Source organism: Pseudomonas sp. RA_15y_Pfl1_P11 (assembly GCF_963970975.1).
In the GTDB taxonomy this organism is placed as follows: Bacteria; Pseudomonadota; Gammaproteobacteria; order Pseudomonadales; family Pseudomonadaceae; genus Aquipseudomonas; species Aquipseudomonas tritici.
The window spans coordinates 1-45351 of record NZ_CAXAOY010000030.1; the positions used below are offsets into that span (position 1 = coordinate 1).

The 45351-nt window shown below is 60.2% G+C and carries 44 protein-coding genes and 1 pseudogene; 37 read left to right on the forward strand and 8 right to left on the reverse strand.

The window, feature by feature from the left end; translation table 11 throughout:
- Together AACY44_RS26310 and AACY44_RS26315 are read left to right on the forward strand one after the other, a co-directional pair.
- Positions 1-218 (forward strand): annotated as a pseudogene (locus AACY44_RS26310) (IS4 family transposase); the annotation flags it as partial.
- A 164-nt stretch (positions 219-382) separates the two neighbouring features.
- A complete protein-coding gene (locus tag AACY44_RS26315; RefSeq protein ID WP_445261138.1) occupies positions 383-1450 on the forward strand; it encodes a hypothetical protein in 1068 nt (355 codons plus the stop codon).
- 88 nt (positions 1451-1538) lie between these two features.
- Here the strand turns inward: AACY44_RS26315 and AACY44_RS26320 are convergent, their stop codons facing one another.
- Positions 1539-4436: a ribonucleoside-diphosphate reductase subunit alpha gene (locus AACY44_RS26320; protein ID WP_339420882.1), complete on the reverse strand. Its 2898-nt coding sequence runs from the start codon at positions 4434-4436 to the stop codon at positions 1539-1541.
- Positions 4437-5162: 726 nt separating this feature from the next.
- On the opposite strand from AACY44_RS26320, the gene AACY44_RS26325 reads away from it, so the two are divergent.
- Together AACY44_RS26325 and AACY44_RS26330 are read left to right on the forward strand one after the other, a co-directional pair.
- Complete coding sequence (locus tag AACY44_RS26325) at positions 5163-5888, forward strand: response regulator (protein WP_339467752.1); 726 nt, start codon at positions 5163-5165, stop codon at positions 5886-5888.
- Positions 5885-7495, forward strand: coding sequence for an ATP-binding protein (locus tag AACY44_RS26330; protein ID WP_339531371.1), 1611 nt, complete (start codon positions 5885-5887; stop codon positions 7493-7495). The genes AACY44_RS26325 and AACY44_RS26330 overlap by 4 nt, the downstream gene beginning before the upstream one ends.
- Before the next feature lie 36 nt (positions 7496-7531).
- Here the strand turns inward: AACY44_RS26330 and AACY44_RS26335 are convergent, their stop codons facing one another.
- Complete coding sequence (locus AACY44_RS26335) at positions 7532-8248, reverse strand: 4'-phosphopantetheinyl transferase family protein (protein ID WP_339531373.1); 717 nt, start codon at positions 8246-8248, stop codon at positions 7532-7534.
- Positions 8249-8384: 136 nt separating this feature from the next.
- Between AACY44_RS26335 and AACY44_RS26340 the strand changes: the two genes are divergently transcribed.
- Genes AACY44_RS26340 through AACY44_RS26350 form a run of 3 tightly spaced genes read left to right on the forward strand, consistent with a single transcriptional unit; the run spans position 8385 to position 10732 of the window.
- Complete coding sequence (locus AACY44_RS26340) at positions 8385-8693, forward strand: hypothetical protein (RefSeq protein ID WP_339437447.1); 309 nt, start codon at positions 8385-8387, stop codon at positions 8691-8693.
- Between the two features lie 18 nt (positions 8694-8711).
- Positions 8712-9389, forward strand: a complete 678-nt coding sequence (locus AACY44_RS26345; protein WP_339420892.1) for a response regulator — start codon at positions 8712-8714, stop codon at positions 9387-9389.
- Positions 9386-10732, forward strand: a complete 1347-nt coding sequence (locus tag AACY44_RS26350; protein ID WP_339531375.1) for an ATP-binding protein — start codon at positions 9386-9388, stop codon at positions 10730-10732. Before AACY44_RS26345 ends, AACY44_RS26350 begins: the two co-directional genes overlap by 4 nt.
- Before the next feature lie 128 nt (positions 10733-10860).
- On the opposite strand, the gene AACY44_RS26355 is transcribed toward AACY44_RS26350, so the two are convergent.
- Positions 10861-11859 carry an AraC family transcriptional regulator gene (locus tag AACY44_RS26355; RefSeq protein ID WP_339420896.1) on the reverse strand — a complete coding sequence of 333 codons (999 nt, stop codon included), beginning with the start codon at positions 11857-11859 and terminating at the stop codon, positions 10861-10863.
- 339 nt (positions 11860-12198) lie between these two features.
- Between AACY44_RS26355 and AACY44_RS26360 the strand changes: the two genes are divergently transcribed.
- From AACY44_RS26360 to AACY44_RS26370, 3 genes are all read left to right on the forward strand, one after another.
- Positions 12199-13530 (forward strand): dicarboxylate/amino acid:cation symporter, encoded by a 1332-nt coding sequence (locus AACY44_RS26360; protein WP_339420898.1) that lies wholly within the window; start codon positions 12199-12201, stop codon positions 13528-13530.
- A gap of 140 nt (positions 13531-13670) precedes the next feature.
- Positions 13671-14657 (forward strand): XdhC family protein, encoded by a 987-nt coding sequence (locus tag AACY44_RS26365; RefSeq protein ID WP_339420900.1) that lies wholly within the window; start codon positions 13671-13673, stop codon positions 14655-14657.
- A complete protein-coding gene (locus tag AACY44_RS26370) occupies positions 14654-15244 on the forward strand; it encodes a nucleotidyltransferase family protein (RefSeq protein ID WP_339531377.1) in 591 nt (196 codons plus the stop codon). The genes AACY44_RS26365 and AACY44_RS26370 overlap by 4 nt, the downstream gene beginning before the upstream one ends.
- Before the next feature lie 120 nt (positions 15245-15364).
- Here the strand turns inward: AACY44_RS26370 and rne are convergent, their stop codons facing one another.
- Positions 15365-18493, reverse strand: coding sequence for a ribonuclease E (gene rne / locus AACY44_RS26375; RefSeq protein WP_445261139.1), 3129 nt, complete (start codon positions 18491-18493; stop codon positions 15365-15367).
- Between the two features lie 757 nt (positions 18494-19250).
- Between rne and rluC the strand changes: the two genes are divergently transcribed.
- The 3 genes from rluC to AACY44_RS26390 are packed head-to-tail and all read left to right on the forward strand — an operon-like array spanning position 19251 to position 21864.
- Positions 19251-20210 carry a 23S rRNA pseudouridine(955/2504/2580) synthase RluC gene (rluC, locus tag AACY44_RS26380; protein WP_065874021.1) on the forward strand — a complete coding sequence of 320 codons (960 nt, stop codon included), beginning with the start codon at positions 19251-19253 and terminating at the stop codon, positions 20208-20210.
- A complete protein-coding gene (locus AACY44_RS26385) occupies positions 20197-20859 on the forward strand; it encodes an HAD-IA family hydrolase (protein WP_339437450.1) in 663 nt (220 codons plus the stop codon). The genes rluC and AACY44_RS26385 overlap by 14 nt, the downstream gene beginning before the upstream one ends.
- A 21-nt stretch (positions 20860-20880) precedes the next feature.
- Complete coding sequence (locus AACY44_RS26390) at positions 20881-21864, forward strand: S49 family peptidase (protein WP_339420909.1); 984 nt, start codon at positions 20881-20883, stop codon at positions 21862-21864.
- A gap of 127 nt (positions 21865-21991) precedes the next feature.
- Here AACY44_RS26390 and AACY44_RS26395 read toward each other — a convergent pair whose 3' ends face one another.
- On the reverse strand, positions 21992-22570 hold the full coding sequence (locus AACY44_RS26395; RefSeq protein ID WP_339494485.1) for a Maf family protein: 579 nt from the start codon (positions 22568-22570) through the stop codon (positions 21992-21994).
- A 105-nt stretch (positions 22571-22675) separates the two neighbouring features.
- Between AACY44_RS26395 and AACY44_RS26400 the strand changes: the two genes are divergently transcribed.
- The 20 genes from AACY44_RS26400 (at position 22676) to AACY44_RS26495 (ending at position 40381) form a co-directional block, all read left to right on the forward strand.
- Positions 22676-23206, forward strand: coding sequence for a YceD family protein (locus tag AACY44_RS26400; protein WP_049711923.1), 531 nt, complete (start codon positions 22676-22678; stop codon positions 23204-23206).
- Between the two features lie 13 nt (positions 23207-23219).
- The gene (rpmF, locus tag AACY44_RS26405) at positions 23220-23402 is read left to right on the forward strand and encodes a 50S ribosomal protein L32 (RefSeq protein WP_008152339.1); all 183 of its coding nucleotides are present in this window, start codon (positions 23220-23222) and stop codon (positions 23400-23402) included.
- A gap of 4 nt (positions 23403-23406) precedes the next feature.
- Complete coding sequence (gene plsX / locus AACY44_RS26410; RefSeq protein WP_339437453.1) at positions 23407-24417, forward strand: phosphate acyltransferase PlsX; 1011 nt, start codon at positions 23407-23409, stop codon at positions 24415-24417.
- Positions 24418-24543: 126 nt separating this feature from the next.
- Positions 24544-25482 carry an ACP S-malonyltransferase gene (gene fabD / locus AACY44_RS26415; RefSeq protein ID WP_339420913.1) on the forward strand — a complete coding sequence of 313 codons (939 nt, stop codon included), beginning with the start codon at positions 24544-24546 and terminating at the stop codon, positions 25480-25482.
- Between the two features lie 31 nt (positions 25483-25513).
- Positions 25514-26257 (forward strand): 3-oxoacyl-ACP reductase FabG, encoded by a 744-nt coding sequence (gene fabG, locus AACY44_RS26420; RefSeq protein ID WP_005790544.1) that lies wholly within the window; start codon positions 25514-25516, stop codon positions 26255-26257.
- A 191-nt stretch (positions 26258-26448) separates the two neighbouring features.
- Positions 26449-26685: an acyl carrier protein gene (gene acpP, locus AACY44_RS26425; RefSeq protein ID WP_003175607.1), complete on the forward strand. Its 237-nt coding sequence runs from the start codon at positions 26449-26451 to the stop codon at positions 26683-26685.
- Positions 26686-26813: 128 nt separating this feature from the next.
- A complete protein-coding gene (fabF, locus tag AACY44_RS26430) occupies positions 26814-28058 on the forward strand; it encodes a beta-ketoacyl-ACP synthase II (RefSeq protein ID WP_339420916.1) in 1245 nt (414 codons plus the stop codon).
- Positions 28058-28873, forward strand: coding sequence for an aminodeoxychorismate lyase (gene pabC / locus AACY44_RS26435; RefSeq protein ID WP_339420917.1), 816 nt, complete (start codon positions 28058-28060; stop codon positions 28871-28873). Before fabF ends, pabC begins: the two co-directional genes overlap by 1 nt.
- Position 28874: 1 nt before the next feature.
- The gene (gene mltG, locus AACY44_RS26440; RefSeq protein WP_339420918.1) at positions 28875-30008 is read left to right on the forward strand and encodes an endolytic transglycosylase MltG; all 1134 of its coding nucleotides are present in this window, start codon (positions 28875-28877) and stop codon (positions 30006-30008) included.
- A gap of 19 nt (positions 30009-30027) precedes the next feature.
- Positions 30028-30660, forward strand: a complete 633-nt coding sequence (gene tmk, locus AACY44_RS26445; protein ID WP_339420919.1) for a dTMP kinase — start codon at positions 30028-30030, stop codon at positions 30658-30660.
- A complete protein-coding gene (locus tag AACY44_RS26450) occupies positions 30653-31642 on the forward strand; it encodes a DNA polymerase III subunit delta' (protein ID WP_339531380.1) in 990 nt (329 codons plus the stop codon). The genes tmk and AACY44_RS26450 overlap by 8 nt, the downstream gene beginning before the upstream one ends.
- A gap of 53 nt (positions 31643-31695) precedes the next feature.
- Positions 31696-32481, forward strand: a complete 786-nt coding sequence (locus AACY44_RS26455) for a TatD family hydrolase (protein WP_339437454.1) — start codon at positions 31696-31698, stop codon at positions 32479-32481.
- Positions 32482-32994: 513 nt separating this feature from the next.
- Positions 32995-33648: a TetR/AcrR family transcriptional regulator gene (locus AACY44_RS26460; RefSeq protein ID WP_010208394.1), complete on the forward strand. Its 654-nt coding sequence runs from the start codon at positions 32995-32997 to the stop codon at positions 33646-33648.
- Between the two features lie 115 nt (positions 33649-33763).
- Complete coding sequence (locus tag AACY44_RS26465; protein WP_339439455.1) at positions 33764-34732, forward strand: GTP 3',8-cyclase MoaA; 969 nt, start codon at positions 33764-33766, stop codon at positions 34730-34732.
- A gap of 118 nt (positions 34733-34850) precedes the next feature.
- Positions 34851-35456, forward strand: a complete 606-nt coding sequence (locus AACY44_RS26470; RefSeq protein ID WP_065873961.1) for a DUF4823 domain-containing protein — start codon at positions 34851-34853, stop codon at positions 35454-35456.
- A 16-nt stretch (positions 35457-35472) separates the two neighbouring features.
- The gene (locus tag AACY44_RS26475; RefSeq protein ID WP_339420926.1) at positions 35473-36033 is read left to right on the forward strand and encodes a DUF1285 domain-containing protein; all 561 of its coding nucleotides are present in this window, start codon (positions 35473-35475) and stop codon (positions 36031-36033) included.
- 70 nt (positions 36034-36103) lie between these two features.
- On the forward strand, positions 36104-36817 hold the full coding sequence (locus AACY44_RS26480; RefSeq protein WP_339420928.1) for a GntR family transcriptional regulator: 714 nt from the start codon (positions 36104-36106) through the stop codon (positions 36815-36817).
- Positions 36814-37815: an ADP-ribosylglycohydrolase family protein gene (locus AACY44_RS26485; RefSeq protein WP_339531383.1), complete on the forward strand. Its 1002-nt coding sequence runs from the start codon at positions 36814-36816 to the stop codon at positions 37813-37815. Before AACY44_RS26480 ends, AACY44_RS26485 begins: the two co-directional genes overlap by 4 nt.
- Positions 37816-38004: 189 nt before the next feature.
- Positions 38005-39471, forward strand: a complete 1467-nt coding sequence (locus AACY44_RS26490; RefSeq protein WP_339439459.1) for a purine-cytosine permease family protein — start codon at positions 38005-38007, stop codon at positions 39469-39471.
- A complete protein-coding gene (locus tag AACY44_RS26495; protein ID WP_339420933.1) occupies positions 39464-40381 on the forward strand; it encodes a PfkB family carbohydrate kinase in 918 nt (305 codons plus the stop codon). The genes AACY44_RS26490 and AACY44_RS26495 overlap by 8 nt, the downstream gene beginning before the upstream one ends.
- A gap of 65 nt (positions 40382-40446) precedes the next feature.
- On the opposite strand, the gene AACY44_RS26500 is transcribed toward AACY44_RS26495, so the two are convergent.
- From AACY44_RS26500 to AACY44_RS26510, 3 genes are all read right to left on the reverse strand, one after another.
- The gene (locus AACY44_RS26500) at positions 40447-40713 is read right to left on the reverse strand and encodes a hypothetical protein (protein ID WP_339420935.1); all 267 of its coding nucleotides are present in this window, start codon (positions 40711-40713) and stop codon (positions 40447-40449) included.
- Positions 40714-40764: 51 nt separating this feature from the next.
- The gene (locus AACY44_RS26505; protein ID WP_339420936.1) at positions 40765-41097 is read right to left on the reverse strand and encodes a hypothetical protein; all 333 of its coding nucleotides are present in this window, start codon (positions 41095-41097) and stop codon (positions 40765-40767) included.
- A gap of 85 nt (positions 41098-41182) precedes the next feature.
- The gene (locus AACY44_RS26510) at positions 41183-42379 is read right to left on the reverse strand and encodes an MFS transporter (RefSeq protein ID WP_339439460.1); all 1197 of its coding nucleotides are present in this window, start codon (positions 42377-42379) and stop codon (positions 41183-41185) included.
- A 188-nt stretch (positions 42380-42567) separates the two neighbouring features.
- Between AACY44_RS26510 and AACY44_RS26515 the strand changes: the two genes are divergently transcribed.
- From AACY44_RS26515 to AACY44_RS26530, 4 genes are all read left to right on the forward strand, one after another.
- A complete protein-coding gene (locus AACY44_RS26515) occupies positions 42568-43047 on the forward strand; it encodes a GNAT family N-acetyltransferase (RefSeq protein ID WP_034099874.1) in 480 nt (159 codons plus the stop codon).
- Positions 43048-43284: 237 nt separating this feature from the next.
- Positions 43285-44106, forward strand: coding sequence for an SDR family oxidoreductase (locus tag AACY44_RS26520; protein ID WP_339420939.1), 822 nt, complete (start codon positions 43285-43287; stop codon positions 44104-44106).
- Positions 44107-44141: 35 nt separating this feature from the next.
- Entirely contained in the window at positions 44142-45122 is a 981-nt protein-coding gene (locus tag AACY44_RS26525; RefSeq protein ID WP_049711944.1) for a substrate-binding domain-containing protein, read from the forward strand.
- The coding region (locus AACY44_RS26530) for an ATP-binding cassette domain-containing protein (RefSeq protein ID WP_339420945.1) at positions 45119-45351 on the forward strand (233 nt) is incomplete at its 3' end. The genes AACY44_RS26525 and AACY44_RS26530, both read left to right, overlap by 4 nt.

A 45351-nucleotide genomic window follows, 5' to 3' on the forward strand; every position in this document is an offset into this window, starting at 1 on the left:
ATATCCGGTTCAAGCCAGCCTGCCAATACATCGCCGTTCAGTTGATCGTGATGGCAGCGGCTAACCCAATTTCAGCAACGGGAAGACGATTGGCGGAGCTAAGGGCGGGTGTTGGAGGGATGTTTCTGAACCACCGTCCAAGGCCTTCGAGACCCAGGACGGTGAAGATATCAAAGACCCGGTTTCCGGTGAATCGTAAGGCTGCTCCGCTTAAGTGAACAGCATTACCTCGTAAGAGGGGCTTTTTTGTGGGCGTAAGAAAAATACCTGCGACCACTAGGGTTACGCGCTGAATCGTTTGGTGGGGAACGTCCAGTCCCCGTCTTGCCACTGATCGGATCAGAGCCCCAGAGGCTCACCAATCATTGGGAGGGCGCGGGATATGTGGAGTTCTGGGATTTTCGGGCCAGGTGCCGGACGCGCAGTTTCTGTACCCGGTGCAGCGCCAGGGAGGGCAACACCGGTTGCGCCGGTTGCCGAAGTGACCGCGATCAAGACGCTGCTCAGCGAACTGTTTGATGCGCAGCAAACAGGTAAGACCCAAACGGTTCAGGACACACGCGATAAGTTGAACAAGCTGCGTGAGCAGCTGGGTGATGCAACATTCAAGGACATCCTTAACAAGCTGATCGATCAGGCTGATCAGCAGTTTCTTGAATTTCTCAAGCGGCTGCTGAAGGCGCTATTTCCCGAGAATGAGGATGTTGCTCCGCCTCCGCCTTCACCGGGAGGAGGTGGCGGCGGCGGTGGACGCAGGGTCAATCCACGGGATTTCGGCGGCAGCGAACCCATGACCAACAAACCATTCACTGAGGGTGCGCGCCACTTCGACTACAAACCTGACCACAGTAACCCTGGCAAGAAACCGGGCGTAGGCAGGGGGGACGGCAATATCTGGAGTGGTTTCAAGCAAGGTCCGGATGGAAACTGTGTCACCGTTTCAGCCATAAAGGCATCAATGATGCAGTTTGGCCAGAAGCCCACGGACGTCTTCAAGGACGTCAAAGGAGTGGGAGATGGCTACGACGTAAAGATGCGGGATGGGTTCGAGCTGCATTTATCCAAGGCCGAATTGAAGCAGGCAGCGAGGTATGCACAGTTCCAGGGTGATGATCCGACCATGATGGCCGATGCTAACTTCATGTACGCGGCGAGTGCCAAGCGAGCGCAGATGGAGGGTAATGGGTTCGATGATGACAAAAATGTCACAAAGCAGAGTCTTGCTCATGCGATGCAAAGTTTGAACAATGGAGAAATGGGCTGGGAAGCGCTGGATAGGCTTGGCTTGAAAGGTTTGTACAGGAACTCTTCGAGTTCTGAACTTGCAAGCGGCAAGTTGGGTGTCGTTGATTATGGTGGTCATTCGATGGCCGTGATAGGCGGCAGCATCGAGCTATGGGGGCAGCGGGGCCAGGCGCCACGGCCCGGTAACGCGTATGCGTTTAAATGACCGCCAATAAAAAACCGATAACCCCAGCGAGTACAGAGGTTATCGGTTTCATTCAATCCCGGGCGTTTCAGCCTGGGATTGGCTTAGCTTATTGGCAAGCTTCGCAATCCGGCTCGTCAATCGCACAAGCCTTTGGCACCGGGGCCGGACCGGCTGGAGCGGCGAGTACCGAGTCATCACCGTGGTTGCCGCCGCTGGAAACTGCGTTCAGCTTGCCGGTGTTGATGGTCGACTTCTCGGTGCTGGTCGCGGCCAGGGCACGGAGGTAGTAAGTGGTTTTCAGGCCACGGTACCACGCCATGCGGTAGGTCACGTCCAGCTTCTTGCCCGAAGCGCCGGCGATGTACAGGTTCAGGGACTGCGCCTGGTCGATCCACTTCTGGCGACGGCTGGCGGCGTCAACGATCCACTTGGTGTCCACTTCGAAGGCAGTCGCGTAGAGCTCTTTGAGTTCTTGCGGGATGCGCTCGATCTGCTGCACGGAACCGTCGTAGTACTTCAGGTCGTTGATCATGACCGAGTCCCACAGACCGCGGGCTTTCAGGTCGCGAACCAGGTACGGGTTGATCACGGTGAATTCGCCGGACAGGTTCGATTTCACATACAGGTTCTGGTAGGTCGGTTCGATCGACTGCGATACGCCAGTGATGTTGGCGATGGTGGCGGTCGGAGCGATGGCCATGATGTTGGAGTTACGAATGCCCTTCTGCACACGGGCACGTACCGGCGCCCAGTCCAGGGATTCTTCCAGGTCAACGTCGATGTACTTCTGGCCACGTTGCTCGATCAGGATCTGTTGAGAATCCAGCGGCAGGATGCCTTTGGACCACAGCGAACCCTGGAACGTCTCGTAGGCGCCGCGCTCGTCAGCCAAGTCGCAGGAAGCCTGGATCGCGTAGTAGCTGACCGCTTCCATGGACTTGTCGGCGAATTCGACCGCTGCATCCGAACCGTAAGGAATGTGCTGCAGGTACAGCGCGTCCTGGAAGCCCATGATGCCCAGGCCGACCGGACGGTGCTTGAAGTTGGAATTCTGCGCCTGTGGCACCGAGTAGTAGTTGATGTCGATCACGTTATCGAGCATACGGACGGCGGTGTTGACGGTGCGTTCCAGCTTGGCGGTGTCCAGCTTGCCGTTGACGATGTGATTCGGCAGGTTGATCGAGCCCAGGTTGCAAACGGCGATCTCGTCCTTGTTGGTGTTCAAGGTGATCTCGGTGCACAGGTTCGAGCTGTGGACCACGCCCACGTGTTGCTGCGGGCTGCGCAGGTTGCACGGGTCTTTGAAGGTCAGCCATGGGTGGCCGGTTTCAAACAGCATCGACAGCATTTTACGCCATAGGTCTTTGGCCTGGATGGTCTTGAACAGCTTGATCTTGCCAGGGTACTGGGACAGCGCTTCGTAGTACTCGTAGCGCTCTTCGAAGGCCTTGCCGGTCAGGTCGTGCAGGTCCGGAACTTCGGAGGGCGAGAACAGGGTCCACTGGCCGTCATCGAAGACTCGCTTCATGAACAGGTCAGGGATCCAGTTGGCGGTGTTCATGTCGTGGGTACGACGACGGTCATCACCCGTGTTCTTGCGTAGCTCGATGAACTCCTCAATGTCCATGTGCCAGGTTTCCAGGTAGGCACACACCGCGCCTTTGCGCTTGCCGCCCTGGTTGACCGCTACGGCGGTGTCGTTCACAACTTTGAGGAACGGCACAACGCCCTGGGACTTGCCGTTGGTGCCCTTGATGTACGAACCCAAGGCACGTACTGGCGTCCAGTCGTTGCCCAGGCCGCCAGCGAATTTGGACAGCATGGCGTTGTCGTGGATCGCGTGGTAGATGCCCGACAGGTCATCCGGCACGGTGGTCAGGTAGCAGCTAGACAGCTGTGGACGCAGGGTGCCGGCGTTGAACAGGGTCGGGGTCGACGACATGTAGTCAAAGGACGACAACAGGTTGTAGAACTCGATGGCACGGTCTTCTTTGTGCTTCTCTTCAATCGCCAGGCCCATGGCCACGCGCATGAAGAACACTTGCGGCAGTTCGAAGCGGATACCGTCCTTGTGGATGAAGTAACGGTCGTAAAGGGTTTGCAGGCCCAGGTACGTGAACTGCTGGTCGCGCTCGTGGTTGATTGCCTTGCCGAGTTTTTCCAGGTCGAAAGTGGCCAGGATCGGGTTCAGCAATTCGAATTCGATACCCTTGGCGATGTAGGCCGGCAGGGCCTTGGCGTACAGGTCGGCCATTTCGTGGTGGGTAGCGCTGTCGGCGACACCGAGGAAGCCCAGGCCTTCGGCACGCAGGGTGTCCATCAGCAGGCGCGCGGTCACGAACGAGTAGTTCGGCTCACGTTCAACCAGGGTACGGGCGGTCATTACCAAGGCGGTATTGACGTCGGTCAGGGCCACGCCGTCGTACAGGTTCTTCAGGGTTTCGCGCTGGATCAGGTCACCGTCGACTTCTTCGAGGCCTTCGCAGGCCTCGGTGATGATGGTGTTCAGGCGACCCAGGTCCAGCGGTGCAAAGGTACCGTCGGCCAGGGTGATGCGGATCGATGGGTGCGCTTGAACGGCGGCTTCGTCGGCCGGAGTGCGCACGGCACGTTCCTTGGCACGCGAATCACGGTAGATCACGTAGTCACGGGCAACTTTTTGCTCGCCGGCACGCATCAGGGCCAGTTCGACCTGGTCCTGGATTTCTTCGATGTGGATGGTGCCGCCCGAGGGCATGCGACGCTTGAAGGTCGCGGTGACTTGTTCGGTCAGGCGGGCAACGGTGTCGTGGATGCGCGACGAAGCGGCAGCGGTGCCGCCCTCAACTGCAAGAAACGCTTTGGTGATCGCGACGGTGATTTTGTCATCGGTGTAAGGAACGACAGTGCCGTTACGCTTGATCACGCGCAATTGGCCAGGTGCAGTGGCGGACAGATCCAGGTTCGAATCAGCGGCCTGCGGCACGGAGCCCTGCGGGTTCTCGCGAGTTGTGTCGGTTTGCATGGGGGGGTGTCTCCACATTCTATATTTATTTGGGCACCATCTCGGTGCCCACCGTTCCGTCCTGAAGCACTTACAGCAGGCCTGGGCCTGGCATAACAACTTCGGGACAGGAGGAAGGGAGCTATACGCGCCGCTTCCATGCCGAAGTCTTCGGATCGGGGCTGAAAAGCCCTTGGCCGTATTCCTGGTGGGTGACAGTTGCCAGGTTCAGGCACTGCAACACCCGTACCGTTTTCCGCTGTATGAGCTTGAAAACGGCTGCCATCCGCGTGCGCGGTTTGGGCTTTCAAAAAATGCGTGGGTTCAACCAAGCGAGTGCAAGAAAGGGCTTGAGTTTCTTGTCTGATCTGTGTTTGGTTTTTTCGCTCAAAACGCTACATGTAGGGTTTTTTTAGCGCCGGGCTACAAGATAATGCGTTTTGGGGGTCTTAGCAACGCACTACCTGTGGATAACGTTGTGGGTAAAATGTGTATGAAACGTGGAGCACCCGTGTAGGCCGCATTGCTGCTGGATTCGGCCGTTTGTCACCGGATATTCCAAGATAAAAACAGCGGGTTGGATTTTTGAGGGCGCGAACCCTATCACAAAAAAACGCGATCACCGAATGGATTTCCCAACTTGTGTTTGGGGGTTGGGGCATGGCTACAATCGGCCATTGTTATGCCCTTAAAACATGACAAACAGGGTATGGCCAACGCAGTTTCTAATAACAACGAGGACCACCCGTGGAGCAAGAAGCCTGGCAAATACTGATCGTCGAGGACGACCAGCGACTGGCCGAACTGACCCGTGAGTATCTGGAGAGCAATGGCCTGCGGGTGTCAGTGGAAGGCGATGGCGCCCAGGCGGCCGCGCGTATCATCGCCGAGCAGCCGAACCTGGTGATTCTGGACCTGATGCTGCCCGGCGAAGACGGCCTGAGCATCTGCCGCAAGGTGCGCGAGCGCTATGACGGCGTGATCCTGATGCTCACCGCGCGCACCGACGACATGGACCAGGTGATGGGCCTGGACATGGGCGCCGATGACTACGTGTGCAAACCCGTGCGCCCGCGTCTGTTGCTGGCACGCATCCAGGCCCTGCTGCGGCGCAGCGAACCGGCGGAACCGCCTGCGGTAGAGAATCAGCGCCGCCTGCAATTCGGCCGTTTGGTGGTGGACAATGCCCTGCGCGAGGCCTGGTTGAATAATGACGGTATCGAGTTGACCAGTGCCGAATTCGACCTGCTCTGGCTGCTGGTGGCGAATGCCGGTCGCATCCTGTCCCGCGAAGAAATCTTCATCGCCTTGCGTGGTATCGGCTACGACGGCCAGGACCGTTCGATTGATGTGCGCATCTCGCGCATCCGCCCGAAAATCGGCGACGACCCGATCCACCCACGTCTGATCAAGACCGTCCGCAGCAAAGGCTATTTGTTCGTCCCCGAAGCCGCCGCCGACATGCCGCTGTGAATTCGATCTTCCTGCGTATCTACGGCGGCATGTGCGCAGCGCTGATTCTGGTGGCGCTGCTCGGCGTACTGGCCCTGCACCTGCTCAACGAGGTGCGCAGCGGCCAGTACCGCGAGCGCCTGGCCCATGGCACCTTTTCCTTGATGGGCGACAACCTGCAGCCCATGAGTCCCATCGAGCGCCAACGCGCCCTGGCGGTGTGGGAGCGTTTGCTGGGGATCCCGCTGGAATTGCGCCCCCTGGCCGATGCGCACTTGGACTTGAGCCAGCGCAACAGCCTGCAACGTGGCCAAGTGCTGGTGCAACAGACTGGGCCTCACGCCGCGCGGGTGCTGCGATTGGTCAGTGCCCAGGAACCTCTCGTGCTGGAGGGGCAGGTGCAGCAGATCAGTGAGCAACTGGCGCGCGCGACGATCTACCTGCTCGCCGACGAACTGGTGCGCTTCCCGGTGGCCGAACAGCCGCAGCGCCTGGCAGACATAAAAGAAGCCAAGGGTTTTGGCTTCGACATGCACTTGATGACCCTCGACCAGGCTGATATGGACGAAGACCAACGCCGTCGCGTATCGGAAGGCGATACAGTGATGGCCCTGGGCAAGGGCGGCGATTCGATCCGCGTGTTTGCCGGCATGGTTGGCACGCCGTGGGTGTTGGAGCTCGGCCCCCTGTATCAGATGAACCCTTATCCGGCGCACTGGCTGATCTTGATCGCCTTGATCGGCCTGACCCTGATCGGTCTGATCGTCTATCTATTGGTGCGTCAGCTTGAACGTCGCTTGCGCGGCCTGGAAGCCGCCGCCACACGCATTGCCAAGGGCAACCTGGAAGTCCGCGTGCCGGCCCGTGGCGCTGACTCGGTGGGGCGCCTCGCTGCAGCGTTCAACGGCATGGCCGAGCACTTGCAGCAGTTGCTGGCGATCCAGCGTGAACTGGTGCGTGCGGTGTCCCACGAACTGCGCACGCCCGTGGCGCGTCTGCGTTTCGGCCTGGAGATGGTCGGCAATGCCACCACCCCTGAGGCACGGCGCAAATACCTGGAGGGCATGGACAGCGACATCCAGGACCTCGATGGCCTGGTCGATGAAATGCTCACTTATGCGCGTCTGGAACAGGGCTCGCCGGAGCTGAATTTCCAGCGGGTCGACCTCAATGCGCTGCTCGATCAGGTGATCGGCGAATTATCGCCACTGCGCCCGCAGATCAACGTGGCGCGGGGTATCTGCCTGTCTTCGACGCATTGGGATGACGCCTGGGTCGACGCCGAGCCGCGTTATTTGCACCGTGCCCTGCAGAACCTGGTGAGCAACGCCATGCGCCACGCCCAAGGCCGCGTGCTGATCAGTTATCAGGTGGGCCAGGTGCGCTGCCGCGTCGACGTGGAAGACGACGGCCCTGGCGTGCCGGAAAGCGCTTGGGAGCGCATCTTCACGCCGTTCTTGCGCCTGGACGACAGCCGCACTCGCGCCTCGGGTGGGCATGGCCTGGGCTTATCGATTGTGCGTCGGATTATCTACTGGCACGGCGGCCGGGCGTTGATCAGCAAGAGCAACAATTTAGGAGGGGCGTGCTTCAGTCTGAGTTGGCCCAGGGATCAAGAGAAACCCTGATGCCGCCTTCGCGGGCTGGCTCGCGAAAGCGATCGATCAGGCGCTGATAGCCACCAGGCTCAACAACTGCCCATCGGTCACCGCAAACTGCCCCACCAACGCCTTGCCATGGCACCACTCACTGGAAAGATCCGTCAGCAACCGTAGCCGCAGTTGGCCCGACTCGGACCACTCCAGCAACTCCGCATGCTCAAAATAAAAACGCTTCTGCACAATAGGATAGAGCGCCTTGAACAGGCTCTCCTTGGCGGAAAACGTCAGCGTCACCAGCAATGCGACCTGCTCTCGCGGGAGGGCGGCCATACGCCGCATTTCATCGGCAGTCAGGATTTCCCCGGCCAGCCGTTCAGCCCGCTCCAGCGTCAGCACATTCTCCAGGTCCATCCCAAGCCCGCGCCATTGTGCCGTGTGCGTGGCAATCGCAGCGGCATGCCCGGTGCTGTGGGTGATGGAGCCACAGATGTGCGCGGGCCACACCGGTGCGCGGTCTTCACCGATGGCCGGCACGCAATCGAAGTGATCGAGCTGTTGCAGTGCCGCGCGGGCGCACAGCCGGCCGGCCAGGAACTCGGCCTGACGCTTGACCACTGAACGCTGGATGCTCGCGGGGGGCGGCACGGCACTGCGCTGGAAGTCGCCTGGCGCTAATAAGGCTGGGTCAAACCGGGTGCTGAAAAACACCGTGCCCGGCAAGGGATCGGGCAGCGGCCAATGGGCGTCGAGCGGAGTGCAGCAAGCGGGTAGGGAATTCATGGGCGGTATTTTGCCGAGTTGATGGGCAACAGGATAGCCCGCTGCGGTTCAGGTGCGGTTCAGAGCCTGTTCAGGGGGAGTTCAGGGGCGCCTGCGTAGTCTGGTCCTACAGCCAAAACGCGTGGAGGTAAGCACCATGAGTGCGATCAAAAAGCTGATGTTGGCGTTAACCATGCTCAGTGCCACTGCAGGGGCCCAGGCCGCCGATGGTGCCTTTGCCGCATTCGGCAAAGAAAAGACCCGAAAAACCAGCACTTTGATTCAGCGTGTCAGCGTCGAAGACGCTGGCAGCCAACCTACGCCTTGGGGCCAGTCCCTTGGCCTTGTAACCCCGCAGCCGGCCTACCGCGCTGGCTATGAACACCTGACCGGTCAGTTCAATGGTATTAAACTGCGCCCGCAAGATCTGCAGGGCCGCTATGATATCCCTCTGTCGGACAGTTGATTTGCTTTGGAGAGCCTTATGAAATTGCTGGTGGTGGAAGATGAGGCGCTGCTGCGCCATCACCTGTTTACCCGCCTGACCGACAGCGGCCACGTGGTCGAGGCCGTGGCCAATGCCGAAGAGGCCCTCTACCAGACGGGCCAATTCAACCATGACTTGGCCATCATCGACCTGGGCCTGCCCGGCCTGGGTGGGCTGGACCTGATCCGCCAACTGCGTACCCAGGCCAAGACCTTTCCGATCCTGATCCTCACGGCTCGCGGCAACTGGCAGGACAAGGTCGAAGGGTTGGCTGCCGGCGCGGACGACTACTTGGTCAAGCCGTTCCAGTTCGAAGAGCTGGAAGCGCGGATGAACGCGTTGCTGCGTCGCTCCAGTGGTTTCACCCAGTCGACCATCGTGGCCGGGCCGTTGCTGCTGGACCTTAACCGCAAGCAAGCGTCCCTGGACGAACAGCCCCTGGCGCTGACCGCCTACGAATACCGGATTCTCGAATACCTGATGCGCCACCACCAGCAAGTGGTCGCCAAGGACCGTTTGATGGAGCAGCTTTACCCTGATGATGACGAGCGTGATCCAAATGTCATCGAAGTGCTGGTCGGTCGCCTGCGCCGCAAGCTGGAAGGCCCGGTTGGGTTCAAGCCGATCGACACCGTGCGTGGCCTGGGCTACCTGTTCAATGAGCGCTGCCGTTGATTCGCTCGTTACGCGTGCGCTTGATGCTGGCGGCCGCCACCCTGGCCGTGCTGTTTATGCTGGGTTTGTTGCCGGCCATGCAGGGTGCGTTCAGCCTGGCATTGCAGGATTCCATCAAGCAGCGCCTGGCGTCGGACGTCACCACCCTGATTTCCGCCGCGCGGGTCGACAATAACCGCCTGCAGATGCCGGCGCAGTTGCCGGACGAACGTTTCAACCTCACCGACAGCCGCCTGCTCGGCTATATCTACGACCGCGAGGGCCACCTAGTGTGGCGTTCGCGGGCGACCAAAGAAGAAAACATCAACTACAAACCGCGCTACGACGGGCGCGGTAATGAATTTGCGCGAATTCGTGAGGCCAATGGTCAGGAATTCTTTGTATATGACGTCGAGGTCAGGTTGCTGGGCGGCAAGAGCGCGGCGTTCAGTATCGTCGCCCTGCAACCGGTGCGTGAATATCAACTGACCCTCGAGGGCCTGCGCGAAAACCTTTACCTGGGTTTTGGTGCGGCGTTGCTGGTGTTGCTGACCTTGCTCTGGCTGGGCCTGACCTGGGGCTTACAAGCCTTGCGGCGGCTTAGCCAGGAACTCGACCAGATCGAAGGCGGCACCCGAGAGAGCCTTAGTGAACAACACCCCCGCGAATTGCTGCGCCTCACCGGCTCCCTCAACCGTTTGCTGCACAGCGAACGTGAGCAACGTGCGCGCTACCGCGACTCCCTCGACGATTTGGCCCACAGCCTGAAAACCCCGCTGGCGGTGTTGCAGGGCGTGAGCGAAGACATGGCCCAGCGCCCGGAAGATCGCGACCAGGCCTGGGTTTTGCAGTCGCAGATTGAGCGCATGAGCCAGCAGATCAGTTACCAGTTGCAACGCGCCAGCCTGCGCAAAAGCGGCCTGGTGCGCCACCAGGTGCGCCTGGCGCCGGTGCTGCAAAGCCTGTGCGACACACTGGACAAGGTCTACCGCGACAAACGCGTCACCGTCTCCTTTGAACTGCCGGATGAATGCCACGTGCCCATTGAGAAGGGCGCCTTGCTGGAATTGCTCGGCAACCTGCTGGAAAACGCTTACCGCCTGTGTTTGAGCGAAGTGCGCATCAGCCTGGTGGAAAACCTGGAGGGCAGTGAGCTGTGCATCGAGGATGACGGGCCGGGTGTGCCGCCGGACCAGCGTGCACGGATTCTGCAACGGGGTGAAAGGCTGGATCGCCAGCATCCCGGGCAGGGGATTGGCTTGGCGGTGGTCAAGGATATTATTGAAAGCTACGGCGCACGGTTGACCCTGGGGGATTCACCGTTGGGTGGCGCTGCGTTCAAGATTCACTTTCCGGCCTTGTGATCTCTAATGACTCCACTGGCCTCTTCGCGAGCAAGCCCGCTCCCACATTCGACCGCACTCCTGCAGGATAAACGCGGTTAAATGTGTGCGGGCTTGCTCGCGAAAGGGGCGGCAATGGCAACACACCTCTAACTCTCTTGGGCCCGATACGCCCCCGGCGTCAGCCCGGTCCACTTCTTGAACGCCCGATGAAACGCCGACGGCTCGGAAAACCCCAACTGCTCGGCTAGCTCCTGCAACGACAAATTCGCTCGGCGCAAATGATAAATGGCGATGTCCCGCCGCAGCTCATCCTTGAGTGCCTGAAAGCTGGTGCCGTCTTCGCGTAAGTGCCTGCGCAGGGTCTGCGGGCTGATGTGCAGTTGCTGGGCGACGGCTTCCAGGTCTGGCCAGGGTGTGCGGTCGCGGCTGAGCAAGCGGCGTAGCTGACTGCTCAAGCTATCGCCTTCATCGGGCCGAGAGAGCAAATCGGCGGGAGAGCGCTCCAAAAAGTGTTTGAGTGTGCGCTCATCCTGCAGCAGCGGCAGGTTCAGGTAGCGCGCGGGAAACACCAAGCTACTGTTCGGCGAACCGAATACTTGGGCACAGGGAAACAATAGGTCGTATTCGCCGGCGTGGGCCGGCATCGGATAACTGAAGGTGGCTTGGTGCAGCCGAATACGCTGGCCGATCAGCCAACTGCCCAGGCGATGCCAGATCACCAGCAGGCATTCGCTGAGGAAGTGATCCGGGTCCCACAACTGCGAGTCGTCCAGACTCAAGCGGGCCATTTCGCCTTCACGTGCCAGCTGCCAGCGCGGGCCTTGTGGGAATAGGCCATAAAATAATAAGCCGCGCTCCAGGGCTTTCTCCAGGGTGCGGCAGTGGATGAGCGCGTGGCACATCATCGCAAAGGTGCCGCGCTTGCTCGGACCTTCGGCGAACCCCAGGTATTCATCGTCCAGTGCCAGCCAGAGCATTTGCAGCAGCCGGGTGAATTGCTCCGGTGCGATGCGGGCACGGGGTTCGGCGAGCAGCTCCGCAGCGATGCCCACCTGGTGCAACAGCCCCGAATAGTCGTAACCGGCCCGACGCGCCCCGCCGAGGGCAGCCCGGGCGAAATGACTGGCGATGGTACGTTCACGCATGCGAAGGCCTCGTCCATGGAGTGGCGAATGGTAGCCAGCGCCGGAGAGGCTCACAAGGCGGATATCCGCCAAATTGTAGGACGAGACTGGGTTGATGGGCGGAAATCCGCCACTGGCTTTCGCGCTTGGGAGGGCGCCAGGAAGCCCCAAACCCTGATCTCTAAAGGCCTTTAAGGCTTTTCAACGAAGTGGCACGGCGTTTGCGATAAGGACTACAGCGCAGGCCTGGTCCTACAGATCGCGTAAACAACAAATCCCTCCAGTGCAGGAGGGTTCGCAATTCAAGTGTCGTGGGCAATGGCGGATATTTGCCACACGGGACGATTGAGGAACTTTGCAATGACGACTCGTCAGCCAATCTACAAATCCCTGTACTTCCAGGTGATCGTTGCAATCGTTATCGGTATTTTGCTCGGTCACTTCTACCCGCAGACCGGCGTGGCCCTGAAGCCACTGGGTGACGGGTTCATCAAACTGATTAAAATGGTCATCGCCCCGATCATCTTCTGCACCGTTGTCAGCGGCATCGCTGGCATGCAAAGTATGAAATCGGTGGGCAAAACCGGCGGCTACGCGCTGCTGTACTTCGAAGTCGTATCTACCATCGCGCTGCTGATCGGCTTGATCGTGGTCAACGTTGTGCAACCGGGCGCCGGCATGCACATCGACGTAGCGACCCTGGACGCCTCCAAAGTCGCGGCCTACGTGACTGCCGGTAAAGACCAGAGCATCGTTGGCTTTATCCTCAACGTCATCCCTAACACCATCGTCGGTGCTTTCGCCAACGGCGACATCCTGCAAGTGCTGATGTTCTCGGTGATCTTCGGTTTCGCCCTGCATCGCCTGGGTGCCTACGGCAAACCAGTGCTGGACTTCATCGATCGCTTCGCCCACGTGATGTTCAACATCATCAACATGATCATGAAGCTCGCGCCAATCGGTGCTCTGGGCGCCATGGCGTTCACCATTGGTGCCTATGGTGTAGGTTCCCTGGTGCAACTGGGTCAGTTGATGATCTGCTTCTACATCACCTGCGTTCTGTTCGTGCTGGTGGTGCTGGGTGGCATCTGCCGCGCTCACGGTTTCAGCGTGATCAAAATGATCCGCTACATCCGTGAAGAGTTGCTGATCGTTCTGGGTACTTCGTCTTCCGAATCCGCACTGCCACGCATGCTGATCAAGATGGAGCGTCTGGGCGCGAAGAAATCCGTAGTAGGCCTGGTGATCCCGACGGGCTACTCGTTCAACCTCGACGGTACGTCGATCTACCTGACCATGGCTGCCGTGTTTATCGCCCAGGCGACTGACACCCACATGGACATCACCCATCAGATCACCCTGCTGCTGGTGCTGCTGCTGTCCTCCAAAGGCGCTGCTGGCGTGACGGGCTCGGGCTTTATCGTCCTGGCTGCGACCCTGTCGGCTGTAGGCCACCTGCCGGTTGCCGGCCTGGCGCTGATTCTGGGTATCGACCGCTTCATGTCCGAAGCCCGCGCGCTGACCAACCTGGTGGGTAACGCCGTTGCCACCATCGTTGTGGCCAAATGGGTCAACGAGCTGGACGAAGACAAGCTGCAAAGCGAGCTGGCGTCCGGCGGTACCGGTATCTCGGAAACCCGCGAGCTGGATGACCTGGGCGTGGCCGAAGGCCCTGCACCTGTCGTCAAGTAAGTCGCTGATGGTGTGAACTAACGCCGACTGCAACGCACAAACGCCCCGACTGGTTCGGGGCGTTTGCGTTTCTGGCGCGTCACTTTGGTGGCTTTTGTTTTACAGTAAGTGAATGGTTTTTTACGCTTGCAGGAGGTTTTGTGGACAGTGTGGATCTGAATGTCCTGCGCAGCGTGTTGGAATGGCGTCGCGCCGGGCAGCGAGTGGTGTTGTACAGCGTGGTCCAGACCTGGGGCAGCGCGCCGCGCCCGCCGGGTGCCATGCTGGCGCTGCGCGGCGATGGCGTGGTGATCGGTTCAGTGTCTGGCGGTTGCATCGAGGATGACTTAATTGCGCGCCTGCAGGATGGCCGACTGCCTGAAGACGGGCCGCCGGTGCAGTTGGTGACTTACGGCGTCACCCGCGATGAAGCGGCGCGTTTTGGCCTGCCATGCGGTGGCACCTTGCGCCTGACTGAAGAGCGCGTGGACGCGTGGGAATGGGTGTCGGAACTGCTGGCGCGTTGTGAAGATCATCAGATCGTCGCACGTGAGCTGGACTTGACCACCGGTAAAGTCACCTTGAGCAGCGCGAGCAAGACCGATGGGGTGACCTTCGACGGCAAACGGCTGCGGGCTATCTATGGCCCGCGCTGGCGTTTGCTGCTGATCGGCGCCGGGCAGTTGTCGCGCTACGTGGCGGAAATGGCGCGGTTGCTGGATTTCGAAGTGCTGATCTGCGACCCGCGCGACGAGTTCGTCTACGGCTGGGAAGAACAGCACGGCCGCTTCGTACCGGGCATGCCCGATGAAGCGGTGCTGAACATACAGACCGATGAGCGTACGGCTATCGTCTGCCTCACCCATGATCCGCGCCTGGATGATATGGCACTGCTTACGGCATTGAATTCCTCGGCGTTCTACATCGGCGCCCTGGGTTCGCGGGTCAACACCCAGAAACGTCGGGAAAACCTCGCGGTGCTGGGGTTGTCGGCGCAAGCGATTGCGCGCCTGCACGGGCCGATCGGGTTGCATATCGGCAGCCATACGCCGGCGGAAATCGCGCTGTCGTTGATGGCGGAAATTGTTGCGATCAAGAACGGTGTGGCGCCAATGCAGAAAAAGCCGCTGCCGGTGGTCGCTGAGTGACGCTGACGGCGATTGTGCTCGCGGCGGGGCAGGGCAGTCGCTTTCGTGCCGAGGCGGGGGCTGACCAAGATAAGCTGTTGGCTGATTGCGTCGGCCTGGATGGCGTGACTCGGCCAGTGATCGAGCAGGTGCTGGTGAATTTACCGAGGCGCGTTGTAAAGCGCTGGCTGGTGACCTCGCCAGAGCGAGCGCAGGTGATCCGTTTGGCTGAGGCGTATGGCTGCGACGTCCTGCTGCTGCGCTCGGCGGGGATGGGCGACAGTCTTGCCGCGGCGGTGGCGGCCAGCGGTCCGGCGGGCGGCTGGCTGGTACTGCTGGGGGACATGCCGTTTATTCAGTCATCGAGCATTGAGCAAGTAATCGATGGGTTGGAGGCGGGTGGCATCAGCGTGCCGGTGCAGGATGGGCAGTATGGGCATCCAGTGGCGTTTGATCGGTCATCTGGGTCGGCGCTGATGGCATTGACCGGTGACCGTGGGGCCAAACCGCTGTTTGCGCAGGCGATGGTGCGTGAAGTGTCGGTAGATGATCCGGGCGTACTCTGGGACGTCGACTTGCCGCCTTCCCTGACTTTCACCCCGATCTAAGTGTGGGAGCTGGCAAGCCACACACAGTTGATTGCATTCCAAATCGATAAATCAGTGTTTTCGTAGCCATAAAAAGCCCCGCCTGATCACTCAGGCGGGGCTTTTCAGTGGCTGCTGGAATCAGGCGAGGGGTTTAGGCTCGTGCTCTGCTTCCCGTGCAGCCGCGGCGGCGGCTTCAGCTTCCTTGCGACGACGACGTACTTCACGTGGGTCGTTCGGTGCTCGGCCGTTTTCGGTCAGCGCGCTGGCCGGTGCGGCTTCAACCACTGGAGCGGCAACTTCGGCAACCACCGGCGCTTCAACGACTGGCGCAGGTTCAACGACCGGAGCTGGCTCAACCACTGGGGCAGGCTCGGCAACCACGACTTCAGCAGCCGGTGCTGGCGCTTCTTCCACCACAGGGGCTGGCGCTTCAACCGGAGCGGCAGGCTCGGCAGTCCATTGGAAGGCGGTCTGTTCCTCACGAACTTCGCGTACTTCTGATGCTGCTTCGACAACCGGTGCTTCAACAAACGCTTCAACCACAGGTGCTGGCTCAACAGCTGCCACTTCAACTTCTGGCTGAGCTTCAGGCGCCTGCGCCACTTCCACTTCCGGTACAACCGGCGCTTCGATTGGGCTAGTCGCTTCGGCAACCGGTGCTTCTACCACTGGCGCTTCAGCAGCGGGGGCTTCAACAACCGGCGTTTCAACGACTGGGGTCTCGGCAAAAGGTGTTTGCACAGCAGCGGTTTCTTCGACAGCGGCGTTAGCGCGTTCAGCCTGATCGTGGGCCTGGGCTTCAGCAGGTGCGCTGATGACCGAGCTGGCAACGGCAGCAGTAACGGCCAGGCCGGCAGCCAGTTCGTCGCCAGTTGGCTCGCTGGTAGCGGCTTCTGCGTTTTCGCCGGCTTCTTCCGAGCCTTCGATCACGTTGCCGTTGGCATCACGTTGACGCTCACGACGGTTGCTGCGACGACGCTGGCCACGGGAGCGGCGGCGTGGACGATCGCCTTCGGCGCCTTCCTGACCGTCTTCCTGCCGTTGCTCTTCGCTGGTCAGCACTTCCTCTTCTTCGCTGGCGGTAGCCGTTTGCTCGGCACGTGGTTGACGCTCTTCACGCGGAGCGCGCGGTTGGCGTTCTTCACGTGGCGCACGCTCTTCGCGTGGTTGGCGAGCCGGGCGTTCTTCTGCAACGACAGCGGCACCGGCAACGGCTGGCGCAGCGTCCAGTGGCTCGCGCAGTTCACGCACACGCTCTTCACGCTCGCCGCGAGGCTTGCGATCTTCACGCGGGGCACGTGGAGCACGTGGTGCGCGCTCTTCACGCGGTGCGCGTTCTACGGCTGGCGTTTCTTCACGGGCTTCGCGAGGGGCACGCTCTTCACGTGGGGCGCGTTCTTCACGCGGCGCACGTTCTTCGCGCGGCTTGCGCTCTTCGTCACGGCGACCGTTGCGGTTACGGCTTTGTTGGCGACCGTTGCGACGCTCTTCGTTGCGTGCAGGACGCTCGGACGCCGGTTTTTCAACCACAACCGGAGCGGCTGGCTCTTCTTTGGTGGCGAACAGGCTGACCAGCGACTTCACCAGGCCTTTGAACAGGCTTGGCTCAGGCATAACGGCCGGTGCGGCAACAGGCGCTGCGGCTTCAACTGGTACCGGTGCATTGGCACGGGCAGGGGCCGTCTTGACCGCAGCTTCCTGGCGAACCAGGGTGCGGGTCGCAGCGGCTGGCTGGACTTCTTCCACTTCAGCAGCGGCAGCGGCGATTTCGTAGCTGGACTGGCCGCTGTGGGCTTCCGGGCTGTCATCACGCAGGCGCTGCACTTCGAAGTGCGGCGTTTCGAGGTGATCGTTCGGCAGGATCACGATACGGGCACGGGTGCGCAGTTCGATCTTGGTGATCGAGTTGCGTTTTTCGTTGAGCAGGAAAGCTGCAACCGGAATCGGCACTTGTGCGCGGACTTCGGCGGTGCGGTCTTTCAGGGCTTCTTCTTCGATCAGGCGCAGGATCGCCAGGGACAGCGATTCAACGTCACGGATGATACCGGTGCCGTTGCAACGCGGGCAGACGATGCCGCTGCTTTCGCCCAGGGAAGGACGCAGGCGCTGACGAGACATTTCCAACAGGCCGAAGCGCGAGATGCGGCCGACTTGCACGCGGGCACGGTCAGCTTCCAGGCATTCGCGGACTTTCTCTTCCACGGCGCGCTGGTTCTTGGCTGGGGTCATGTCGATAAAGTCGATCACGATCAGGCCGCCGATATCACGCAGGCGCAGTTGGCGGGCGATTTCTTCAGCCGCTTCCAGGTTGGTCTGCAGCGCGGTTTCTTCGATGTCGCTGCCTTTGGTCGCACGCGCCGAGTTGATGTCGATGGACACCAGGGCTTCGGTCGGGTCGATCACAATGGAGCCGCCGGAAGGCAGTTCGACCACGCGCTGGAAGGCGGTCTCGATCTGGCTTTCGATCTGGAAGCGGTTGAACAGCGGAACGCTGTCTTCGTAGAGCTTGATCTTGCTGGCGTACTGCGGCATCACCTGGCGGATGAAGGTCAGGGCTTCGTCCTGGGCTTCAACGCTGTCGATCAGCACTTCGCCGATGTCCTGGCGCAGGTAATCGCGGATGGCGCGGATGATCACGTTGCTTTCCTGATAGATCAGGAACGGCGCGGAACGATCCAGGGACGCTTCTTTGATGGCGGTCCACAGTTGCAGCAGGTAGTCGAGGTCCCACTGCATTTCTTCGCTGCTGCGGCCCAGGCCGGCAGTACGAACGATCAGGCCCATGTCGGCCGGTGCGATCAGGCCGTTCAGCGCTTCACGCAGTTCGTTGCGCTCTTCGCCTTCGATGCGACGGGAAATGCCGCCGGCACGTGGGTTGTTCGGCATCAGCACCAGGTAACGGCCGGCCAGGCTGATGAAGGTGGTCAGGGCGGCGCCCTTGTTGCCACGTTCTTCTTTTTCGACCTGGACGATGACTTCCTGGCCTTCGCTCAGGACGTCCTTGATGTTCACGCGGCCTTCAGGGGCTTTCTTGAAGTATTCGCGGGAGATTTCTTTGAGGGGCAGGAAGCCGTGGCGCTCGGAGCCGAAATCGACAAAGGCAGCCTCAAGGCTTGGTTCGATGCGAGTAATTCGGCCTTTATAGATGTTGGCCTTCTTTTGCTCGCGTGCACCGGATTCGATGTCCAGGTCGTAGAGGCGTTGGCCATCTACCAGTGCAACACGCAACTCTTCGGGTTGAGTTGCGTTAATCAGCATTCTTTTCATGTTGTACCGTCGGTTTCCGGGCTGCCGGAAACGGCGTTCGGCACACACGACTTCTCACGGTCGGTGTCAGGTGCGTCAAGAGTGGTTGGCCACTCCAGTGTCCAGCAATAACAGGCCAATTGGGCCGTATCGCGACGGACGCGTCCTGCTTGTTAGCGGTGGTGACAAAGGCACCACTTCAACAAAAGCTAAGGTCAGGAGGAGGAATCAACCGACGACTGTGGACGAGATGAAGCGTCTAAATATAAGCCTAGTGCTACACGGTCCGACGGTTGTGCATCTCCACCCTACACGTATCCCTGATAATTCGGGTGCTGCCGCGCGCAGAATCCGCAGCGGGTTGGCATTTACCGTGTTCTCCAATGGGGAGTCCACGCTCATGGCTAAACAAGACTGAATGTGGGCGACTGCGCTCTCACTCAGCTCTTAACAGGCGTTGTTTCCGAAGCATTCGCCATGGTCTGGCTCAAAACTGACTGCACTTTGTGAACTGGCCGTAAATATCGGCGCAAAACGCGAGTATTCACTCTGCGTTCTGCACTCGCTTCAGGCCTCATGTCACCTGCGCTCGTTACAATCCTGAGCCTTCCAAGGTGGCGAACACCCCGTAGGACGGCCTCGCGTCCTGATGAATTGCGATGGTCAGGGCCGGCAGTTTGCCGCTAGTCCTCTGTCCAGGCCGCTTTTGGCGGCGTTCGCGACTATAGCAGCAATGATTAAGTGCTTCAATTCCATAAAAATTGTTATCATCGCCGCCATGACGAATACCGCCCCCCAGACCCCCAGCGTCCAGCTGCTTGAGGTCTCGCCGGAATATGCCGGCCAACGCATCGACAATTTTCTCCTGGCCAGGCTCAAAGGCGTGCCCAAGACCTTGATTTACCGCATCTTGCGTAAAGGTGAAGTGCGGGTGAACAAGGGTCGTATCAAGCCCGAGTACAAGTTGCAGGCGGGCGACATCGTCCGTGTGCCGCCGGTTCGCGTGCCCGAGCGTGATGAGCCCGTGCCATTGGCGCAGGGTCTGTTGCAGCGCCTTGAGGCGTCGATTGTCTTTGAAGACAACAAGCTGATCGTGATCAACAAGCCCTGCGGCATTGCGGTTCACGGCGGCAGCGGCCTGACGTTTGGCGTGATCGAAGCCTTTCGTCAGTTGCGTCCGGACGCCAAGGAGCTTGAGTTGGTCCATCGCCTGGACCGAGACACCTCCGGCCTGCTGATGATCGCCAAGAAACGCAGTATGTTGCGCCACTTGCACACCGCCCTGCGTGGCGATGGTGTGGACAAGCGCTACATGGCGCTGGTGCGCGGCAACTGGGCCAGCTCCATCAAGAGCGTTCGCGCGCCGTTGCAGAAGAGCAACCTGCGTTCCGGCGAGCGCATGGTGGAAGTGGACGAGGAGGGCAAAGAAGCCCTGACTTTGTTCAAGGTGCTGCGCCGTTTCGGCGACTTTGCCACCCTGGTCGAGGCCAAGCCGGTGACCGGTCGTACCCACCAGATTCGTGTGCACACGCTGCATGCGGGCCACTGCATCGCTGGCGATACCAAATACGGCGACGAGGACTTCTCCAAGGAGATCCGCGACCTGGGCGGCAAACGGCTGTTCCTGCACGCCTACATGCTCACCGTGCCGCTGCCGGATGGTGGTGAGTTGAAGCTGCAAGCGCCGGTCGACGAGATGTGGGCCAAGACCGTGGAGCGCTTGAGTGTCGCGCCGTGATTACAAGCTGCTGATATTTGATTGGGACGGCACCCTGGCCAATTCCATTGGCCGGATCGTCGAATCGATGCACATGGCGTCAACGCGTTCGGGTTTCGAGCTGTGCAGCGACTTCGCGGTCAAGGGCATTATCGGTCTGGGCTTGCCAGAGGCGATCCGCACCTTGTACCCCGACATTAGCGAAGCCGAATTGGTCGCATTTCGCGAGCACTACGCCGATCACTACACGGCGCTGGAGGCGGAGCCTTCGCCGCTGTTTGAGGGTGTGGTGCAGTCCCTGCAGGCCTTTCGCGCCGAGGGTTACCACTTGGCGGTCGCGACCGGCAAGTCTCGTCGCGGGTTGGATCGAGTGCTCAAGGCCCACGGTTGGGATGATTATTTCGATATCACCCGTGCTGCCGATGAAACCGCCAGCAAACCTCATCCTCTGATGCTGGAGCAGATCCTCGCGCATTGTGGCGTGTCGCCACGCCAGGCCTTGATGGTGGGGGATGCCTCTTTCGATCTGATGATGGCGCGCAATGCAGGCATGGACAGTGTGGCGGTCAGCTACGGCGCCCAGGCTGCCGAGGCCTTGCAGCATTATGAACCGCGACTGACGATTGATCATTTTTCCGAATTGCAGGCCTGGCTAAACCGGGCCCGATGAGTCTTTGCTGGGGTTAATGGCATGAGTGACGAATGGAAAGCGCCCGAAAAGGCTGAAAGTGGTGATGACAAGAGCTGGAAACTGCTGGAGAAAACCCTCCTGGCCAGCGTTCAGGAGCAGCGTCGTGCGCGGCGCTGGGGGATTTTCTTCAAGCTGCTGACCTTTGTCTGGCTTATTGCCATGCTGGCATTGTTCAGCCCGCTGATGGACGTGGAAAAAAATGCGACCCGTGGCGCCAACTACACCGCCCTGATCGAAGTGCGCGGGGTGATCGCCGATAAGGAGCCCGCCAGCGCCGACAATATCGTCAGCAGCCTGCGTGCTGCGTTTGAAGACCCCAAGGTCAAGGGCGTGATCCTGCGCATCAACAGCCCGGGCGGCAGTCCGGTGCAGTCGGGTTATGTGTATGACGAGATTCGCCGTCTGCGTGGCCTGCACCCGGATATCAAGCTGTATGCGGTGATTTCCGACCTGGGCGCTTCCGGCGCCTATTACATTGCCAGTGCGGCAGACCAGATCTACGCCGACAAGGCCAGCCTGGTGGGGTCCATCGGTGTGACGGCGGCCGGTTATGGCTTTGTCGGCGCCATGGAGAAGCTGGGTGTGGAGCGCCGCACCTACACCTCGGGCGAGCACAAGTCGTTCCTCGACCCGTTCCAGCCACAGAAGGCTGATGAAACCGCATTCTGGCAGGGCGTGCTCGACACCACCCATCGCCAGTTTATCGCCAGCGTGAAGCAGGGGCGTGGCGACCGCCTAAAGGATAAGGAGCATCCCGAGTTGTTCTCCGGGTTGGTGTGGTCAGGCGAGCAGGCGTTGCCGTTGGGCTTGATTGACGGCCTGGGGAGTGCAAGTTTCGTTGCGCGGGATGTGATTGGCGAGAAGGAGTTGGTGGATTTTACGGTTGAGGAATCGCCGTTTGATCGGTTCTCCAAGAAGCTGGGTGCCAGCGTAGCCGAGAAGCTGGCGTTGTATATGGGCTTCCAGGGTCCAAGCTTGCGCTGATCCAGCAGGCGCATCGATTCAAGTGTGTGCGGGCTTGCTCGCGAATGCGGTGGTTCAGTCAATCTATCGGTGGCTGACACTCCGTATCGCAAGCAAGCCCGTTCCCACATTCTGTTTGGTGGTGGGCTTAAGGGATCTGCACGCCTTCAGCCAGCAGCATATCCACCAGGCGGATTAGCGGAAGCCCAACCAGACTGGTTGCGTCCGGCCCTTCAGTGCTCTGGAAAAGGCTCACGCCCAGCCCCTCAGCCTTGAAGCTGCCTGCGCAGTCATACGGCTGCTCAATCCGCAGATAGCGTTCAACACGCTCAACGTCCAGTTCACGCATGTGCACGGTAAAAGGTACGCAGTCGACTTGGCAGTGTCCTGTCTCGCTGTTCAGCAGCGCCAGGCCGGTGAGAAAGCTGACGCGCTTGCCGCTGGCGGCTAATAATTGCTCGCGGGCGTTTTCAAAGGTGTGAGGCTTGCCGATGACCCGGCCTTCCAGCGTGGCAACCTGATCAGAGCCGATAATCAAATGCCCTGGATGCCTGGCCGCTAACGTGCGGGCCTTCTCTTCGGCCAGGCGCTTGACCAGCTCAATGGCGGACTCATTTGTGCGATGGCTTTCATCGATATCCGGCGAGCTGCAGATGAATGGCAGGTGCAGGCGGCTCAGCAATTCCCTGCGATAAATCGAGCTGGATGCGAGTAATAAAGGCAGCATGGGCGACTCCTAAAAGGCAGTGGCAGATTCTAGCGCGTGACCGGCTGACGCACAGGGCTGAATTTCCTTTGACATGGCCCGGTGCATCCCTATAATGCTGCGCCTATGTTGAATGACCCGATTCCACCTCACGTTGACCCGCGCAAACTGGCTGATCGTGGCACTTCCCTTCAAGGTGAGTTGCTGTTGGCCAATTTGGAGAGACTCTGCGACCCGCTTTCCGACACTGTCGGTACGGTGCAGGCTAAATTCGTTTTTGAACGAGATGAACGTAAATCTGTGGTAATTCACAGCGTTATCGACACCGAAGTCAAAATGGTTTGCCAGCGTTGTCTTGAGCTGGTCACCCTGCCGATCCACAGCGAATGCAGTTACGCTGTGGTGAAAGAGGGTGCGAATACCCAGTCGTTGCCGAAAGGTTATGACGTGCTGGAACTGGGCGAAGATCCATTGGATCTGCATGCACTGATCGAGGAGGAGCTTCTGCTCGCCTTGCCCATTGTGCCTGCTCATCATCCGGAAGAATGCCAGCAGCCGGCGGACCTCGGCGACGAGTCCGAACCGAGCGAGGACGAGGTAACGCGGTCCAACCCGTTCAGTGTATTGGCGCAGTTAAAGCGTGACCCAAACGTTTAGGAGTTAATCAATTATGGCTGTTCAGCAGAACAAAAAATCCCGCTCTGCCCGTGACATGCGTCGTTCGCACGATGCCCTGACGGCGAGCACTCTGTCTGTAGAAAAAACCACCGGTGAAATTCACCTGCGTCACCACGTATCGCCAGAAGGCGTATACCGTGGTCGTAAAGTGATCGACAAGGGCGCTGACGAGTAATCACTTGTCTGCTCTAGTCATCGCGATAGACGCAATGGGCGGGGACTTCGGTCCCCGCAGCATTGTTCAGGCCTGCATCGCCAGCCTGTCTGCCACACCCTCGCTGCACCTGACCCTCGTCGGTCAACCTTCCCCTCTTGAAGAACTGATTGCCAGCCATCCGGCAGTGGATCGCGCGCGCCTGACGATTACGCCGGCCAGCGAAACCATTGGTATGGATGAAAAGCCGGCGGCAGCCCTGCGTGGCAAGCCCGATTCTTCGATGCGGGTGGCCCTGGAGCTGCTGCGTGATGGCAAGGTGCAAGCCTGTGTCAGTGCCGGCAACACCGGGGCCTTGATGGCGTTGTCGCGGCATGTGCTCAAGACATTGCCGGGCATTGATCGTCCGGCGATGGTGGCGGCGATTCCGACGCAGAAAGGTTACTGCCAGTTGCTGGACCTGGGTGCGAATGTCGATTGCAGTGCCGAGCACCTGTTGCAGTTTGCTGTGATGGGCTCGGTGGCCGCCGAAGCGCTGGGCGTGGCCCGGCCACGGGTGGCGTTGCTGAATATCGGCACCGAAGACATCAAGGGCAACCAGCAGGTCAAGCTCGCCGCCACCTTGCTGCAAAGCGCGCGCGGCTTGAACTACATCGGATTCGTCGAGGGTGATGGTTTGTACCGTGGCGAGGCGGACGTGGTGGTGTGCGACGGGTTTGTCGGCAATATCCTGCTCAAGTCCAGCGAAGGCTTGGCGACCATGATCGCCACGCGTATCGAGGTGTTGTTCAAACAGAGCCTGGCGTCGCGCCTGGTCGGCGCCCTGGCGCTGCCGTTGATGCGCCGCTTGCAGGCTGACCTGGCCCCGGCGCGGCATAACGGCGCAAGTTTCCTGGGGCTGCAGGGCATTGTGGTAAAAAGCCATGGCTCGGCTGGCGTCGAGGGCTTTCAAAGTGCTATTGCACGGGCCGTGATCGAGATCCAGGAGAACCTGCCGCAACGCTTGCACGGCCGTCTTGAGGATCTGTTGCCTTAGGCGAATCGGCCCGGGAATGCTTAAATGTGACCGGCCAGTTCAATTGACCATCCAATCTGTCAGTTTCGTGCGCTCCCACCGTAGGCGTGCGCATTTTTGACGACCAGATCATTAGGGGCTTGTTACATGTCTACATCCCTCGCATTCGTCTTTCCAGGGCAGGGTTCGCAGTCCCTCGGCATGTTGGCCGAACTGGGCGCGCAATACCCGTTGATCCTGGACACCTTCAAGGAAGCTTCCGACGCCCTGGGTTACGACCTGTGGGCACTGACCCAGCAGGGGCCGGAAGAACAACTCAATCAAACCGATAAAACCCAGCCGGCCATCCTGGCCGCTTCGGTCGCCCTGTGGCGCTTGTGGCTTGCGGAAGGCGGCGCGCGTCCAGCATTCGTCGCCGGTCACAGCCTGGGCGAATACAGCGCCTTGGTGGCGGCGGGCAGCTTGACCCTGGCTGAAGCGGTCAAGCTGGTCGAGCGTCGTGGGCAGCTGATGCAAGAAGCCGTTCCGGCAGGGCAGGGCGGCATGGCTGCCATCCTGGGCCTGGACGACGCCGTGGTGATCGAAGCCTGCGCCGAAGCGGCCCAGGGCGAAGTGGTCAGCGCCGTTAACTTCAACTCCCCTGGCCAAGTGGTCATCGCGGGTGCCAAGGCTGCCGTTGAGCGCGCAATCGAAATCTGCAAAGCCCGTGGTGCCAAGCGTGCCTTGCCGTTGCCGGTAAGCGTACCGTCCCACTGCGAATTGATGCGCCCGGCTGCCGAGCGTTTTGCCGAGTCCATCGCTGCCGTCAACTGGCAGGCACCGCAGATCCCACTGGTACAGAACGTCAGCGCCGCCGTGGCGGCCGACCTCGACACCCTCAAGCGCGACCTGCTTGAGCAGCTCTACAAGCCCGTGCGCTGGGTTGAGTCGGTCCAGACCCTGGCGGCCAAGGGCGCCACCGAGCTGGTCGAGTGTGGCCCGGGCAAAGTCCTCGCCGGCCTGAACAAGCGCTGCGCCGACGGCGTCTCGACGGCCAACCTCAATACACCTGACGCCTTTGCTGCCGCTCGCGCAGCCCTGGCCTGACCCTCTATTTCCGAACTTAGGAGAAGCCTGCATGAGTCTGCAAGGTAAAGTTGCACTGGTTACCGGCGCAAGCCGTGGCATTGGCCAGGCCATCGCCCTGGAGCTGGGCCGTCAGGGCGCCGTTGTGATCGGTACTGCCACGTCCGCCTCGGGCGCCGAGCGTATCGCCGCGACCCTGAAGGAAAACGGCGTGCAAGGCACCGGCCTTGAGCTGAACGTGACCAGCGATGAGTCAGTGGCCGCCGTACTGGCTGAGATCACCGCACAATTTGGCGCGCCGGCGATTCTGGTAAACAACGCCGGCATCACCCGCGACAACCTAATGATGCGCATGAAAGACGACGAGTGGTACGACGTGGTCGATACCAACTTGAACAGTCTGTTTCGCCTGTCCAAGGGCGTTTTGCGTGGTATGACCAAGGCGCGTTGGGGGCGAATTATCAATATTGGCTCCGTAGTGGGTGCCATGGGCAACGCAGGCCAAGTAAACTACGCGTCCGCCAAGGCCGGTCTGGAAGGTTTCAGCCGTGCATTGGCACGTGAAGTCGGCTCGCGGTCGATTACGGTCAACTCGGTGGCCCCAGGGTTCATCGACACCGATATGACCCGTGAGCTGCCGGAAGCACAGCGTGAAGCCTTGCTGACGCAGATTCCGCTGGGCCGTCTGGGCCAGGCTCAAGAGATCGCGAATGTGGTCACTTTCCTGGCATCCGACGGTGCGGCATACGTGACTGGGGCTACAATCCCGGTGAACGGCGGGATGTACATGAGTTAAATTGTGACGGATCGCTTCAAAAAAATGTCATACGAGCTGTCTAAAATCCGTTATAAAGCTGCAACTTAATTTATAGGCGGGTGGCCGACCGGGTACTGGGTGAAGCTTTCAGTTGAAAAGCTGAAATGGCTTTCTATACACTTACTCACTGGCCAGCTGCCTGAATTTGTCCATTAGGAGTTAAACAAGGTATGAGCACCATCGAAGAGCGCGTCAAGAAAATCGTCGCCGAGCAACTGGGCGTTAAGGAAGAAGAAGTGGTCAACACTGCTTCCTTCGTAGAAGACCTGGGTGCCGATTCCCTTGACACCGTTGAGCTGGTGATGGCTTTGGAAGAGGAATTCGAGACCGAAATCCCGGACGAAGAAGCTGAAAAAATCACTACTGTTCAAGCTGCTATCGACTACGTTACTAGCCACCAGGCGTAATAGTTTGTAGTCGTCGCTTGCTTTCAGGGAAAAACCGCACTGCTGTAACGGCGTGCGGTTTTTTCTTTAGCCCTGACGAAATGTGAGCGCTGAAGCAAAAGTGTCGTCATTAGAAAAAGGAGAGTGCTGTGTCGCGTAGACGCGTCGTAGTCACCGGTATGGGTATGTTGTCGCCACTGGGCACGGATGTGCCGAGCAGTTGGCAGGGCATTCTGGCTGGCCACAGTGGTATTGGTCTGATCGAACACACGGACCTTTCTGCCTATTCCACCCGTTTTGGCGGCTCGGTAAAGGGCTTCAATGTCGAGGAATATCTCTCGGTCAAAGAATCCCGCAAACTCGACCTGTTCATTCAATACGGCCTGGCAGCCGGTTTTCAGGCAGTGCGTAACGCCGGCCTGGAAGTCACCGACGCCAACCGTGACCGCATCGGCGTGGCCATGGGATCGGGTATTGGTGGTTTGACCAATATCGAAGAAACCAGCCGCACGTTGCACGATTCCGGCCCCCGTCGAATTTCACCGTTCTTCGTGCCGGGCTCGATCATCAACATGATTTCCGGTTTCCTGTCCATCCACTTGGGCGCACAGGGGCCTAATTACGCCATTGCCACCGCGTGCACCACGGGCACGCACTGCATCGGCATGGCGGCGCGCAACATCGCCTATGACGAAGCTGACGTGATGATCGCTGGCGGCGCCGAGATGGCGGCCTGTGGCCTTGGCATGGGCGGCTTCGGCGCGTCCCGTGCACTGTCGACCCGCAACGACGAGCCCACCCGCGCCAGTCGCCCTTGGGACAAAGGCCGTGATGGTTTCGTTCTGTCCGACGGCGCCGGTGCACTGGTGCTGGAAGAGTTGGAACACGCCAAGGCGCGTGGCGCGACCATCTATGCCGAGCTGATCGGCTTTGGCATGAGCGGCGACGCTTACCACATGACCTCGCCACCCTCCGACGGTGCCGGCGCTGCGCGTTGCATCACCAACGCGCTGCGCGATGCGAAGGTCAACCCGAACCAGGTGCAGCACATCAACGCTCATGGCACGTCGACGCCGACTGGCGATTTGGCGGAAGCTGAAGCCATCAAGTCGGTGTTCGGCGAGCATGCCTACAAGCTGGCGGTCAGCTCCACCAAGTCCATGACCGGCCACTTGTTGGGCGCGGCGGGTGCGGTCGAAGCGATCTTCAGCGTGATGGCCATCAAGGATCAGGTCGCTCCCCCGACCATCAACCTCGATGAGCCTGACGAAGGCTGCGACTTGAACTTCGTGCCTCACGAAGCGCAGCCGATGCCGATCGACGTGGTGATCTCCAACTCGTTCGGTTTTGGTGGCACTAACGGGTCCCTGGTGTTCCGCCGGTTCGCCGAGTGATGCACAGCTGGGTCGACGGTCAGCCAGCGGATAACGTGCCCCTGAAAGATCGCGGCCTGGCGTATGGCGACGGGTTGTTCGAGACCATCGCCGTCAGGGCCGGGCAACCGTTGCTGCTCGACCGTCACCTGCAACGCCTCGATCAGGGTTGCAGGCGCCTCGCTTTGATTGCAGATCAGCCTTTGATCCGCAACGAAGTGCTGGCCTATGCCGCCGCCCTTGGCGACGGTGTCCTCAAGGTGATCCTTACCCGTGGCGACAGTCTGCGTGGGTATGGCATCAACCCTGGCGAGCCAGTGCGCCGTATCTTGCAGGGCAACCCGCCCGCTACTTATCCCCTCGCCCATGGAACCGACGGCATCCGCCTGTTTCCGTGTGCCACCCGCTTGGCCGAGCAGCCACTGCTGGCCGGCCTCAAACACCTCAATCGCCTCGAGCAGGTGATCGCCCGCGCCGAATGGCAGGATGCCGAACACGCTGAAGGTTTGATGCTGGACATGTCTGGGCGTGTCATCGAAGGCGTATTCAGCAACCTGTTTCTTGTGCGCAACGGCTTGTTACTAACCGCTGATCTGACGCGTTGCGGCGTTGCCGGCGTGATGCGCGCCGAGATTCTGGCCCAGGCTCAAACGCTGGGCACCCCGGTGGCCGTGGCCGACATCAGCCTTACGCAGTTGCAGCAGGCTGACGAAGTCTTTGTATGCAACAGCGTTTATGGCATTTGGCCTGTGCGCGGGTACGCTGCGATGAGCTGGTCGGTTGGCCCGCTCACCCGTAAACTGCAGGGCATTATTCGCGCGCTATTGGAAATTTGAGTTGATACGAAAACTGGTTGTACTGCTGCTGATCGGTCTGTTCTCGGCGGCTTTGTTGTTGGGTTATTCGGCCTGGAAGTTCGATTCTGCCTTGAAGCAGCCTTTGAACCTGGCCCAGGAGCAATTGCTCGATGTGCCGGCAGGGGCGACCCCGACCGGTACCTTCAATCGCCTGGAAGCCGATGGCGTGCTCGACGGCGCGTTCTGGTTGCGCCTGTACTGGCGCTTAAACCTCGACGGCCAGCCACTGCAGAGCGGCGAATACCGCATGACGCCTGGCATGACGGCGCAGGGCTTGATCGGCCTCTGGCAGCGTGGCGAAGTGGTGCAATACAGCCTGACCCTGGTCGAAGGCTGGAACTTCCGCCAGGTGCGCTCGGCCTTAGCCAACAATGAAAAGATCGTGCAGAGACTTTCGGGCCTCACTGACAGTGAAGTCATGGATAAACTCGGCCACCCTGGCGTGTTCCCCGAGGGGCGGTTCTTCCCCGATACCTACCGCTTCGTGCGTGGCATGACCGACGTCGAATTCCTGAAAAAAGCCTATAACCGCCTGGACGATGTACTCGCCCAGGAGTGGAGCAAGCGCGCCGCCGATGCGCCGTACACCGACCCTTATCAAGCGCTGATCATGGCCTCCCTGGTGGAGAAAGAGACCGGCGTACCTGAGGAGCGTGGGCAGATCGCCGGGGTATTTGTGCGTCGCTTGAAGATCGGCATGCTGTTGCAGACCGACCCAACGGTGATCTACGGGCTGGGCGAGCGCTACAACGGCAAGTTGACCCGCGCTCATCTCAAGGAAGCCAACCCTTACAACACCTACATGATTGCCGGCCTGCCGCCGACGCCTATCGCGATGGTCGGCCGCGAGGCGATCCATGCCGCGCTGAACCCGGTGCCGGGCAGCAGCCTGTATTTCGTCGCACGGGGCGATGGCAGCCATATTTTCTCGGATAACCTGGATGCGCATAATGCCGCCGTGCGCGAGTTTCAACTCAAACGCCGCGCCGATTACCGCTCCAGTCCGGCCCCGGTGGTGAAGCCTGCGCAAGACGCAACGCCACCGGCGGATGAGCCAGCTGATAAACCGGCCGAGCCTGCGCCGGACACCACTGCGCCGCCAAGCCCGCAATAATTCTGACTAAGGACTGCCTGTGACTGGCTTGTTTATTACCCTGGAAGGCCCCGAGGGCGCCGGCAAAAGCACTAACCGCGATTACCTGGCCGAGTGCTTGCGCGCCCAAGGCATCGAGGTGGTGTTGACCCGCGAGCCTGGCGGTACGCCGCTGGCCGAGCGCATTCGTGAGGTGCTGCTCGCTCCGGGTGAAGAGCAGATGAACCCTGACACCGAGCTGCTGCTGGTGTTCGCCGCGCGCGCCCAGCACTTGGCCGAGGTGATTCGCCCGGCCCTGGCGCGCGGTGCCGTAGTGATCTGCGACCGGTTTACCGATTCCACCTATGCCTACCAGGGCGGCGGTCGAGGTTTGTGCCTGGAGCGCATTGCTACATTGGAAACGTTCGTCCAAGGCGACCTGCGCCCTGACCTGACCCTGGTGTTCGACCTGCCGGTGGAAGTGGGCCTGGCCCGCGCCAGTGCCCGTGGTCGCCTGGACCGTTTTGAGCTCGAAGGCCAGGCCTTCTTCGACGCGGTCCGTACTGCGTTCCTCAAACGTGCTGCGGCCGAGCCTGCGCGTTATTACCTGCTGGACGCGGCCCAACCGCTGGCCCAGGTGCAGCAAGCCATCGACACGCTATTGCCGACGCTGCTGGAGCGCGCCCGTGCCTGAAGCCTATCCGTGGCAGGCCAGCCTGTGGCAACAATTGGCCGGCCGTGCTCACCACGCCCATGCCTACCTGTTGCATGGACCGGTGGGTATCGGTAAGCGGGACTTGGCTGAGCGACTCATGGCCAGCCTGCTGTGCCAGCGCCCGGTCGACCTGGAAGCCTGTGGCGAATGCAAATCCTGCCTGTTGCTCAAGGCCGGCAGCCATCCGGACAACTACGTGTTGAAGCCCGAGGAAGCCGACAAGGCGATCAAGGTCGACCAGGTCCGTGACCTCGTCAGCTTCGTGGTGCAAACCGCGCAGATGGGCGGGCGCAAGGTGGTGTTGATCGAGCCCGTGGAGGCGATGAACATCAACGCCGCCAACGCCTTGCTCAAGAGCCTGGAAGAGCCGTCTGGCGATACCGTGTTGTTGCTGGTCAGCCACCAATCGAGCCGTTTGCTGCCGACCATTCGCAGCCGCTGCGTTCAGCAGGCGTGCCCGCTGCCAAGCGAGGCGCTGAGTCTTGAGTGGCTGGCGCAGGCGTTGCCGCAGTGCAGTCAGGAAGAACGGGTCGAGTTGCTGACACTGGCAGCGGGCTCGCCATTGGCCGCGGTGAAGCTGCAAGCCCAGGGGGTGCGTGAGCAACGCGCACTGGTGGTGGAGGGCGTAAAGAAGCTGATCAAGCAGGAAGTGTCCGCGACCCAGTTGGCTGAAACTGCCTGGAAGGACATTCCTCTGCTATTGCTGTTCGACTGGTTCTGCGATTGGTCGAGCCTGATCCTGCGCTACCAACTGACCCAGGACGAAAGCGGTCTGGGCCTGCCAGATATGCGCAAAGTGGTGCAGTACCTGGCGCAAAAAAGTGCCCAGGACAAAGTGCTGACGATCCAGGACTGGATCCTCGCCCAGCGCCAGAAGGTGCTCGGCAAAGCCAACCTCAACCGTGTGCTCTTGCTTGAAGCGCTGCTGGTGCAGTGGGTCGGTTTGCTCGGCCGGCGTTAATTTCCCTGGCTGACGGGTATCGTTGGTCAAACACTTTCAGTGACTTAATTCTTATGCTCGTAGATTCCCATTGCCACCTTGATCGCCTCGACCTTGCCCAGCACGGCGGCTCCCTTGACGCCGCGCTCGAAGCGGCACGCCAGCGCGGAGTAGGGCACTTCCTGTGCATCGGCGTCAGCGCTGAAAATGCTGGCGACGTCAAAGCCCTGGCTGATCGCTATGCCGATGTGGATTGTTCGGTGGGTATCCATCCGCTGGACCTCAAGCCCGGTGAAGCCCCAGCCCTCGACTGGCTGCTCGGCGAACTCAATCACCCGCGCGTGGTGGCCATCGGTGAAACCGGCCTGGATTACCACTACGAGCCCGAAGCCGCCGAGTTGCAGCAAGCCTCCTTTCGTTTGCACCTGCAGGCTGCCCAGCAGACCAGTAAACCGGTGATCGTCCACACCCGTGGCGCCCGTGCCGACACCCTGACCCTGCTGCGCGAAGCCGCGCTGCCTCAGGCTGGCGTGTTGCACTGCTTCACCGAGGACTGGGACATGGCCAAGGCGGCCCTGGACCTCGGGTTCTATATTTCCCTGTCGGGCATCGTCACCTTCCGCAATGCTGACGCCCTGCGCGACGTAGCGCGCCAAGTACCGGCCGACCGCCTGCTGGTGGAAACCGACTCGCCGTACCTGGCGCCCATCCCACATCGCGGCAAGCCGAACCTGCCGGAGTATGTGCGCGATGTGGCGGATTACCTGGCGATGCTGCGTGGCGAATCCTACGAGCGCTTTGCCGAACAGACCACCGAGAACTTCAAGCGCCTGTTCCCGCTGGCTCACGTGGCCTACTGACGCACAATTTTCAAAGCTGAAAAATTTCCCCGTAGTGAGCGTGCTTGTGTAGATACCGATGCTGTTGACGCGGCCAAATCGCAGGCAAAAAAAACCCGGGTTCTGGGGGGTGAATCCGGGCTAAGACCATTAGGAGTAAAACAAGGGCACGCGGTCCGTTGGTACCCAGGTCGGCGCGTCACTTGGGGGAGATGTCACGCCGACAGTTCAAGTATTGATCAGTATCCGATTCAGTCCAGTGGCGACTGGTCGTTTTTTAAACAGATTTGGAATACACGCGCTTCGCTTGGGTTCTCATCAAGCAGGTGTACGGAGGGAGTTGTTGCGTATTATTTCTGACTGAAATCAATGCAAACGTTGGTGCGCTGAAAGTAAAGTGCGTTACGGGTTCACATAGACATTGCCCAACGACCGTTCAGTCGGGATAATCCCTCGCACTGGGTAAATCGTATCGCCACGTATCCGTGGCCCTGCGCAACCCTTCCTATTTCGACCTCTGCAGACCTCTTTCTCATGCACAAAGAACCCCGTAAGGTCCGTGAGTTTCGCCGCCGTGAGCAGGAAATTCTCGACACCGCACTGAAGTTGTTCCTCGAACAAGGTGAAGACAGCGTCACCGTCGAGATGATTGCGGATGCCGTGGGTATCGGCAAAGGCACGATCTACAAGCACTTCAAGTCCAAGGCCGAGATTTACCTGCGCCTGATGCTCGACTACGAGCGTGATTTGAACGAGCTGCTGCATTCGGCCGATGTGGACAAGGACAAGGAAGCCCTGTCCCGCGCCTACTTCGAGTTCCGGATGCGTGATCCGCAGCGCTATCGCCTGTTCGACCGTTTGGAAGAGAAGGTGGTCAAGGGCCATCAAGTGCCGGAAATGGTCGAGGAGTTACACAAGATCCGTGCCTCGAACTTCGAACGCCTGACTCTGCTGATCAAGGGCCGCATCAGCGAAGGCAAGCTGGAGGACGTGCCGCCGTATTTCCACTATTGCGCTGCCTGGGCCTTGGTACACGGCGCCGTCGCGCTGTACCACTCGCCGTTCTGGAGCAATGTGCTGGAAGATCAGGAAGGCTTTTTCCAGTTCCTGATGGATATCGGCGTGCGCATGGGCAACAAGCGCAAGCACAGCGCCGAGCAGCCACCGGCTGAAACGCCCGCCACGTAATGATTTGCTGCCACGCGCAGTACCCCAGGAATATACTCAGGCATGGACTCTTGCTAAAAGCTGATTTATCAGTCAGTTTTTAGTGCGCCCGAATCATCCTCTGCCGGAGTGATCCATGATCGTTGATCGTCAAGGCAGGCGTTTTCGCAATTTGCGGATCAGCCTGACCTCAGCCTGCAATTACGCGTGTACCTACTGCGTGCCTAACGGCAAGCGGCTGGTGGCTGCCCAGGACGAACTCTCGGCCGAGGCGATGGCGCGCGGCGTGGCTTATCTCATTGAGGCGGCCGGCATCGACCGCTTGCGCATTACCGGCGGAGAGCCACTGGTCAGCCCCAAGCTGGAAGCCTTCATGGGCGCAGTGGGGCAGATGGGCCTCAGTGACATCAGTTTGACGACCAACGGCCAACTGCTGGCGCGCAAACTGCCGTTGCTGGTGGACGCCGGGATCAAGCGCATCAATGTCTCCCTCGACACCCTGGATGCGGACGCCTTCCGCAGCATCGCTCGTGGCGGCGACTTGGCCACCGTGCTCGATGGCATGGACCAGGCCCGCGCTGCCGGTATCAAGATCAAAGTCAACATGGTGCCGTTGCGCGGCCAGAATCTTGACCAAGTGATGCCGCTGCTCGACTACTGCCTGGAGCGCGGCTACGAGTTGCGCTTTATCGAGCTGATGCGCATGGGCCACCTGGCCAAGGACTCCAACGCGTTCCTGCAGCAATTTGTCAGCTTGCAGCAACTGCTGAGCCTGATCGGCGAACAGTATGAATACCTGCAAGCCAATGCCCCCGTCGACGCCACCGCCGTACGCTACGAAGTACCGGGCAAGGGTTTCTTTGGCGTGATTGCCAACGAGAGTGTGCCGTTCTGCCGTACCTGTTCACGGCTGCGGTTGTCGTCCACGGGCTGGTTGCATGGCTGCCTGTCGTCGAGCAACCGTCACTATGTCGGCGACCTGCTGGACAAGCCGCGGCATCAAGCACTGCCTGCGCTGCAAGGCCTGTTGATGAAGGCGTTGGGGGATAAACAGGAAGTGGCCTTCTCCGGCGGTGCCACCATCATGAAAATCATTGGCGGCTAACGCGATTTCCTAACTCAACTCACTCCCACATTTGGTTATGCGTCATCTCTGAGTGGCGCGGATTCTGCATCTCATGCCCATTCGCCGGTTTTCCGTCACCGGCTTCTGGAGGATTAGGATGCGTAGTCTGGTTTTGTTGCTGGCGTCGTTGACGCTGAGTGGTTGCATGACCGTCAGCGATATGGCCGAAGGCACTCGCTATCAGATGAGTGATGCCGGCTTGCTCGACCACAGCGACACCCGTCGCACGGCCTCGATTCGCGTGCAGCCGGACTCCTTTATCTTTATCGCCCAGGGTGCCTTCGTACCGCCGGGCAGTGCCTACCCGCGTCCTAACGTGGTGGCAGAGGAAGCGTTCAACGGCTTCGTCGAATACTTCCCCATGGTACGCCGCGCCCGCCAACCGGAAGGTCTGGAACAGGCAATGTCCGAAGCTCGTGCAGCCGGCGCTCACTACCTGTTGTACTGCCGATTTGCGGCAGCGGATGACCGTATCGGCAATGCCGACGAGTGGGCTGATCAGCAGGCCCTTGACCGTGTTGGCCTGGACAACGGCGTCATCCAGATCATGTTGATCGAGACCAGCACCCAGTATTTGATTGATACTGCACGTATTCGCAGTCGTGGCGGTTTACTGACGTTCCACGACAATAAGCCAGAAGACTTGATTGCCCGCCCCCTGGCGCAATACGCCCGCGGCCTGCTTGGGATGAGTGATCAATAAGCACCAGGAGAAGCCCATGACCGATTCCGCCAAAGCCAACGATCTGTTGGCCCAACTGCCCAAAGGCAAGGGACCGGCGCCGGTGCATCTGTGGAACCCGGATTTCTGCGGCAACATCGATATGCGCATCGCCCGCGACGGCACCTGGTTCTATCAGGGCACGCCGATCGGGCGTAAGCCGATGGTCAAGCTGTTCTCCAACATTATCCGCCGCGATGGCGATGATTACTTCCTGATCACTCCCGTGGAAAAAGTTGGCATCACCGTCGACGATGCGCCGTTTGTCGCCGTGACCCTGGAAGTCGAAGGGCAGGGCGAAAGCCAGGTATTGCGCTTTACCACCAACGTGGATGAGCAAGTCGAAGCCGGTCTTGAACATCCGTTGCGCGTGGTGATCGATCCGGTCACCCAGGAGCCCGCGCCCTACATCCGGGTGCGCACCAACCTTGAAGCCTTGGTGCATCGAAACGCGTTCTACCAATTAGTGGAACTGGCGGTGAGCCGTCCGATCAACGGTCAGAACTGGCTTGGTGTCTGGAGCGCTGGGGAATTTTTCCGTATTGGGCTGGAGCCTTAGGGCCCGTTTTTTCATGTTCCTGAAATAATTCGCTTGCTGTAAATAACGGCTTTCGGTTATCAATTTTTACATGATTAGACATGTTCGATTTGATAAGAAAAAACGCGTCGTCGACGAGCTTATACGCCGTATCGAGGGCGGAGTGATGGTCGACGGTTTTCTGTTGCCGGGTGAGCACCAATTGGCCGAGGAGTTTGCGGTCAGTCGCGGCACCCTGCGCGAAGCGCTGGCTGAACTCAAACGGCGTAATTACATAGCGACCCAGAGCGGCGTCGGCTCCATCGTCACCTTTGACGGCATGGTGCTCGACCAACATAGCGGTTGGGCGCAGGCCCTGGCCGACACCGGGGCGCGGGTGAGCACCGATATACTGCGCCTGGAAGCGGTGACTCGCCCAGACCTGTTCAACCGTTTCGGCAGTGACCAATTCATCGCCCTCGACCGGCGCCGCCGCACCACCGACGGCACCGCCGTGTCCCTGGAGCGCTCGCTGATGCCCGCCTCCGGAGGCCTGGAGAGCCTGCCTGACGTGGGCCTGATCGATGACTCCCTGACCATCACCCTGGCAGCCTACGGGTATGTCGGGGCCGACGGTGACCAGTGGATCGGCGCCGAGCCCCTCAGCGATGAAGACGCCGAGTTGCTTGGCCGCCCTACAGGCACTGTGTTCCTCAAGGCGTCGCGCACGACCTACGACCGTCGCGAGCGTTTCATGGAGTACGTCGAAAGCTGGCTCGATCCTCTGCACTTTCGTCTGCACCTGCAGTTTGGACATTCGAAATGACCTCGCACACTCGCGCCCTCGGCGCCTTCTACGGCCTGGCATTGGGCGATGCGCTGGGCATGCCGACCCAATCCTTGAGCCGTGAACAGGTCCGGGCGCGCTTCGGTGCTATCACCGGCCTGGAAGATGCCGGTGCTGACCAGCCCATCGCGCCAAACATGCCCGCCGGCTCCATCACCGATGACACCGAGCAGGCGATCCTGGTGGGCGAATTGCTGGTGGAAGGCCAGGGTACGATTGAACCTACCGTGCTCGCACAGCGCCTGATCGACTGGGAGGCAGTCATGCGTGCCAAGGGCTCGCAGGATTTACTCGGCCCATCGACCAAGCGTGCGATCGACATGATCCTCGCCGGCCACACGCCGGAAGAATCCGGGCGCTATGGCACCACCAACGGCGCCGCGATGCGCATCACGCCGGTGGGGATCGCCGCCGATGTCAGCGACCCGGCACCGTTTATCCAGGCGGTGATCCAGGCCTGCCAGGTTACCCATAACACCACCCTGGGTATTTCCAGTGCGGCGGCGGTGGCGGCGGTGGTGTCGGCTGGCATTAATGGCGTGGATTTGGGTGAGGCACTCAATATCGGTATGCAAATCGCCCAACAAGCAGAGCGCCACGGACACTGGATCGCCGGCGGGCGTATTTCCACGCGCATCAGTTGGGCGCGGACGTTGAGCGTCGACAGCGGGGACAAGGTCCTGTTCGCCGACCTGCTGTATGAGTTGATTGGCACCTCCGTGGCTTCACAGGAGTCAGTGGTGGTGTCCTTTGCCTTGGCCCAGCAAGTGGCGGTCGGCGAGATGAATGCCTTCGAGGCCCTGTGCCTGGCCGCCAGCCTTGGCGGCGACACCGACACCATCGCCGCGATTCTAGGCGCCATGTTGGGCGCATGCCTGGGCATGCAGTGCTGGCCTGTGGCGATGATCGATCAGGTCAAGCAGGTCAACGGCCTGGATATTCAGCCTCTGGTTCAAGCGCTGCTCAAATTACGCTGAACACCACAGAGCAAAAATGTGTGTGGCTTGCCTGTGATGACGGTGTGCCAGCCATTGATGCGCTCACTGGATAACCGCCTTCGCAGGCAAGCCGGCTCCCACACTGAATCGTGTTGAGTCAGGATGACCGGCTTAAAGATTGGATTCTTTGCCACAATTACAACAATACAGGCACCAGGAGCGCCCCTCATGAGCAGCACCTCTTCCGGCCAGAGCGCTGGGCAATTGGAAACACGTGGTATCGAACCTGTCCCGGAAAGCGAGTGTAACGGGCACCCGCTGCAACTGTTCTGGGTGTGGTTCGCGGCCAACATCAGCATTCTTGGCTTACCGCTTGGCGCGACGCTGGTGGCGTTTCGCGGCCTGGCGATCTGGCAAGCAATCATCGTGGCGATCCTCGGCGCTGCCGGTTCCTTTGCCGTGGTAGGCATCATCTCCATCGCCGGTCGGCGTGGCCGCGCGCCCAGCCTGACGCTGTCCCGCGCCATCTTTGGCGTGCGCGGCAATATCGGCCCAACGCTGGTGTCGCTGATGTCACGCCTGGGCTGGGAAACCGTCAACACCACCACAGCCGCCTTTGTGCTGCTGTCGTTGAGTTCGATCCTGTTCGGTTCTGCGGTGGAAGCGAAAAGCGCACCGTTACTCACCCTGATATTCATCGCGATCTTCGTGCTGCTGACCCTGGCCGTATCCGGCCTCGGACACGCCACCTTGCTGGTGATCCAGAAGTGGGCCACCTACGTGTTCGGCGCCTTGAACATTCTGGTCGGCGGCTTCCTTTGCGCCACTATCGATTGGAGCGCAGTGTTCAATGCCACGCCGGCACCGCTCAGCGCGATGATCATTGGCGTCGGCACCATGGCCGCGGGCACTGGTATCGGCTGGGCCAATGCCGGCGCCGACATGTCGCGCTACCAGCACCGCAGTGTGAAGGCTGCGCGCCTGGTGGCATCCGCCGCGTTTGGTGCGGGCATCCCGCTGGTGTTGCTGATCACCCTTGGCGGCCTGCTGTCGGTGGGCAATAACGACTTGGCGTCGGCCACTGACCCGATCATCGCGATCCGCGACATGCTGCCGACCTGGATGGCGGTTCCGTACCTGATCACGGCGTTTGGCGGGCTGCTGCTCTCCAACAACCTGTCGGTGTACTCGGCGGGTCTCACCACCTTGACCCTTGGCTTGAAGGTCAAGCGTGTGCACGCGGTGATCGTCGACATCGTGGCAATCTTCGCCGGTTCGATTTACTTCATGCTAATCGCCGACAGTTTCTATGGCCCATTTATCACGTTCATCTCGTTGCTGGCGGTGCCGATTACGGCCTGGGTCGGCATTTTCGTGGTCGACCTGATCCACCGTCACTACTACAGCCCCACGGACTTGCTGGACGTGAGCCCAAGCAGCGCCTATTGGTATCGCGGTGGTGTGGAGTGGCGCGCATTCGGCGCCTGGGCCCTGGCGATCGTGTTGGGCTTCAGCTTCACCACCATTGGCACCACCGCCGACAACATCTGGTTCGCCGGGCCGTTGTCCGACTCGTGGCTGGGCCATAACGGCCTCGGCTGGATCGTTACCTTCCTGGTGGCCGGCGGGGTTTATGCGGCGCTGGGTGGCGCGGCTGACCGTCGCCCGGCTCTGGTAGAGAGCCCCAATGTCTAGATTGCTGCACACCGGCCAAGTCATCGTCGACCTGGTCATGGCTCTCGATACCTTGCCTGCATCCGGCGGCGACGTGCTGGCGCATTCGGCCAGTTTCGAAGCCGGTGGGGGGTTCAATGTGATGGCTGCGGCCAAGCGCAATGGGCTGGCGGTGATCTATCTGGGGCGCCACGGCAACGGGCGCTTTGGCGACCTGGCCCGCGCAGCGATGCTGGCCGAAGGTGTGGAAATCGCCCAGGCGCCCAGCACGGACAAAGACACGGGGCTATGCGTTTCGCTGACCGAGGCCAGCACCGAGCGCACGTTCATTTCCCATATCGGCGCTGAAGGTGATTTGAACGCCGAGGATTTGGCGAGTGTGGTGCCACAATCGGACGATTACGTTTATGTCAGCGGTTACAGCTTGTTGCTGGAAGGCAAGGCCCAGGCGCTGCTCGACTGGCTGCTGACGCTGCCCCGTCACATCACCGTCGTGTTCGACCCCGGCCCGCTGGTCAAGGCGCCGGATTCTGCACCGATGCTGGCCCTGCTGCCGCGTATCGATATCTGGACCAGCAATGGCCCGGAGGCGCTGGCATTTACGGGGGCAGGTACGTTAACGAAGGCACTGAGCGAGCTGAAGCGTCACCTGCCTGACACTGCCTTGCTGGTGGTGCGCGATGGGCCGAAGGGTTGCTGGGTCAGCGCCGAGGGTGCCGTCGAGCATGTGCCGGGCTTCAAGGTACAGGCGGTGGACAGTAACGGCGCGGGCGATGCGCATGCGGGGGTGTTTATTGCGGGGCTGGCGAACGGACTGGCACCCGCTCAAGCGGCACGGCGGGCAAATGCGGCAGCGGCGTTGGCCGTGACACGTTGGGGGCCGGCTACATCGCCCGGCACCCCTGAAGTCAATGCCCTACTCACTGAATAAAGCCAATCAACACTGTGGGAACCGGGCAAGCCCGGCTCCCACAGTGTTTAGCGGTGTTTCCTACATTACTGGGCAGTCTGACTTTCCAGCTTGCGCGCCTCATCCACCCCCGACGCCGTCAACTTGATCGGCAAGTTCAACGAATACTCCCCGGTCTCATCGGTGGTCACATGCCCATCCTTGATAAGCCCGCGATCCTGCAGAAATGCCAAGGCACTGGCGACCACTTTTTCTCCGCGGTAGTTATCCAGCACTTCCTTGCCCAACCCTTGGGGGTGCGCGTGCAGCAGGCGGGTGAGGACTTCTTTTTCAAGGTCTTTATCGACGTTCATGCATACCTCTTCACTGGGGAATGATCGGGTGTCTGTAGAGCGATTCGCTGTTTATGGCGCAGTTTGTTTCGGCGCGCCTGGCAGGTTCGAATCATCGCCTTTATTGATCGTCGGCTCATTCACGGATGGGCCCATTTTGCCGTTGCCGACGGCGGCAGGCGCCTGGCGTTCGGTGTCGTGGCCTTTGGTGTGCGGGTCAGCGCCATTAGTGTTGTCGATGACCGCGCCGCCATTGGTATCCAGGCCAGTGCCCATGGATTTCTGCGACTCGCTGGTCGCGTCAGGCGTGGTGGTGCCGGTCGACGATGTGGCGGCGAAACTGCTCAGGGACACCGCCGACAGCAGGCCGGTGAGCGCGAGGGCAGCAAACTTGGAATTCTTCATGAGGGTGTCTCCATATGATTAATGTCCTTACCCTCTATTGGTCAGTTGACGTTTCCTGATCGTGCCTTGATGGCGACGAACGGTATCAAGTGACCTGTAAGATTTTGTGTGATGAGACCCGACGCCAGGCCAACCGCGCCACGCTGATCAACCAATTGCAGGTGGCCACCGCCAGCACGCTCATCATCAGTGCCGACAAGCCGTAGTCGACGATGAGCTTGCCCGCCAACCAGGGAAACCCGAAGACCCCGACAAAATACGCCAGGCTGAACAGCAGCAACGCCTGGGACGTCATGCCGGATGGCGCCTCATGGGCTACCAACCCGTTGATCACGGAATACGTCAGGCCGTACCCGACCCCCAGCAGCGCCGCTGCCAGCAAATAGCTGAGGTTTCCGCTCACGCCAAAGGCAAACAGCGCGATCGACCCGAGTATGATCCCGGATAACACGCAGGCCGCCCGGTAGGCATCACGCTTGACCACAAAGCCGGCAATCAACAGGCGACTGGTGATTGCCGCACTCAGGAAACCTGCGAAGAACAGCGAATAATCCAGCCCATGCGCGGCGGCGTAGCTGGTCTGGAACGATGAAAGCCCGCCAAATACGCAACCCCCCAGGCCAACCATCAGGATGGCGAACACCGCTTTGGAAGACAGCACTCGACGGCTGGCACCCCAGGAAATCTTTGCCGTAGGTACGTGGGTGTGATGCTTGAATTGTGCGCCCATGCGCCAGAACATCACGGCACCTGCGAGGCTGGCCAACCCGGCGATATAAAATGCGGTTGTCAGTGGCAGCTCCAGCGCGCTGGCGGCGCGCCCGAGCAGAGGGCCCGCGCCGATTCCGCTCAACATGCTGCCCGACAGCAGCGCAAAGTACTTGGCCCGATGGTGAGGCTCCACCAGCAACGTCACGATGATCGGTCCCAACGTGTAGAACACGCCCCAGCCCAGCCCCAGTGACAGCCCGAAAAGCATCAAACCTTGACCAAACCCTGGCACCAGCGCAAAGCCCAGGCAGGCCACCACCAGCAATACGCCCATTCCCGCAATCGCACGCGCCGCACCCAACGCATCCGCCAAATGCCCGGAAAGTAGCACCGCCACGAAGGTACTGAGCATCGCCGTGGAGATCACGCTACCGGCATCGTGCTCATTGCCGCCGCGTGAATGAATCAGCAGCGACAGCAAAAAGGTCGAGCCGTAGGACAGCGACAGCAGGAAACTGGCAAGGCAGAACAGCGCGAAGGTTTTCGCGCTCACCGAGGGCATCGCAGGCATGGGCACGTCTCGAATCGTTGGAGGTGTGCCGTCTGTTTACCATGCATGCCTGCGCGGATTGTTCTGTGGTTGATGGTGCTCGCATTGCTCCTCAGCGGAGTAAAGCGCCCCGGCCCCGGTGATAATGCACTGCAATCAGTCATGAAAGCGCCTTAGTATGTGTGCTTTGAAATTGCCAAGGCTCGCCCATGACCATCGAGATTCGCCCCGCCGTGCCCAGCGATGCTGCGCAGATCCTGACGTTCATCACTGAATTGGCTGAGTACGAAAAAGCCCGGCATGAGGTGATCGCCAGCGTGGTAGACATTGAGCGCAGCCTGTTCAGCGAGGGCGCCACCGCACACGGCCTGATCTGCTCACGCGATGGCGTGCCGATTGGGTTCGCGGTATTTTTCTTCAGCTATTCCACGTGGTTGGGCAGCAACTGCCTGTACCTGGAAGACCTCTACATCAACCCGGAGCAACGCGGCGGCGGGGCGGGCAAGAAGCTGCTGCGCCACCTGGCGAAGATTGCTTTTGATAACGGTTGCGGGCGCTTTGAGTGGAGCGTGCTGGACTGGAATGAGCCGGCGATTGCCTTCTACAAATCCATCGGCGCGCAGCCGCAGGAAGAGTGGGTGCGCTATCGCATGGAAGGCGACGCACTACGAGACTTCGCCCTCGGCTAGCAACCTTCTGTAACCACTGAAGATCAAAATGTGGGAGCGGGCTTGCTCGCGAATGGAGTGGATCAGTCGACATTTTTGGTGACTGAAACACCGCATTCGCGAGCAAGCCCGCTCCCACATTATTTTTGTGTGTCTCTCACTATATGGGATGCAAATTTATATATTGAGATGTTTCAAATGATAGGTTTATAGTCGGCTGCATCAGCACTCACTACCAAAAATAAAACAGGTGAAGCGATGCAGGCACAACCGTTGTCACTCCCCGCCGTGCCCGAGCCCACCTACGGCGAGCGGCTCAAAGGCAAGGTGGTGATCATCACTGGCGCCGCCCAAGGCATTGGCGAGGCCATCGCCGCGTGTTTCCAGGCTCAGCAGGCGCGCCTGGTCATCGCCGATATCCAGGGTGAGAAGGTCGAGCAAGTCGCCGCCCACTGGCGTGAACGCGGTGCTGACATCTACGCGCAAGCCGTCGACATTACGTCTAAAGATCAATGGCAGGCGCTGGTCAATCTGACCCTCGAGCGCTTCGGCCGCGTGGATGTGCTGGTCAACTGCGCCGGGGTCAATGTGTTCCGCGACCCGCTGGAAATGACCGACGAAGACTGGCGCCGCTGCTTCGCCATCGACCTCGACGGCGCCTGGTACGGCTGCCGCTCGGTGTTGCCGCACATGATCGAGCAGGGCATCGGCAGCATCATCAACATCGCGTCTACCCATTCCAGTCACATCATTCCCGGCTGCTTCCCCTATCCCGTGGCCAAACACGGCCTGCTCGGCCTTACGCGTGCCCTCGGCATCGAGTACGCGCCCAAGGGCATTCGTGTGAATGCCATCGCGCCGGGCTATATCGAAACCCAGCTCAACGTCGACTACTGGAACGGCTTCGCCGACCCCCACGCCGAGCGCCAGCGCGCCTTAGACCTGCACCCGCCCAAGCGCATCGGCCAGCCGATCGAGGTGGCGATGACTGCATTGTTCCTGGCGACCGACGAGGCGCCCTTTATCAATGCCACCTGCCTGATGATCGATGGCGGGCGGTCTGTGATGTACCACGACTAAAACCTGCAGCGCTCAATAACAACAAGAGGTAGCTCATGTTCAAGAAAACTCTAGGCGCAGTAGCGCTTGCGATGGCGTTCAGCGGCGTGGCATTGGCCGAGGAAGTGAAGATCGGCTTTCTGGTCAAGCAAGCCGAAGAACCCTGGTTTCAGACCGAATGGGCCTTCGCCGAAAAAGCCGGTAAGGAACACGGTTTTACCGTGATCAAGATCGCCGTACCGGATGGCGAGAAAACCCTCTCGGCCATCGACAGTCTGGCCGCTAATGGCGCCAAGGGCTTTGTGATCTGCCCGCCGGACGTGTCCCTGGGCCCGGCCATTGTCGCCAAGGCCAAGGTCAACGGCTTGAAGGTGATGGCGGTGGACGATCGCTTTGTCGATGCCAAGGGCAACTTCATGGAGGACGTGCCTTACCTGGGCATGGCCGCCTTTGAAGTCGGCCAGAAACAGGGCGCCGCCATGGCCGCCGAAGCGAAAAAACGCGGCTGGGACTGGAAAGAAACCTACGCTGTGATCAACACCTACAACGAACTCGACACCGGCAAAAAACGCACCGACGGTTCGATCAAATCCCTTGAAGAGGCGGGCATTCCCAAAGACCACATCCTGACCGCCGCTCTCAAGACCCTTGATGTTCCCGGCAGCATGGACGCCACCAACTCAGCCCTGGTCAAGCTGCCCAGCGGCGCGAAGAACCTGATCATCGGCGGCATGAACGACAACACCGTACTGGGCGGCGTGCGCGCCACCGAAAGCGCCGGCTTCAAGGCGGCCAACGTGATCGGCATCGGCATCAATGGCACTGACGCCATCGGCGAATTGAAGAAAGCCGACAGTGGCTTCTTTGGTTCGATGCTGCCCAGCCCGCACATTGAGGGCTACAACACTGCGCTGGCGATGTACGAGTGGGTCACCACCGGCAAGGAACCGGCGAAATACACCGCCATGGACGAAGTCACCTTGATCACCCGTGCCAACTTCCAGGAAGAGCTGACCAAAATCGGGCTGTGGAAATGACCGGCGCGGCCTTGCGCTTCAACGGCATCGGCAAGGAGTTTCCTGGGGTCAAGGCCCTGGCGCAGATCAGCTTTGAAGCGCGGCCGCGCGAGGTGCACGCACTGATGGGCGAGAACGGCGCGGGCAAGTCGACGCTGCTGAAGATCCTCGGCGGCGCCTACATCCCCAACAGCGGCACGCTGCAAATCGGCGAGCAGACCATGGCGTTCAAGAACGCGGCGGACAGCAT

Coding starts and splice junctions, on each gene's coding strand:
- AACY44_RS26315 (WP_445261138.1), top strand. CDS start 383: ATGTGGAGTTCTGGGATTTTCGGGCCAGGTGCCGGACGCGCAGTTTCT.
- AACY44_RS26320 (WP_339420882.1), bottom strand. CDS start 4,436: ATGCAAACCGACACAACTCGCGAGAACCCGCAGGGCTCCGTGCCGCAG.
- AACY44_RS26335 (WP_339531373.1), bottom strand. CDS start 8,248: ATGAATTCCCTACCCGCTTGCTGCACTCCGCTCGACGCCCATTGGCCG.
- AACY44_RS26340 (WP_339437447.1), top strand. CDS start 8,385: ATGAGTGCGATCAAAAAGCTGATGTTGGCGTTAACCATGCTCAGTGCC.
- AACY44_RS26345 (WP_339420892.1), top strand. CDS start 8,712: ATGAAATTGCTGGTGGTGGAAGATGAGGCGCTGCTGCGCCATCACCTG.
- AACY44_RS26355 (WP_339420896.1), bottom strand. CDS start 11,859: ATGCGTGAACGTACCATCGCCAGTCATTTCGCCCGGGCTGCCCTCGGC.
- AACY44_RS26360 (WP_339420898.1), top strand. CDS start 12,199: ATGACGACTCGTCAGCCAATCTACAAATCCCTGTACTTCCAGGTGATC.
- rne (WP_445261139.1), bottom strand. CDS start 18,493: ATGAAAAGAATGCTGATTAACGCAACTCAACCCGAAGAGTTGCGTGTT.
- rluC (WP_065874021.1), top strand. CDS start 19,251: ATGACGAATACCGCCCCCCAGACCCCCAGCGTCCAGCTGCTTGAGGTC.
- AACY44_RS26390 (WP_339420909.1), top strand. CDS start 20,881: ATGAGTGACGAATGGAAAGCGCCCGAAAAGGCTGAAAGTGGTGATGAC.
- AACY44_RS26395 (WP_339494485.1), bottom strand. CDS start 22,570: ATGCTGCCTTTATTACTCGCATCCAGCTCGATTTATCGCAGGGAATTG.
- AACY44_RS26400 (WP_049711923.1), top strand. CDS start 22,676: ATGTTGAATGACCCGATTCCACCTCACGTTGACCCGCGCAAACTGGCT.
- rpmF (WP_008152339.1), top strand. CDS start 23,220: ATGGCTGTTCAGCAGAACAAAAAATCCCGCTCTGCCCGTGACATGCGT.
- fabD (WP_339420913.1), top strand. CDS start 24,544: ATGTCTACATCCCTCGCATTCGTCTTTCCAGGGCAGGGTTCGCAGTCC.
- fabG (WP_005790544.1), top strand. CDS start 25,514: ATGAGTCTGCAAGGTAAAGTTGCACTGGTTACCGGCGCAAGCCGTGGC.
- acpP (WP_003175607.1), top strand. CDS start 26,449: ATGAGCACCATCGAAGAGCGCGTCAAGAAAATCGTCGCCGAGCAACTG.
- pabC (WP_339420917.1), top strand. CDS start 28,058: ATGCACAGCTGGGTCGACGGTCAGCCAGCGGATAACGTGCCCCTGAAA.
- AACY44_RS26455 (WP_339437454.1), top strand. CDS start 31,696: ATGCTCGTAGATTCCCATTGCCACCTTGATCGCCTCGACCTTGCCCAG.
- AACY44_RS26460 (WP_010208394.1), top strand. CDS start 32,995: ATGCACAAAGAACCCCGTAAGGTCCGTGAGTTTCGCCGCCGTGAGCAG.
- AACY44_RS26465 (WP_339439455.1), top strand. CDS start 33,764: ATGATCGTTGATCGTCAAGGCAGGCGTTTTCGCAATTTGCGGATCAGC.
- AACY44_RS26470 (WP_065873961.1), top strand. CDS start 34,851: ATGCGTAGTCTGGTTTTGTTGCTGGCGTCGTTGACGCTGAGTGGTTGC.
- AACY44_RS26475 (WP_339420926.1), top strand. CDS start 35,473: ATGACCGATTCCGCCAAAGCCAACGATCTGTTGGCCCAACTGCCCAAA.
- AACY44_RS26480 (WP_339420928.1), top strand. CDS start 36,104: ATGATTAGACATGTTCGATTTGATAAGAAAAAACGCGTCGTCGACGAG.
- AACY44_RS26485 (WP_339531383.1), top strand. CDS start 36,814: ATGACCTCGCACACTCGCGCCCTCGGCGCCTTCTACGGCCTGGCATTG.
- AACY44_RS26490 (WP_339439459.1), top strand. CDS start 38,005: ATGAGCAGCACCTCTTCCGGCCAGAGCGCTGGGCAATTGGAAACACGT.
- AACY44_RS26495 (WP_339420933.1), top strand. CDS start 39,464: ATGTCTAGATTGCTGCACACCGGCCAAGTCATCGTCGACCTGGTCATG.
- AACY44_RS26500 (WP_339420935.1), bottom strand. CDS start 40,713: ATGAACGTCGATAAAGACCTTGAAAAAGAAGTCCTCACCCGCCTGCTG.
- AACY44_RS26505 (WP_339420936.1), bottom strand. CDS start 41,097: ATGAAGAATTCCAAGTTTGCTGCCCTCGCGCTCACCGGCCTGCTGTCG.
- AACY44_RS26510 (WP_339439460.1), bottom strand. CDS start 42,379: ATGCCTGCGATGCCCTCGGTGAGCGCGAAAACCTTCGCGCTGTTCTGC.
- AACY44_RS26515 (WP_034099874.1), top strand. CDS start 42,568: ATGACCATCGAGATTCGCCCCGCCGTGCCCAGCGATGCTGCGCAGATC.
- AACY44_RS26520 (WP_339420939.1), top strand. CDS start 43,285: ATGCAGGCACAACCGTTGTCACTCCCCGCCGTGCCCGAGCCCACCTAC.
- AACY44_RS26525 (WP_049711944.1), top strand. CDS start 44,142: ATGTTCAAGAAAACTCTAGGCGCAGTAGCGCTTGCGATGGCGTTCAGC.